We start from the raw sequence: 57,671 nt of genomic DNA, 5'->3' as shown, positions 1-57,671 counted from the left end.
CGAGCCAGATCTCGGCGAGCGTCGCCAAGCCCTCGAACCGCAGGCGGTACCGGCCAGGGCCGAAGACTTCCGTGCGGTACCAGACGTCCTGGTCATGGATCGGCGTCGGCGCCGTCTCAGACCAGCGCCCGGCCGCGCGCAGGGCAGCGGCTGCGGTCCCCGGAACCGAGGCCGGGATCCAGTCGGTCACGCCATCGAGATCACCGGGCCCGGCGCAGGCGCCGGGCGGGGTCACGGCGAGTCGCCAGGAGCCGGGCAGCGCCTCGGGCGCCCGACCATCGACGTTGCGGATGAGGGCCATCGCCTGCCCCTAGCGGCCGAGCGCGTCGTCCAGGGACGCAAAGACCCGCGCGTAAGTCGCCGCCGCCTTGTCGAGGCGCTGGGCCAACCCATCCGCCTTGCGGCGGTGGAAGGCGCGGGCAAGCTGGAACTGGAACGCCTTCGCCTCCCGGCTCAGCTCGGTGGCGGCCTCGGCGGCGGGCGCGAAGCCACCGGAGCCGTTGGCGTCGAGCCAGGTGAGGTGGCTCGCCAGCATCTCGAAATTGGCGCCGAGCTGACGGGTCGTGTTGAACGCGTAGGCGTGGAACACGCCGAGCGGCTGAACCACCAGCCCCTCGGCCGTGGCAGCCAGCGCGTCGCGAAACGCAAGAACCGGGTTCCGCTGCGGGGCTCGTGCCCGGTGCTTGGCAAGCAGCTCACGCGCGACATCCGGAAGTTCGGATGTCGGCAGGGGCGGGGCGACCGTCTTCACAAACTCCGCGTAGGGCGGCAGCGTAGCGGGGCCGAAGATGCCGGCGTAATCCGCGCCCGAGAGGCGGAAGCGGCCGGCATTGTGCAGGTAGTCGAGTTCCCCGGCCGCCGGGTCGAGCGCCAGGATGCCGATCGTCGTCTTGCCGTGGTCGCGCCCGTAGGTGGTGCCGTGCGTGTCGGGCAGGTAGATCGCGTCGACCTCGACCAGCACCGGCCGGGCCGCCGCCATCTGCATCAGCGCGTGCGCTTCGAGGCCCGCATAGACCGCGAGTTCCAGCACTTCCAGGCCGTAGAGCCGCTCGATATCCGCGGGCGGCGGCTTGAAGAAGGTGAACTGGTCGCCCTCGAAATCCTGCCGGAGCGTGAAGCCCAACATCGCCTCCGGGACGAGGCCGCGGCCATGCAGCAGCTCGATCCAGAGATCGACGTAGCAATTCGTCTCCGGCCAATCCCGCTCCCCGTCGTGAAGCGGGTGCGGGCAATAAAGGGCCGCGATTCCGAGCCCCGACGGCAGGCGCAAAGCGGCGGTCACGGCTCAGCCCCAGAGCGACGTGCGCACGGCCTCGGGCCATGCGGCGAGGTCGAGCCCGTGGTGCCGCAGCAGCGCCAGGGTGATCCGCTCTAGGCCGAAGCCGACGCAGGCCGTGTGGGCGACGCTGCCATCCGCCTGCTGCAGTTCCCAGGTGCTGCCGAAATGGTCCTGGTGGTAGTTGAAGCTCAGGCAGGCGGTCGGCTTCTCGACGCTGTTGACCGGCACGTTCAACTCGAACTTGAGCCCCTGCGACCGTTGATTGTTGGCGAGCATCCGGCCGGCGCGCCCGAAGAACGGATCGTTGGCGACGTCGATCTCCAGCGGCAGACCGAGGTCCCGCATCATGGCGGTGCCGCGCTCCAGCCAGGATTCGCGGAAGGCCAGCACCTGCTCGGGGCTGCCCATGCGCACGTATTCGCGCATCCGGAACAGCTGCATCCGGGTCGGTTCCAGCGAGGGCTCGCGCCGGAAGCAGTAGGATTGCAGGTCGAACAGGCGCCCCTCGGCGGGCAGCGCCCCGCGGGCAGCGGCCACCGGGTAGAGCGGGTAGCAGGCGGCGGGCGTCAGGACGACGTCGGTGGCCTCCTGCTGGCTGGTCCAGTCGCGGCCCTCCTCGACACAGGCCAGGATCTCGGCATGGCCCGCGCCGTCACCGCAGAAGCTGTGAATCGTGCCGGCGAGGTTCGGGAAGCCCTTGAGATAGCCGCTCCGCTCGAAGGCCGGCCGGCTCATGCCGGGCGGGAAGCGCATCACCTCGGCGCCGTCCGCAGCGCCGAGGCGCGAGATCAGCCGGTCGAGCGCCTCGACGACGCTCTCGAAGGCGCCGCTGCGGCCGTAGAGGCCGTCGACGCCGGTGCGGATCAGCAGGCCGTGATCGAACAGGCGGTCGAGGAAGGTCGGGCCGCCCTCCGGCTCGTCGTCGAGGATGAGGTCGCCCTGGGGAGAAGAGATCGAGTCCATCACGCGCTCATGAGCTGGCCGCTGCCCTTCTGCACGAGCAGAAGCTTGGCGGTGTTGGCGAGGATGCGGTCGTTGCCGATCATCAGCGGCGCCGAGAGGACGTCGCGCAGCGGTCGGCCGAGGCTGTAAGGCGTGTCGTTCTTGTAGCCAGAGAGCCCGACGATCGAGAGGGCCCGGCGCACGATGTCGACCGCCATGTCGGAGACGGTGACTTTCAGGTTGTTGAGCATCACGCTGAAGCCCAGCGACCCGATCGTATCGGCGTCGCCGTGCGCATCCTCGAACCGGCGCAGGGCCGCTACGACGGTGCCGCGCATGGTCTGGTGCGCATTGACCACCTCGGCGAGCCGCAGGGCCGTGGGCGGCACCTTGCCGGGAGAGCGGCGCGCCTCGGCCTGAACGAACACCCGGGCACGATCGACCGCGTAGGTGGTGATACCGTACCAGACGCTGCTCCAGAGCAAGTGCGACGCGGCCAGCATCGAAACGGCGGCGATCTCGGCGAAGGGTTTGGGCAGGATCTGCTCGACCGGCACGTCGCGAGCTTCCAGGCGGAAGCCATCGCTGCAGGTGCCGCGCATGCCCAGCGTGTCCCACTGGCTGGTGCGGGCGAGCGTGATCTGATCGGCCATCAGCGCGACCAGAATCTGGTCGGAGGTCAGGGCCTCCGGGTGGCGCCGGGCGGTGGCGAGGATCAGGTCGGCCTGCGCCCCGTAGGAGATCACCGAGGCGTCCTTGCCGAGCGAGAAGGTCTCGCCGGTGGTCTCGACCGCGCACAGGGAGTTGCGCAGGTCTCCGCCGATACCCGCCTCGGTGGTCGAGGAGGCGACCAGCAATTGCTCGCGGGCGATCCGCTCCATCAACCGGCAATGCCACGCGCTGTCGAGCGCGTGGGTCACGAGGCTCGACACCTTGATGTGGTGCATCGCGAAGACCATCGCGGCCGCGCTACAGGCATGGCCGAGCGTGCTGCAGACCTCCGCGATCTGCACAAGCCCGGCGCCTTCACCGCCGAACTGCCCCGGAATCTGGAGGCCCAGAAGGCGCTCGGCCTTCAGGGCGGCGACCGCCTCGGCGGGAAAGCGGCCCTCGCGGTCGACGTCATCGGCGTGGCGAGCCGCCACCGCCGCCGCCCGCTCTGCACGCGTGGCGAGCGTGCTCATGCGGCTTCCTGCTTGACCAGGGTGGAGACGGCTTCGCTGATCGCGCGGATCGACGAGAAGGATTTGCGGTTCAGCAGCTCGTCAGGAAACTCGACGTTGAAGCGCTCCTCAAGCGCCAGCATCAGCTGAACCGAACCGAACGAGTCGAGGCCCATGTCGAACAGGCTGTCGTCGTCCGAGAGCTGATCGACCTTCCCGGCGAAGGCTTCGTTCGAGCCCAGGATTTCGCGAATATCTTGAGCGATGGTCAAGGCGGAACTCCTTAATGAAGTGAAGGACATACTATTGATCCGCCCCATGAGGCGTCAAATATTCTACTGATTAATAGTAAATTTCCACCGGCCGTGTGGTTGGCAGAAGCGTGGCCTTAAGAAGAGGTTCCCGGTGGAACCGCTCAAGTCATACTGACCGCACCAGCCTTTCCAACCAATTTCCAAGCCGAATCCACCAGTGTCTCAGCATGGACATGTGGAAAAGACTGATTTGGGGTACGTATTCCGGCTTGCGAAGGCGGCTTGTTCAGCAAGAATCCGAACACTCCGTGACTCGGCGGCTCCGGATCCGGCATGGTGGCTCGTCGTTGCGCCCGCACGGGCAGACGATGTTCCGCGAGCAGCCAGCGAGCCATGCTCTACAATTTACAGATCCTGCGCGCCCTCGCGGCCTACCTCGTCTTCATGACCCATTTCGGCCTGTACGCCGGCCCAGTCCTGCCGAGGCCGGACCTGCTGGCGTTCGGTGCCGCCGGCGTCGACGTGTTTTTCGTCCTGTCCGGTTTCATCATGTTCGTGAGCACCAGCGAGGGTGAGGCGAGCGTCGGCACGTTCCTGACGCGGCGGATTGCGCGGGTCGTCCCGGTCTACTGGCTAGTCACCCTGGCTCTCGCCCTGATGGCGCTGGTTGGCCTCAGACCGATCGGCATCATGGACTTGCAGCCGGAATACCTGATCCAGTCGATGCTCTTCTTGCCGTTCTCCCGGGGTGGCTACATCGAGCCGTTGAACTCCGTCGGCTGGACGCTCAACTACGAGATGTTCTTTTACATGGTGTTCGCCGGGCTGCTGCTGGTCCCGACCCGCGGATGGCGCGCCCTGGCGGCCGTCGGGCTGTTCCTGAGCCTGACGCTCCTTGGGCTCCTGCCGGTGCCCGGCCTGTACTGGGCCTATTACACGAAGCCGATCGTGCTCGAATTCGCCGCCGGCATCGGCCTCGGCTACGCGTATCTGCGCCTCGGCAGCCTGCCCCCGGGCTTCCCGGTCCGGCGCGTGGCAGGCGCTGCCTTCGGGGCGGCTGGGCTGCTCGTACTCGGAGGGCAGGCCGTGGCCTACAATCTCGGGGTGTCGCCGGAGATGACGGGGTTCCTCCGGCCCCTGATTTGGGGATCGGCTGCCAGCCTCGTCGTCGGCGCGATGCTGCTGCTGGAGCAGGGCGGCATCACCCTGCGCTCACGCTGGCTGCTCTCGCAGGGTAACGCCAGTTACTCATTCTATCTCATCCATAACCTGATGCTCCACACGGCCTCGAAAGTCGTCGCGCTCCTTGCCGTCGGCGGATTCTTGCGCGCCGGACTGATTTTCGTGCTCGCCTTCGCGGCCTCGGCCGCCCTCGGGTCGGTCCTGTTCCGCCACGTCGAGGCCCCGATGAACACCGCCCTCCGGCGTCGCTTCGACCGGCGACCGGTGCCGGCGCCTCTGCAGAGCGCTCTGACGCGCTGACAGCACCGCCGCCCCGTCGCGCCGCCCGCCGCACATCCTCCGGGACGCATCAGCGGTGCGGCTGAACCCGGAAGCACAGACGACACGGCGTATCGACCGCACCCGGCGGCTTTCAGCGCGGGTAATGTCTCATCGGGACTTCGCTTTGCCACGAGCCGGATCACAACCTGCAGATGCCGAGTGGAGATAAGTTTTTAACAATAATTTAACCATACCAGAGCATTAAAATTAAGTTTGTTGTCGATCCGTTATGTCGAGATAAGCAATAATCGACCTAGCGCAAGCCGTATTCATTCCTTCTTTAAAGCCGGCGCCTCATCTAAGGTTTCATACGTGAGGCAGCTCACGGGCTCACGTGACGTCGGCAGGCGAACTGTCGTCCGGTGCGCGTCACGGTGCGTCGACAAGGAATCTCGAATGCGGGTCGCAATCGTTCACGACTGGCTCTACGTCGTCGGCGGGGCAGAGCGCGTTCTCGAGCAACTGCTCAGGATCTACCCGGACGCCGACGTCTTCACGCTGTTCGACTTCCTGCCGGCGGCGGACCGGGCACGGATCGGCTACGATCACGCGCAGACGAGCTTCCTGCAGCGCCTGCCGCTCGCACGCACACGGCACCGGGCCTACCTGCCGCTGATGCCGATCGCGATCGAGCAGTTCGATCTGTCGGACTACGATCTGATCATCTCATCGAGCTACGCCGTGGCGAAGGGCGTCCTGACCGGGCCCGATCAGCTCCATGTCTCGTACATCCACTCGCCCATGCGCTACGCCTGGGATCTGCAGCACACCTATCTGCGCGAGAGCGGCTGCGACACCGGCCTCAAGGGCGCGCTCGCCCGCATGGTCCTGCACCGGATGCGCCTGTGGGACGTCCGCACGGCCGCCGGGCCCAACGCGATCGTGGCCAATTCGGCCTTCGTGGCCCGGCGCATCCAGAAGGTCTACGGCCGCCAGGCCGAGGTGATTCATCCGCCGATCACCCTGTCGAGCGACCGCTTCGACGGGCCGCGCGGCAACCACTTCCTCGTGGCGAGCCGCCTCGTTCCCTACAAGAACGTGGAGGCGGTGATCCGCGCCTTTGCGGATCTTCCGGACCTCCACCTCGTGGTGGCCGGCAGCGGCCCGGACGCCGCGCGGCTGCAGGCGATCGCCGGCCCCAACGTCTCCTTCACGGGCTTCGTGTCCGACCAGGGCCTGCGCCGGCTCATGGCCACCGCCCGCGCCTTCATCTTCGCGGCCGAAGAGGATTTCGGGATCATCGTGCTGGAAGCCTCCTCGGAGGGCACGCCGGTGCTGGCCCTCGGGCGCGGCGGCGCGCGCGAGACGGTGCAGGCGCGCGGTCCCCAGCGCTCCGGGATGTTCTTCGACAGGTCGGACCCGGACGCGATCGCGAACTGCGTGCGCGGATTCATCCAGCAGGAAAACAACTTCACCCGCGAGGCCTGCCGGGCGCAGGCCGATCAGTTCTCGGCCGAGCTGTTCCGGGTGCGGTTCTCCCGCTTCGTGGATGAGCAGATGGCCCTCCACCGGGCGGCCTGCGAGCCGCCGATGCGCATCCTTCCGCGCCTGGAAGCTGTGAGCTGACGCCGATGTCCATGTCGCTCGTCACCGTCGATCTGAATGAACGCCCCCCGATGCGCGCCGCCGCGCAGGAGCAGACGCGGGGTGGCCCGCTCGCCGCGCCGCTCCTTCGGATCTGGCGCCGCCGCTACCTCTTCGCGACCGTCTTCGTCGTGATCCTCGGCCTCGCCGTGACCGCGCTGAAGATGATCGCGCCGCAATACGTGGCGACCGGCTCGGTGATCGTCGCCGAGGCGGAGCCCGGCGCCCACAACGCCTCCATGGCCTGGATCCAGAAGATCGGCGATCCGGCCGATATCGAGAGCCAGATCCTGGTGATCCGCTCGCCGCGGCTACTGCGGCTCGCCATCGACGGGGGCCTCACCGCCTCCGTCCTGGCCGAATGCCGCCATGCCGCCAACGGCGGAAAGCCGGGGCCGATCTCCGAGAAGAAGGAGGCGGCCTGCACGAAGCTCACCGCCGACCGCAACGCCTTGGTCGAGTATCTGCAGAAGCGCTACACCGTGATCAGTTCCGGCCGCTCCCGGATCATCACGATCGGCTATCGCTCGCCGCTGCCCGAGGTGGCGCAGGCGATGACCAATGGGCTGATCGACGCCTTCCTCGACGACCAGCGCGAAGCCCAGGCTTCCAGCCGCAAGGCGGCCTCCGACTGGCTGCACACCGAGATCAGCCAGCTCGACGCCTCGATCCGCGCGGATGAGACGCGGATCCAGACGTTCCGCCGCCGGAAGGGTCTCCTGAAGGGCACCAACGCGCCGATCAGCGCCGAGCGCCTGACCAGCATCAGCCAGCAGCTCTCGACCGCCGAGGCCGCCAAGGCCGATGCCGCCGCGCGCCTGGGCGAGATCGAGAACCGGAATTTACGCGGCGCGGAGACCGCCCCGGCGGTGCTGTCGAGCCCGACCATCGTGTCCCTGAAGCAGCAGCTGAGCGGCGTCTCCGCGCAGCTCGCCAACCAGAGCACGCTGCTGGGCGCCAACCACCCGGCCATCCGGGCCCTGACGACCGAACGCGCGAACCTGCGTGAGCGGATCGACCAGGAGATCAAGAATGTCGCCCAGGGGCTGCGCAAGTCCTACGAGGCCTCGAACGCCCTGGCGCAGTCGCTGCGCGCCCAGCTCGAGACCGCCAAGACCGAGGCCGCCGCGGCCATGGACGACGAGGCCTCGATCGAAGGAATGGTGCGCAACGCGGAGATCCAGCGCAACCGGTACGCCGACCTCGTGAAGCGCGCCGGTGAGCTGGAGACCGAGCGCCGCATCCTGACCGGCAGCACCCGGCTCGTGAGCCTCGCCGAGCTGCCGCAGGAGCCGTTCTCGCCGAAGCCCGTGCCGTTCCTCGCCGGCGGCCTCGTGCTCGCGGGCGTGCTCGCAGCGGCGGCGGCCCTCCTGCGCGACTACACCGACCAGCGGGTCCGCAATCCCGGGCAGCTCATGGCGGGCACCGGTGCCCCGGTCTTCGCCCAGCTGCCGACCCTCGACGCCCCCGGTCTCGTCGGCCGCCTGTCCGACCGGCGCCGGGAACTCGCTCTGCCCGAAGCGCTGGAGCGGGCCCGCTCCAATCCGGTGATGCAGACGGTGCTGCGCAATCTGCACGCGCATCTCGTCCTGGCGGGCGGCAGCGCATCCCGACTCGTCCTGGTCACCTCGGCAAAGCCGCGCGAAGGAAAATCCTTCACGGCCTTCGCGCTCGCCGCAATCGGTGCCGCGAGCGGACGGCGGGTGCTCGTGATCGAGTGCGACCTGCGCCGGCCGAACTTCGATGCCTCGCTCGGGCTCGGGCGTGGGCCAGGTCTCGTCGGGGTGCTGCGGGGCGAGGTCACGGCCGCCGAGGCCGTGGTCGCGACGGGCCGGTACGACGTGATCCCGGCGGGGATGCCAACCTCGGACTCGACCGACCTGCTGATGAGCGAGCGTATGGTCGACTTCCTGCGCTGGACGCGCCGCTACGACCTCGTGCTGCTCGATAGCCCGCCGACCAGCCTGCTGATGGACGCCTCGATGCTCGCCCGCCACGTGGACGGCGTGCTGTGCTGCGCCCGCTACGGCCGCTCGCAGATCTCGGACATCGTCGAGACCGTCACGAATCTCCGGCAGGCCGGCGGCAACGTGCTCGGGATCGCGATGACCATGGTCAAGTCGGGCCGTCAGCCGACCTATGACGTGTTGCGTCTGCCCCAGCCGCGCACCGCCGAGGCCGCGTGATGGCCGGTGCACTGTCGATCGACGGACTGGCCGTCCAGGGCGCAGAGGCCGGGCAGCAGGCCCGGCCCCGGGTCCTGTTCGTGTCCCACACGGGAACGATGTCCGGGGCCGAACTCGTCCTGCGCGATGCCGTGCGCCCCTGGGCCGGCTCCACGGCGTTCCTGTTCGAGGATGGCGCGCTGGCCGAGGCCCTGCGCGGCGCGGGGATCGAGATCCGCCTCGCCCGGCGGGGGACAGGCCTGTCGGGCCTGCGCCGGGACGCCTCGGTCCTGCGGGCGTTGCCGAAGCTCGGGCGTCTCGCCGGCCTCGCCCTGGAGCTTGCCCGCACGGCCCGCGCCTGCGACGTCGTCTACGCCAACTCGCAGAAGGCGTTCCTGCTCTCGGCGATCCCGGCGCGTCTCGTCGGGCGGCCGATCATCTGGCACCTGCACGACATCCTCGACGGCACCCATTTCGGCCGAACCCAGCGGATCGTGCAGGCGCGGCTCGCCAACCTGTGCGCCGCCCGCGTCGTCGTGCCCTCGCGCGCCGCCGCGGAGGCGTTCATCGCAGCCGGCGGACGCGCGTCCCGCGTGACCGTCGTGCCGAACGGGCTCGATCTCGAGCTCGATGCCCGATCTCCGGCAACCCTGCGGGCGGAACTCGGCCTGCCGACTGGCCCCCTGATCGGGGTGTTCAGCCGTCTGGCGCCCTGGAAGGGGCAGGACGTGGTGATCGAGGCGCTGGCGCGCCTTCCGGACCTGCGCTGCATCGTGGTCGGCACGGCCCTGTTCGGCGAGGATGAATACGCGGCCGGATTGCGCGCGCAGGCGGGGAAGCTTGGCGTGGGCGACCGGGCGCTGTTCCTCGGCCAGCGCGCCGACGTCCCCCGGCTGATGCAGGCGGTCGACGCGGTGGTGCACCCGTCGGTCGATCCCGAGCCGTTCGGCCGGACGCTCGTGGAGGCGATGCTGGCCGGCGTGCCGGTGATCGCCACCGACGCGGGTGCCTCGGCGGAGATCCTCGACGGGGGCGCGGCCGGCACCCTCGTGCCGCCGCGCCGGCCCGACCGTCTCGCGTCGGCGCTGGCCGAGCTCTTCACCGATCCGGACGCTTTCGCCCCGCGCACCCGCCTTGCCCGGGACCGCGCGCTCACCCGCTACGGCGCGGCCGGCATGCAGCAGGCCCTGTCCAACCTCATCCTCGAAGTCACCGCTCGCGCCTGACGGGCCAACCTCATCCACGAACGGAGTTGCCGGAACCGCCATGCCGCGCGTCCTCGTGAACATGCCGACCCAGTTCGGCGGACGTCCCTCGGGCGTCGCCCTCGTGGCCTTCCGGGTAATCGCCGGGTTGCTCGACCGGGGCGCCTTCGCGGTCGTGCTGCGCTCGCCCTGGACCCGGGACCAGCTCCCAAACGAAATCCGCGACCGGATCGAGGTCGTGACCGTGCCGCGGCCCCGCGTCATGCTGTTCGACGTCATGCGGCAGGCCCTGGCCGTGCCGAAGCTGTGCCGCGCCTTGAACATCGACCTCGTGCTGAATGCCGATCCCTACGGCGCGGCGTTCGGCGGTCGCGCCCGGGTCAGCGTCGTCCACGATCTCTACTTCCGGACGATGCCGGGCCGGAGCCGTTCGCGGGAAGCCCTGACCACCGATCCGATCTTCCGCTTCGTCCTGGCCAACAGTGCCCGGGTGATCACGGTCTCGGATTCTACAAAGACCGACCTCTGCCGCTTCTACCCGTTCGTCCGGGACCGGACCCAGACCGTCCATTCGGCCGCGATGATCGACCCCGACGCGGCGGATCCGTCCCCCGAACTGCCGGCGGGGCCGTACGTGCTGGCGGTCGGCAACGCCATGTACAACAAGAACTTTTCCACGCTCGCACGCGCGGCAGCTGCCCTCGGCCGTCCGGAGATCGGCATCGTCCACGTCGGCGAGGATCCGGACGAGGCGATCGCCACGGCGCTCGACGGCGCCCCGGTCCAGCTGACCCGGCTCTCGCGGATCGGCGAGGGGCGGCTGGCATCGCTCTATCGGAACGCTCTGTGCCTGTGCGTGCCGTCCTTCTCGGAGGGGTTCTGTCTGCCGGTCCTCGAAGCGCAGGCGCTGGGCTGCCCGGTCGTCTGCTCGGACCGGTCTGCGACGCCGGAGATCGCGGGCGCGGGCGCGCTGACCTTCGACCCCGACGACGCCGACGCGCTCGCCGCCTGCCTGCGCCGCCTCCTCGACGAGCCGGGCCTGCGCGGCGCGCTGATCGCCCGCGGGCACGACAACGCGCGCCGTTACGATTGGGCCGAGACGGCCCGTCGCTACGAGGCCCTGATGCTGGACGCGCTCCGCGACACCGCGCGCGACAGAGCCACGCAGGAGGTGCCCCATGCGCATCCTGCACCTTAGCTCGCTCTACCCGCCCGAGCAGGTCGGCGGCGCCGAGCTGATGGTGGAGACCCTGGCCCGGACACAGGCGGACCTCGGCCACGCCGTCGCGGTCGCCTGCACGGCCCGGCAGGAAGAAGCGCCGGTCGTTCAGGACGGCGTCACGGTCTACCGGACCGGGTACGGCACGCCGTTCCACATCCTCGACTGGCCGGATCACGCGCGCCTCGACCGCCTGCGCTACAAGCTGGCAACCCAGTGGAACCCGACGACCCTGGCCCGGATGGCCGCGGCGGTCCGCGCGTTCGAACCGGACGTCGTGAACACGCACTCGATCTCCGAGCTGCCGCCGACGCTTTGGCCGATGCTGGCCAAGCTCGGCGTTCCGGTGGTGCACACGCTGCACGACTTCACCAGCCTCTGCACCAACGGCGCAATGGCGCGCCACGGAAAGGCCTGCGCCGGCCAGCACCTGAAATGCCGGCTCTACGCGGAGCCGCATCGACGCTGCCAGCGCGCGATATCGGCCGTGGCGGCCGTCGGAACCGACCTCCTGGCGCGGCATCTCGCGGCCGGCTTCTTCGGTGCGGTGCCGGACGACCTGCGCCGGGTGATCTGGAATCCGATCCCGTCGAGCCCCCCCGCGGTGCGGCGGACGCGGCCCCCGGGCGAGCCGGTGCGGTTCGGCTATCTCGGCCGGATCGAGGCCTCCAAGGGCGTCGACGTGTTGCTCGCGGCCTGCCGGAGGCTGCCGCCGCAGGGCTGGAGCCTGACGGTCGCCGGCCGCGCGGCGGATGGGCTCGATCGCTACCGCGCGATGACCGAGGGGCTGCCCGTCTCGTTCGCGGGCTTCGCCGAGCGCGACGCCTTCCTCGACGGCATCGACTGCCTCGTGGTCCCGCCGATCTGGCCCGAGCCGTTCGGCCGCACCGTGGCGGAAGCCTACGGACGCGGCGTCCCGGTGATCGGCACCGCCATCGGCGGCATCGGCGAGCAGATCGGACCCGGTCCCTGGCTGGTCCCGCCCGGGGATGACGCCGCGCTCGCAGCCGCCATGGCGCGGATCGTCGCCGAACCGCGCCGCCTCGCGGAGGGCCTGGCCCGGGCCGATACGATCCGCGCCGGGACCGACCCCGCCGCGGTGGCATCCGCCTACGTCGACCTGTACGCGGCGACCCGGGAAACGCTTTCCTCCCCGACCCGCGACGTACTCTCCTCCCCCCTGCAGGGGGGAGCGGGAGGTGGGGGTGGTGCTGGATCGAGCGCAGCGTTGCCTTCTGAACCACCCCCACCCCTGACCCCTCCCCACAAGGGGGAGGGGAAACACGAATCCGGTAGCCCCGCACGCGCGGAGCGGCCGCAGCTCAGCGAGTGCCGCCCATGATCACCCCGACCCTCTCCCAAGCCTATGCCCGGGCGCTGCCCGAGGCCCCGGCCCCGACCGCCCGGGAACGGGCGCCGGACGCCGCTTCCCTGGACGCCGCGACCGGCCCGCTGCGGATCCTGCACCTCAGCGCCCTCTACCCGCCCTACATCGTGGGCGGCGCCGAGCGCTCGGTGGAGCACCTCGCCGAGGAGCTGGTCGCGGCCGGCCACACGGTGGCGGCGGCCTGCATCGCCCGGGAGCCGGAGCCGAAAAGCGTTCGTGGCGGCGTCACCGTCTACCGCATGGCGCACCACAACGATTTCTGGCTCGAGGATTGGCCCAAGGCGAGCCGGTTCGGCCGTGCCTGGGCCAAGCTCAAGCAGCAGTGGAATTTTGCCATCGCGGCCGAGTTCGGCCGGGTCCTCGACGATTTCCGCCCCGATATCGTCAACACGCACTCGCTGCTCGACGTCTCGACCCTGGTCTGGCGCGAGGCGGCCAAGCGCGGGATCCCGATCGTCCACACGGTCTGCGAGTACGATCTGATCTGCGGCAACGCCGCCATGTTCAAGAACGGCAAGCCCTGCGATCGCTGGCACCTCGGCTGCAAAGTGGTCAATGCCGGCAAGCAGATCACCAACCGCTCGGTGGACGCGGTCGTCAGCGTCGGGACCGAGATCCTGAAGACCCACGTCAATCACGGCCTGTTCACGCATCTGGCGCCGGAACGCCGCCGGGTCATTTTCTACTCCTGCACCGTCCCGGAGGGTGATCCGGAGGCGCGCCGCACGATCGACCGGACCGGCAAGCCGATGACCTTCGGGTATCTCGGCCGGATCAACACCGAGAAGGGCGTCGGCACGCTGATCGACGCCTTCAAGCGGATCGGCCCCGGCAACTGGCGCTGCCTTGTGGCCGGGCACGCGATGGACGACTCGATCGAGCGCTTCAAGGCACAGGCCGAGGGCCTGCCGGTGGAGTTCGTCGGCTGGACCAAGCCCGCCGACTTCCTGAGCGAGATCGACGTGCTCGTCGTGCCCTCGTTCTGGGCGGAGCCGTCGCCGCGGACGATCTACGAGGCCTACACGATGGGCGTGCCGGTGATCGGCGCGGCCTCGGGCGGGATTCCCGAGCTGATCGGCGAGGACAATGCCGATTGGCTGTTCACGCCCGGCGACGATGCCGACCTCGCCGCGCGCCTGTCGGCCGTGATCGCCCGCGGCCGGGGTGACCTTCCGGACGAGCGCAGCTTCCAGCACGTGATCCAGGAATCCACCTCGGAGCGCGTCGCCGAGAAGTACATCGACCTCTACGCCGAGCTCGTGGCCGAGCGTCGGGCGACCCGCTCGTGACCGCCGGCACGCCGACGCTCACCGAGGCCGCCGCAGCGGCCGATGCCTCCGATTTCATGCCGGGCCCGACGGGCGCGGAGGTGACCGGACGGTCCTTCGCGGCGGCACGCTGGGTGGCGCTCGCCTCCGTGGGCAACGTCGTGCTGAGCTTCGGCGTGTTCCTCGTACTCGCGCGGCTGATCGCCCCGGCCGAGTTCGGGATGGTGGCGATCGCAGTCGTGTTCATCGACATCCTGCAGATCGTGGCGCGCTGCGGCCTGCCGGACGCGGTCGTCCAGCGGGCCGATCTCGACGAGACCTTCGCCGCCACCGCGTTCTGGGTGATGCTCGGCACCGGGTTCCTCTGCGCGATCGCGCTGGCGGCCTCCGCCGGCCCGATCGCCTGGATCTTCGATATGCCGGAGCTGCGCCCGGTCCTGTCCGCGCTCTCGATCTGCTTCGTGATCACCGCCGCGGGGGCGATCCACGAGGCACGCCTGCAGCGCAGCTTCGGCTTCCGCAAGCTCGCCCTGCGGGCGCTCGGCGCCAACCTCGCCGGCGGGGCGGTCGCCCTGGCGATGGCGTATGCCGGCTACGGCGTCTGGAGCCTTGTGGTGCAACGCCTCGTTGCAACCACCGCCACGACGCTGCTGACCTGGGCGGCGTCGCGCTGGGTTCCGTCGCGCCACGTCGACCTCGCCGCGGCCCGGAGCCAGATCGCGTTCGGCTCGCGGGTGTTCTGCACCTACCTGCTGCTCGTCCTCTCGATCCGCAGCCAGGAGGTTATCGCGGCCTATTTCCTGTCGGCCGCTGATATCGGCTATCTGCGCCTCGCGTGGCGCTGCATCGACCTCGTGAGCCAAGTGGCGGTGATCCCGCTCACGACCGTCGGCCTGACCACCTATGCCCGGCTGCAGGACCGGCCGGACGAACTGGCGGCCGCCTTCCAGACCTTCACGGTGGCATCGTGCTTCGTGGCGGTGCCGGCCTTCCTCGGCATGGCAGCGGTCGCGCCGACGCTGATCCCGTTCCTGTTCGGCGACCAGTGGCACGACGCGGCCCCGGTGCTGCGGATCCTGGCACTCCTGGCACCCGAATTCGTCGCGACCTCGATGCTGTGGATGATCTTCACGGCGCTCGGGCGCAACGGCACGGCGCTCAGACTGGCCGGCGCGCAGTTCGGCCTCGGTGCAGTGGCCGCCGTGGTGACAGCGCCGCTCGGCCTCGTTGCCCTCGTCGCCGGGCACGTGGCGCGCGCCTATCTGTTCACGCCGGCGATCGTGTCGGCGGTGGGCCGGATCGTGCCGGTCAGCAATCGGCAGCTTGTCCGGGCACTCCTGCCGGTCACCGCCTGCTCCGCCGCGATGGCAGCCCTCGTGCTGCTGATCCAGGATCCGATCCACGCCGCACTGGGCGACCGGCTCGGCCTGTTCGCCGCGGTCGGTATCGGCATCCTGGCCTATGCCGGCCTCGCCCAGGTCTTCATGCGCGACACGGTGAGCTCCGCCCTCGGCTTCTTCCTGCGCCGGACCACCTGATCTCCACCCTCCGCCAACCTTTGTGCGCGAATGTGGCGGCCGGGGATCGGCGCGCTCTGAACGGATCGGCACCATGGCGGGACAGGCGGCACCGATGGCAGCGACGATCCCGGCGGTCACCGCCGGGTCGCAGCGCGCCGCCGTCTTCCTGCTCGGGGCGGCACTGCAGTTCAACGTGCTGACGTCGAGCTTCGGACTGCCGTTCCAGCGGCTGTCCGACCTGTTGCCGTTCCTGCTCATCCCCTGGCTGGGGCTGCGCCGGCCCGTCATCACGGAGGCCCTGCGCAGCATCGCGCCCCTCGGCGCGGTCCTCGCCCTGGTCGGCGTCTCGATGCTCCTCAAGGCGCACAAGCAGGCGGGCGACGTCTATCTGACGCTCATCCTGCTGCTCTACGTCGTGCAGGCCTTCATCCTGCTGGTCCTGTTTCGGGATCATCGCGTCGAGGACGCCTTCTGCGCCGGCCTGCTCGCGGGCCTGCTGGCGTCCCTGGCGATCCTGCTGCTGGCATCCTCGGGGGTGCCGCTGGAACGCTTCGGCCTCGCCGTGCCGACCGACGGCCTCGACGAGGAATTGAAGCTGTTCGTCGAGGACAAGCAGGGCGGCCTCTGGGCCTCAGGCAACGAGACCGGCCACGTCTTCGCGCTGGGCGGCGTCGCGGCGCTGATCCTGAGCCTGCGCTACCGGCTCAAGGCGATCTACGTCCTGTACTTCGTCGCCCTGATGGCGAGCTTCCCGCTGACCAACAACCGGGCCGGCCTGTTCATGCCGCTCATCGTCTTCGCCCTGCTGATGCGGCGCAACCTCAAGGCCTCAATGGTCCTGGGCGTGCTCGGCGCGTTGGCGATCCTCTTGGTCGGATGGTCGCTGACGGGGGAGATCCCGCTGCCCAACGCGTTGGCGCAGGCGATCGAGAAGCGGTTTGCCGACGATCACAACGTGTCGGAGAATTTCGACGAGCGGTTCCTCTCCGGCATCACGGCCCTACGCCTCGTCGTCGCCTATCCGTTCGGCGTCGGCGAGATCGCCCGCCGGGAGGAGCTGAAGGCCCTGACCGGCCTCGTGACGCCGCATAACGGATTCGTCTCGCTGGCCCTCCAGAACGGTGTCGCCGTCGCCCTGCTGCTGATCGCCGGACTGGTGCGGATCCTATCGGCGCCGGGGCGGTTCGGACCGTTCCTGTTCTACAGCGCCCTGTTCCTCATCCCGTCGATGATGTTCGAGGAACTCTCGGTCAATCAATACTTCCTGTTCTTCATGGCGTTCATCCTGGCCTCGCTTGCCCGCTCGCCGGAGCCAGCAAACCCTTAGGGCCGGCGCGGATCTGGGCCGGGCCGGGCCGGGTTCCCCGCTCGTGAAGCGTCCAGAGGATCGGATGAGCCATGCTGCTATCTGGTTCTCCGCAAGTTCAGCCCCTCGATTGCCTTGTCGTCGGTGGGGGCCCGGGCGGCTTGACCGGCGCCCTCTACCTCGCGCGCTACGGTCGGTCGGCGCTTCTGGTCGATGCGGGGCGGTCCCGCGCCGGCTGGATCTCGATGAGCCACAACGTGCCGCTGTTCGCCGACGGCATCTCGGGCTCCGATATCCTGCAGCGACAGCGCGCCCATGTCGCCCGCTACGGTGGGCGGATGGTGGCCGGCGACGTCACGCAACTCGTCCGGGTTGAAGGTGGCTTCCGCGCCGAGATCCATCCTCCGGGTGGGAATTACCCCTGCTCGATCGGGGCCCGGCACATCCTTCTTGCCACCGGGGCTGAGGATGTGGAGCCGGACTTCCCCGACCTGCCGGATGCGATCCGGCGCGGGCTGGTGCGCTACTGCCCGATCTGCGACGGCTACGAGGCACGGAACCAGCGCATCGCGGTGATCGGACACGGCGCCAGGGGCCTCGGCGAGGCGGAGTTTCTGGCCCGTACCTACACGCCGGACGTGACGCTGCTCACCCTCGGCCATCCGCTCGACGCACCCGACCGGGCGCGGGCTGAGCGCCACGGCATCGCGATCGTCGAGGAGCCGGTGATGCGGCTCGACGTGGAGGACGGCCGCATCACCGTGCTCTGCACGGCCGACGGCGCGCAGCACCGGTTCGCGGTGGTGTATTCGGCCCTGGGGCTTCGGCTGCGCTCCAAGCTCGCGGTCGATCTCGGCGCCGAGCATGACAGGACCGGGGCCCTCGTGGTGGATCCCCACAACTGCACGAGCGTGCCGGGCCTCTATGCGGCGGGCGGGGTGGTGCGCGGCCTCGATCAGATTGTGGTTGCCATGGCGCATGGAGCCGTGGCCGCCACCGATATCCACAATCGCTGCGCGCTGCCGACGGAGGAGGTCGCCGGCCGATCGGCCTGATCGGCACCGGACTGTCGGGTCGAGCGCGATGGAAATGGCAGGCCATCGCGCGATCCCCAGAGCCTCCTTTGAGATCCGTTGACGCGGTGATCAATGGCAATGCCGACCTTCGTTAATTGGCAGGCACGACTTAGTGAGGACTGGATTCACAGCCTTTTAGCACTTTTAGTGCCCTTGTATTGCGTCGGAGATTGGGCGCAAAACATGCCGAGCGAAACGTCGAACGCGTGGGGCCGGGGCGAGCTGTACGAGACACTGTGCCTGCTGATCATCGGCGCGGGTATCTGGTTCGTCGGCGTCAACCTCGGGACCTTCGACTCCCTCAGCAGCCTCATCTCCGACTATCAGCTCAACGATCTCCTGATGCTGGCTGCCTGCATGGGCGTGGCCATGTGTGGCGCGGCCGTTCGCAAGTCGATCCTGCTGCGCCGTTTGATGCTGGAGCGCGACGCGTCGGCCGCGCAGGCCGAGGCGATCGCCCGGCATGACGGGCTTACGGGTCTGGCCAACCGGCGCCGGTTCATCGACGCGGTCGCACGGGCGCATGCCACGGTCAGCGCCGAGCCGTCCGCGGCCGTCCTGCTGATCGATCTCGACCGGTTCAAGCCGGTCAACGACCTCTATAGCCATGCCGCCGGCAACGCCGTCCTGTGCGCCGTGGCCGAGCGTCTGAATCAGCTCCTTCCGGCCGGCGGCGTGGCGGCCCGGCTCGGCGGCGACGAGTTCGCGATGCTGGTCCCCGTCGAGCACGGCAGCGAAGGCCTGACGCGCCTCGCCCAAGCGGTGATCACCGCCATCTCCGAGCCGGTCTCGTGGAATCAGAACGACCTCAAGGTCGGCGCCACGGTCGGGGTCGCCATCGTGGCCCCGGAGCACGCGGATTCCGACGCGGTGCTGCATGCAGCCGATCTCGCCATGTATCAGGGCAAGAAGGACGGACGCGGCAATTACCGCTTCTTCCGCAGCACCATGGACGAGGAACTGCGCGCCCGCGCCCGGACCGAGGCGGAGCTGCGCGTCGCGATCGAGACGGGGGCGATCGAGCCCTTCTACCAGCCCGTCGTCTCGCTGCCCGGTAAGGACATCGTCGGCGTCGAGGTGCTGGCCCGCTGGCGCCATCCGGTCCGCGGCCTGATCGCGCCCTCGGAATTCATCTCGGTCGCCGAGGAGACCGGGATGATCGCCGATCTCAGCTACAACCTGATCCGCCGCGCCTGCCTCGACGCCCGAGCTTGGCCGTCCCACCTTGTCCTGGCGGTCAACATCGCGCCTCACCAGTTCCAGGACGCGTGGCTGGCCCAGCGCATCCTGGCGATCCTGACCGAGACCGGCTTCCCGCCGCAGCGGCTTGAAGTCGAGATCACGGAGAGCGCCCTGATTCAGGATCTGGAGGCGACGCGCGCGACACTCCTGTCGCTGCGGCAGCTCGGCGTGCGCATCGCGCTGGACGATTTCGGCACCGGCTATTCGAGCCTCTACCACCTGCGCGAACTGAAGTTCGACAAGCTGAAGATCGACCGGAGCTACGTCGACGCCATCACGATGAGCGACGAGCGCGCCAAGCTCGTCGACGCCATCATCAAGCTCGGGACCAGCCTCGGCCTCACCACGACGGCGGAGGGCATCGAGACCGATGCGAGCCTGGACTGGCTCTCCGACCAGGGCTGCCATTTCGGCCAGGGCTACCTGTTCGGTCGCGCGATGCCCAAATCCGAGATGGACGACATCCTGTGCCCGGCCAACGAGGCGTCCTACGTGCCGCCCGAAGTCGAGGAACTGGCGCGGGCGTCCTGAGCGCGGGGCCGGGCGACTTACGGGGACGCGCTCACCGCTCGTCCCTGTAGGCCGAGCCGTCCCCGGCGCGCAGGGGCGCCTCGACGAAGCGCCCGTGCTTCGGGACCGCCACGCGGTCGAAATCCGCCGCCAAGGCATTCAGGGCGCGGCGCATCTCCGGTCCCTGAAGAGGGCGGCCGTGGCCGGTGATCACCCGCTCGGGTTCGAGGGCGGCCAGCGTCCGCACGGAGTTGCGCGCCGCGTCCCAGTCGATGGTCAGGTACATCGGCGGGCCGTGCAGCTCCGGCTCCTGAAGCGCCACCGCGTAGGCCGATTCCTGGGCCACCGTCACGAAGGCATCGCCCGCGATCAGCGTGCGATCCGCCGCGCGCCAGAGCGAGATATGCCCCGGTGCATGGCCCGGCGTGTGGAGCCAGCGCCAGCCCGGCAGGGGCGGGACCGAGCCATCCTCCGGCAGGAGTTTCAAGCGTCCGGACACGTCCACCGGCGAGGTCGGGTAGAGCGGCGAGAGGCGGCCGAGCAGCCCGCCGCCGACACTCGGATCGGGCGTCGGATAGGAGGCGCTGCCGTCGAGATAGGGCCGTTCCAGCGTGTGCGCGTAGACCGGGACGTCCCATTCGGCGGCCAGATCCTCCAACACGCCGACATGATCGAAATGGCCGTGGGTCAGCACGACGGCGGCAGGGCGCGCGCCGGCGCCGAAGCGTGCCTCGGCCGCCGACAGGATGGCGCGCTTGCCACCCATCACGCCGGCGTCGACCAGGACCCAGCCACGATCCCCCGCGCCGGGATCGCCGACGAACACAACGTTCACGAGGACGAGGCGGCGATAGGCGACGTCGCCGGTGATCGCGTGCGTTTCATCGTCCCGCTCGGCGTCGCGCCGCGGATCATCGGCCCTGGCTTCCGGGCCAACGGGGATTTGCTGGGCCATGGCGGCGGCTCCTGCCTCGTAGGGGAAGGGGAGAACTGCAGGCGGCGGCCGGCAGAGCGGCGGCGCCGGCTCTCGACCGGGCAACCGGCCGCCTCTATCGCTGTTCCCCGACGTGTTCCCCCAGTTGCGACCCCGCGCAGCATCGCGCCGATCGACGGCAACCCCATATGACGGGCATCGACGCGCCGTCGTAGGTCACAGCATGGCACCGAGCCCGATCGCCCTCATCGCTTCCGCCACCCTGATCGGCCTCGTCGCCGTCGGAACCGGGGCGATCGTCGCCCAGCAGGGCTCGCGGTTCAGCCATCCGCGCAAAGTCGGCGGCGCCTTCGCCATGGCGGATCTCGACGGCCGTCCGGTGAACCAGGCCGACCTCCTCGGCAAGCCGACCGCCCTGTTCTTCGGCTTCACCCATTGTCCGGAGGTGTGCCCGACCACGCTCGCCACCCTGTCGGGGGCGCTCGGCCGGATGGGCCGGGACGCGGACCGGCTCAACGTGGTGTTCGTCACCCTGGACCCGGAGCGCGACACGCCCGAGTCGCTGCGGGACTATCTGGTCTCGTTCGATTCCCGCATTCGCGGCTTCGTCGGCACTCCGGATCAGGTCGCCCGCATGGCCGATGCCTACCACGTCGCCTACCGGCGCGTGCCGACGAAGGACGGCGATTACACGATGGAGCACTCCGCCACCGTCGCGTTGTTCGACAAGGCCGGCCGCATGGTCGGGGAGATCGGCTACGGCGAGGACGAGAATCGGGCACTGTCCAAGCTGATCACCCTGGCGCTGCCCGGGCAGTGTGCCCCCGGTGGCGGCGCCGAACTCTGGTCGACGGACGGCCCCACGGGCACCTGCGGGCCGCGGAGCTGAGCTGCATCAGGGAAATTGCGCCGCCGCGTCGCGCTGGCTAGAGGGCGGCATCGCCCCCGTGGCCCGGCCGTATCCCAAGGCTCTCGCTTGATCACGCGTCGCGTCCTGACCGCCCTCGGGCTCCTGGCCCTCGCGCCGTTCCCGAAGCCCGCGCTCGCCGCTGCCGGACCGCGGCTGGGCCCGCCCGAGCCGATGGATCTCGAGCGCCTGAAGGCTCTCGCCCGCAGCCTGCGCGACCGGCCCTACACCCCGCCGCCGGAGGCGTCCGCCTCGAAGGCGCTCGACGCCCTCACGTACGGGCCGCTGCAGGAGATCCGTTACCCGCCGGCCCACGCGCTCTACGCCGACAGCGCCTATCCGGTGACCTTCTTCCACCTCGGAAACTTCTTCCGGCACCCGGTGCAGGTCTACGCGCTCGAAGGCGGTCAGGCCCGCCCGGTGCTCTACAGCCACGACCTGTTCAGCTACCCGCCCGGCAACCCCGGCAAGGACGTGCCGGACGGCGCCGGCTTCGCGGGCTTCCGCTACCAGAAGTTCCCGGCCGGTCAGCCCGGCGATGACGGTGACTGGCTGGCTTTCCTGGGCGCGTCCTACTTCCGCGCCGCAGGCGACGGGGCGCAGTACGGAGCCTCGGCCCGGGGTATCGCCATCGATACGGCGCCCGCTCCGGGCAAGACCGAGGAGTTCCCGGTCTTCACACGGTTCTACGTCAGCCCGGCCGCCGACGGGGCTGTCACGGTGCTGGCGCTGCTCGAGGGGCAGAGCCTGACCGGCGCCTACCAGTTCGTCGCCCGCAAGGAACCCCACGTCGTCATCGACGTCGCCTGCAAGCTCTACATGCGCCGGAGCGTCGAGCGGTTCGGCGTGGCGCCGCTGACCTCGATGCTCTGGTACTCGGAGGGGATCAGCCGGTTCGTCGCCAGCGACTGGCGGCCGGAGGTGCACGATTCCGACGGGCTGCTGATGCAGACCGGGACCGGAGAGCTGATCTGGCGCCCGCTCAACAACCCGCCGAAGCTCAGCGTCAGCGCCTTCGCGGACCGGTCGCCCAGGGGCTTCGGCTTGCTCCAGCGCGACCGGGTGTTCGACCACTACATCGACGACGGGTTCGAGGAGAGCCGGCCGGACATCTGGGTCGAGCCGCAGGGCGATTGGGGACAGGGCAGCGTCCAGCTCGTTGAGATCCCGACCCACCAAGAGACCGACGACAACATTGGCGCGATGTGGGTCCCGGCCGATCCGCCGAAGGCCGGGGACGAGCGGAGCTACGCCTACCGCCTGCGCTGGACCGTGCAGGAACCGGTCTCGACCGATCTCGCCCGCTGCGTCGCCACGCGGGCGATGAAGGCTTCATGGCTCGCCGAGTCCGACCGCCGCCCGGGCCGGCCCAACCTCGCGCGGCAATTCGTACTCGAATTCGAGGGCGCGGCCCTGGCGGGGCTTGATCCGGAAAAGGCCATGGTCGCGCTGACGGTGTCGCGCGGCAGCGCCGAGGAGGTCGGCGCCACCTGGGCGCCCTACGGCAAGCCGAGCCCCTGGCGGGTCTTCTTCAAGGTCTATGCCGAGGGGCCGGAGCCGGTCGAGATGCGGCTGCGGCTGAAGTCCGGCGAGAGGCTGCTCTCCGAGACCTGGGCCTACCGCTACGATCCGGAGGCCCAGGGGACGGTTCTTTAGCCGACCGGCGGTGCGGGCTGCATTGCCGCGCCGGGGCCGCCCCCTGTAGAAGCCCGGCACAGGCCGCGACCGCGGTCCGCCCATCGCCGCATCCGAGGCCGTCATGAACGGCGAGCGACCGCCCGGCCCGCACCTGCCCGAGACGCTGACGCGCCTGCTCCGGGCGCCCAAGAACGCGATCTGGCCGACGCCCGAGGATCGCAACCGCCTGCACCTCGGGAGGCAGAAGCCGCGGCAGCCGAGCCGCGCGGTCCTGGGTGTCTGGCTGTGGGTGATCCTCTATAACCTCGTCGGCTTCGCGATCCTCGCGACCCTTTGGCGGACGATGCACTGACCCGATGATGCGATACGGCCATCTCCGCGCCTGTGCTGCGCTGCTTCCGCTCGCCCTGACCCTTGGGCCCGCGGCGGCCCAGGCGCCCGGGGACTCCCTCAACGCGGACGCGTCAACCGGCGCCGTGAAAGTCTGCTCGCCGGTGGCCATGCCGCGCTGGCGCTCGATGATTCCGGTTCCCACGACCTGGGCCTTCGTGGACTGCATGGCCTTCTCCGGCGAGATGGGCGCGACCCATTTCCAGCTCGGCTGCCTGTTCACCAACGTCACGCCCCACGCGCAGAAATACGCCTGGGGCGCCATGGTGCAGATCGAGAAATCGGCTTTGGCAAAGGCGCAGCCGCCGGTTCCGAACTGCGGTTGGTGAGCGGCCCAATCAGTCGGCAGTGTCCGGCCGCCACGGAAGCGTAGGCCCCGCCCATGGCCTTCAGGGCGATTGCCCGCAGTGACGGTGGGCGGGCATGTGGATGCCGCGACCGACATCGACCGAGCCCGGATGCGGGATAAAACGTGCGATCTCGACCAGCACCGAGCTGACGGGACGGTTGATCGTTTCTCCCTGCGATCCGCACGGCGCACAAATAGCCCGAGAGAACTCTCGCCCGACGAGACCTGCCGCCGAGGGCTGACGTCCGCGATCCGCGGCAACAGTCGGTTCACGCGTGCAGCGGATCGCGTGTCGCGCGGTGAATGCATCCGCCCTCAGACAATTTCCGCTGCAATCAAGTGGGGATAACCTGAGCGGAACCGGCCGGTCGACGAGGGATGAACCGCGCAAAACTTCCTTAAACGAGACCCTCTAGGTTGCCGGCGACGCTGGTGGGTGAGTCTGTTCCGCCACGCACCGAGCCCCGCGGCTCCCGGCGGCAGCGCACGGCCCCGCACACGCTTTGACGTTCGGCCGCGATCGGTCTACAGATGGGAAACTAACTCAAGCAAGATTCATGCCGCCACACACTCGGCGGTGGCCGGCTAACCGCGCTGGAAGGGCATCGGGGCCTCGTATGAGTTTGGTGCAACGGCTGGAAGTGCGTCAGGGCCAGGCCCTGGTGATGACGCCGCAGCTCCTGCAAGCGATCAAGCTTCTCCAACTCTCGCAGCTCGACCTCGCCGCCTATGTCGAGGCCGAACTGGAACGAAACCCCCTCCTCGAACGGGCAGAGCCCGAGCCGACCGGAACCAGCGAAGCAGCCGAACCCGCCTACGCGGAAGACGGAGCCGGCGACGGTTTCGAGGGCGCCGAGCCCGACTCGTGGCTGTCGAACGAGCTTAATCCCAGCCGCGGCGAGATCGAGGGCGATTTCGACACGCGCCTCGACAACGTCTTCCCCGACGACGTGCCGGTCCAGGCGCGGGAGATCGGCGGCGGCGACATGCTCTCGCTCACGCCGCCACCCTACGGCAGCAGCGGCGGCAGCTTCGACGCGGAAGCCCCGGATTTCGAGGCCACCCTCACGGCGGAGACCTCGCTGCGGGACCATCTCGCCGGCCAGCTCGATCTCGCCACGCGCAACCCCATGGAGCGGCTGATCGGCGGCTTCCTGATCGATGCGGTGGACGAGGCGGGATACCTGCGCGAAACGGTTGAGGGGGTGGCCGAGCGCCTGGGCGCCGACCCCGAGACCGTGGCGCGCGTCCTGACCCTGGTGCAGGCGTTCGATCCGCCCGGCGTCGCCGCCCGCGACCTCGCCGAATGTCTTACGATCCAGCTGCGCGAGCGCGACCGGTTCGACCCGGCCATGCAGGCGCTGGTCTCGCGCCTCGACCTCGTGGCCAAGCGCGATTTCGCCGGGCTGCGCCGCCTCTGCGGCGTGGACGACGAGGATCTCGTCGACATGCTGGGCGAGATCCGCCGGCTCGATCCGAAGCCCGGCCGGGCCTTCGGCTCGCACGCCGCGGAGGTGCTGATCCCCGACGTGTTCGTGCGCGCGGCGCCGGACGGCTCCTGGTTGGTCGAGCTGAACAGCGAGGCCCTGCCGCGGGTGCTGGTCAATCAAAGCTATTACGCCCGGGTGGTGCGCGGCGCGACCGCCGATGGCGACAAGGCCTTCCTGTCGGAGGCTCTGCAGAACGCCAACTGGCTCACCCGCTCCCTGGAGCAGCGCGCCCGCACGATCCTGAAGGTCGCCACCGAGATCGTGCGCCAGCAGGACGGCTTCTTCATGTACGGCGTGACCCATCTGCGTCCGCTGAACCTGAAGACGGTGGCGGAGGCGATCGGCATGCACGAATCGACCGTCTCGCGGGTCACCTCCAACAAGGCGATCGGCACCAGCCGCGGCACGCTGGAGATGAAATACTTTTTCACCGCGGCGATCCCGGGAGCCGCCGGCGCGGCGGCCCATTCGTCGGAGGCCGTGCGCCACCGGATCAAGCAACTGGTCGATGGCGAGACGCCGAACGACGTGCTGTCCGACGATGCGCTCGTGCAGAAGCTGCGCGGCGAGGGCGTCGACATCGCCCGGCGAACCGTGGCCAAGTATCGGGAATCCCTTCGGATCCCGAGTTCGATCGAACGCCGCCGGGAGCATTTCGCCCACGGCTCGGGCCACCACGCCGCCCTGGCCCTGCGCTGAACAAACGGCTGGGCTTGCGCGGCGCGCCGGTCCGGCCCATCCGTGGCGCGCCCTGACGACGCCTGGACCCGCGATGCATCCGACCGGAACGCCCCCGCGCAGCCTCACCGCCATCGTGCTCGCGGCCGGGAAAGGCACGCGGATGCGCTCGGATCTGCCGAAGGTGCTGCACCGGATCGCCGGGCGGAGCATGCTCGGCCACGTCCTGGCCGCCGTACAGGCAGCGGGCGCCGGGCGGATCGCCGTGGTGGCCGAGCCCGGACGCGACGACGTCGCCGCCGAGATCGCGAAGGCCGCCCCCGGCGCACAGATCTTCCCGCAGGCCGAGCGTCTGGGCACCGCCCACGCGGTGCTGGCCGCCCGCGACGTGCTCGCCGACCCGGACGACGACGTGGTCATCGCGTTCGGCGATACGCCGCTCGTCACCGCCGAGACCTTGTTGAGACTGCGCGCGCCGCTGGCCGAGGGTGCGGCCATCGCGGTGCTCGCCTTCGAGAGCCCGTCGCCCACCGGGTACGGGCGCGTGCTGACCGAGGGCAGCCGCGTACTGGCGATCCGCGAGGAGAAGGATGCGAGCGCGGCCGAGCGGGTCGTCACCCTGTGCAATGCCGGGCTGATGGCGCTGTCCGGGCGGCATGCCCTGTCGCTGCTCACCCGCATCGGCAACGACAACGCCGCCGGAGAATACTACCTGCCGGACGCCGTGGCGCTCGCGGTGGCGGACGGCCTGTCTGTCACCGTCGTGCCGGTGGACGAGGCGGAAGCGCAGGGCGTCAACGACCGGGTGCAGCTCAGCGTCGCCGAAGCGGCGATCCAGGGCCGGCTCCGGCGCAACGCCATGCTGGGCGGCGCCACCCTGATCGCCCCCGAGACGGTTTTCCTGAGCTACGACACGATGCTTGGGCGCGACGTGATGGTGGAACCCAACGTGGTGTTCGGGCCAGGCGTGCGGATCGGCGACGGCTGCACCGTGCGGGCCTTCGCCCATCTCACCGAGACCGAGCTGAAGGCGGGTGTCCGGATCGGACCGTTCGTGCGCCTCCGTGGCCATGCGGTGCTGGAGACCGGCGCCGAACTCGGCAACTTCGTCGAGCTGAAGAATGCCCGGATGGGGGCCGGCGCCAAGGCCGCGCACCTGACCTATCTCGGCGACGCCGAGGTCGGCGCGAAGGCCAATATCGGCGCCGGCACGATCACCTGCAATTACGACGGGGTGCTCAAGCACCGCACCACGATCGGCGCCCATGCGTTCATCGGCTCGAACTCCGCTCTGGTGGCGCCGGTGACCGTGGGGGAGGGGGCCTACGTGGCGTCCGGCTCGGTCATCACCGACGACGTGCCGGCAGACGCCATGGCGGTCGCCCGCGGCCGGCAGGTGGTGAAGCCCGGCTGGGCCAAGCTGAAGCGGGCGGCGCTGCTCGCCGAGAAGGCGTTGCGCGGGGGGCGTTGAGGCTTGGGGATCCGGGGCCCGCGCTTAAACAGCTCGAGTCTGCGATGACCGAGTGCGACCCATAATTGACGTTGGTCGTGGCTTGCCTAATGCTCCAAAGCAGTCGTGGGTAGCGCTTCGGTCTCAACGGTGGAATGCGCGTGCTTTCACACCCATCCGCTCGAACCGACGGTTAAGCTGAATAGGCGCGGGATGTCTTCCATGAACGATCAGGAGATCAGACGCGCTCTCGACCGGCACTGGGCAGCCTCGGACGCTTACGATTTCAAGGAAGAGCATCAGATCTATGGCGACGACGCAGTGCTTGAATATCCTCAATCTGGCGAGCGCATCAGCGGGCGGCACAAGATCCAGGCATCTCGTACGGCGCAACCAAACAAGAAGCGATTTGATGTGCGACGGATTGTCGGCTCTGGCGATCTATGGGTGACGGAGTACGTACTCACGTATGACGGTAAGCCGTCCTACACCGTGAGCATTATGGAGTTTCGCGACGGGAAAGTCGTTCGGGAAACGCAATATTTCGGCGACCCGTTCGCCCCGGGACCGTCGCGTTCGCAATGGGTTGAACGGATTGTCTGACTTCGAGCCCCGGACTGGCAACGCGAACCGCCGAGAAGCGAGAGTCCGCTTTCAAGGTTCAACAGCCGATAGCAGACCAGCAGATATCCACCCCAAGCAGCCATTCAGCACCAGACCTACACCAGCCGCACGAACGGTCGCCGGCACATACCGAAAGCCACCTCCGGTTAGTTGAAGTGAGACCGCCGCCGCTCCGGTAGGAAGACGCTTGGATCCAACAGCGACGCCCGCGGGGACGCCCAAGCTTGACGCGCCTTGGCGCAGCTGGAACACGGCCGCCGCCTTTCCGGATCCGGCCCGCACGATGCTGCTCAACCGCTTGTTTCCCGTCTGCGCCATCCTGGCCGCGGCGACCGCCTACGTCGTGCCGGACGTGTTCCTCCCGGTGCTCCCGCACGTCGCTGCCCTGCTGGCCGTGATCATGTTCGCCCTCGGCGTGACGCTGACGCCCGCGGATTTCGGCCGGATCCTGGCCCGGCCCGCGCCGGTCGCGGCCGGTGTCGTCGTCCACTACCTCGTGATGCCCGCGGCCGCCTGGGCCATCGCCCACGCCCTCGGCATGGGCACGGAGCTGACGACCGGCATGGTGCTGGTCGGCAGCGTCGCCAGCGGCACGAGCTCCACCCTGATGGTCTACATAGCGGGCGGCGATGTCGCGCTATCGGTGACCATCGCCACGGCCTCGACGCTGGTGGGCCTCGTGGCGACGCCGCTGTTGGTGCGCCTCTACGTCGACGCCGCCGTGCCGGTCGATGTGGCGGGGCTCCTGGCCAGCCTCGTGGAGATCGTGGCGGCACCGGTGGCGCTGGGGCTGGCGCTCAACCGGCTCGCGCCGCGCCTCGTCGGGCGCCTCGAGCGCGCTCTGCCCGTCGTGTCGATGGTCGCCATCCTGCTGATCATCGGCGCCGTCGTGGCCGGCAGCCGGGCGAGCATCGCCGCGGTCGGGCCGCTCGTGCTGCTGGCGGTAGTGTTGCACAACGGCGCCGGCTTGCTCTGCGGCTACTGGAGCGGGCGCCTGCTCGGCTTCGACGAGGGCACCTGCCGCACGCTGGCTCTGGAGGTCGGCATGCAGAATTCCGGCCTCGCGGCGGCTTTGGGCAAGCTGTATTTCTCACCGCTGGCCGCCCTGCCGGGGGCGGTCTTCTCCGTGTGGCACAACCTGTCGGGCTCGGTACTGGCCGGCTACTGGTCGAGCCGGAATCCGACCATCACCAAACGCGGGACGACGCCCCCATAGCGGGACCGCTGCCGCGACAGCATCGATTCGGCCGGGGCTGGCCCTGCCCGGCCATGATCCGGTACAAGCCACGCTCGGCTAAGGCCTGAGCGAACGGCCCGGACCTTGCGCGGCGCGTCCGCGCGCGGCCATCCGGACGTCAAAGCGAGAGACATCCCATGTGCGGCATCGTCGGCATCGTCGGACGCGACGCGGTGGCGGGGCAGGTGATCGAGGCCCTGCGGCGGCTCGAATACCGCGGCTACGATTCCGCCGGCATCGCCACCCTGGAGCATGGCCGCCTGGAGCGGCGGCGGGCCTCGGGCAAGCTCGTCAACCTGGAGGCGCGGCTCGTCCAGGAGCCGCTCGCCGGCACGATCGGCATCGGCCACACCCGCTGGGCCACCCACGGCCGGCCGAACGAGACCAATGCCCATCCGCACGCCACCAAGCGGCTGGCGGTCGTGCACAACGGCATCATCGAGAACTTTCGCGAGCTGAAGCAGGAGCTTGAGGCCGACGGCATCGTCTTCGAGACCGAAACCGACACCGAGGTCGTCGCCCAGCTTGTCAGCCGCAACATGGACCGGCGGATGGCACCCGTCGAGGCGGTGGCAGCCGCCCTGCCGCGGCTGCGCGGCGCCTTCGCGCTGGGCTTCATCTTCGCCGGCGAGGAAAATCTGCTGATCGGCGCCCGCCACGGCGCGCCGCTCGCGATCGGCTTCGGCGAGGGCGAGACCTATCTCGGCTCAGATGCGCTGGCGCTCGCCCCGTTCACCGACGCCATCACGTATCTCGACGAAGGCGACTGGGCGATCCTCACCCGGAACGGCGCCGAGATCCGCGACGCGTCGGGCGCCACGGTCGAGCGCCCGCGCCAGAAGATCGCCACCCAGGCCTACCGGATCGACAAGGGCGAGTATCGCCACTTCATGGCCAAGGAGATCCATGAGCAGCCCGAGGTCGTGGGCCGCACGCTCGCCCATTACGTCGATATGGCGAACGGCCGGGTGATGCTGCCCGAGCCGCTGCCCTTCGACTTCGCCAAGCTCAGCCGCGTCTACATCACCGCCTGCGGCACCGCCTATTATGCGGGCCTCGTCGCGCGGTACTGGTTCGAGCAGGTGGCGCGGCTGCCGGTCGAGATCGACGTTGCATCGGAGGCCCGCTACCGCGAGGCGCCCCTGGAACGGGACGGGCTGACGCTGGTCATCTCGCAATCGGGCGAGACCGCCGACACCCTGGCCTCGTTGCGCTACGCAAAATCCCAGGGCCAGCACACGCTGAGCGTGGTCAACGTGCCGACCTCGACCATCGCGCGGGAATCCTCCGTGGTGATGCCGACACTGGCCGGACCGGAGATCGGCGTCGCCTCCACCAAGGCGTTCTCGTGCCAGCTCACGGTCCTGCTCTGCCTCGCCATCGCGGCCGGGCGCGCGCGCGGCACCCTCGACGCAGAGGGCGAGCGGCGCTTGGTCGACGCCCTGATCAAGGCGCCGGGCCTGATGGCGGAGGCGCTGACCCAGGAGAGCGCAATCGAAGGTCTCGCCCGCGAGGTCGCGAAGGCGCGGGACGTGCTCTATCTCGGCCGCGGCACCAGCTACCCAATGGCGCTGGAAGGCGCGCTGAAGCTCAAGGAGATCAGCTACATCCACGCCGAGGGCTACGCGGCGGGCGAGCTGAAGCACGGGCCGATCGCCCTGATCGACGAGAGCGTGCCGGTGATCGTGATCGCGCCGCACGATGCGGTGTTCGAGAAGACGATGTCGAACATGCAGGAGGTCGCCGCCCGCGGCGGCCGGATCGTGCTGATCGGCGACGCCAAGGGCGCGGCCGAGCACGGCCTCGAAACGCTGGCGACCTTCACCATGCCGGCGCTCGACGCCACGGTGGCGCCGATCGTCTACGCGGTGCCGATCCAGCTGCTCGCCTACCACACGGCCGTGTTCATGGGGAAAGACGTGGATCAGCCGCGCAATCTGGCCAAGTCGGTGACGGTGGAATAGCCGCGCCTCGGCGCATGCCCATTCGGCGCGGCGCAGCCTTTGCGGGCGGTCGCGTCGATCCCGGAATGAGGACCTCCATGACCGATCGCGCGTCCGCCGCCTTCCGCTGGCTCGATGAGCAGGAGGGGGCGATGTTGTCGCTCCTCGAAGACCTCGTGAATCTCGATTCCGGATCATACGACAAGCCGGGCGTGGATGCGGTCGGCGCCCGCATCGCGGCGTTCCTGGCCGGCGAGGGCATCCCGGTCACCACGATCCCGGTCGCGGGCTACGGCGACGCGCTCAAAGCCGAGGTCGCGGGTTCCGGTGGCGGCAACCGGCCGGTGGTGCTGATGGGCCATCGCGACACGGTCTTCCCAAAGGGCGAGGTGGCGCGCCGGCCGTTCCACGTCGCTGAAGGCCGCGCCTACGGGCCGGGCGTCGCCGACATGAAGGCCGGCCTCGTGATGAACGCCTTCGTGCTGGCGGCCTATCACCGGGCCGGCGGCGCGCCGGTGCCGCTGGTCGGCCTGTTCACCAGCGACGAGGAGATCGGCTCGCCGGCCTGCCGGCCGATCATCGAGGACACCGCCCGCGGCGCCCGGGCGGTGCTGAATTCCGAGCCGGGACGGCCGACCGGGAACGTCGTCACCGGCCGCAAGGGCGGCGTGTTCATGCAGCTCGAAGTGCTGGGCAAGGCCGCCCATTCCGGCGGCAACTATGCGGAGGGGCGCAGCGCCATTCTCGAACTGGCCCACAAGACCGTGGCGTTCCACGCCATCACAGATCTCGCGCGCGGCATCACGGTGAATGTCGGGCTCGTCGCCGGAGGCCAGTCGGTCAACACCGTGGCGCCCCGGGCGACCTGCGAGATCGACCTGCGCTACGTCACCCCGCCCGACCGCGCGGAGGCCATGGACCGGATCGCCGCGATCGTGGCGGCCTCCACGGTGCCGGACACCACGGCGCAGCTGACCATCAAGGGCGAGTTCCTGCCGCTGGTGCAGGATGCGGCCTCCCGGGCGCTGTTCGAGACCTATGCCACGGTCAGCGCGGGGCTCGGCCGGCCGGTCGAAGGCGAGTTCGCGGGCGGCTGCGCCGATTCCGGCTTCACCGCCAGCGTCGGCTGCCCGACCCTCTGCGCCGTGGGCCCGGTCGGCGGCAAGGCGCATTCGCCCGAGGAGTACCTGGAGGTGGGCAGCCTCGTGCCGAGGGGGCGCGCGATGGCCGAGACCATCGCGGCGCTGAGCGGCTAATCCCGCAGGGCCGCCGCGAGACGCAGCAGGAACCCGTCGACGGCGCTCTTATCGATCCAGCGCAGCACCGCCACGAGGTCGCGGTCCGGATCGCACCAGATCACGTTGTTGCCGGCTCCCAGTGCGCTGAACGCGTTGGCGGAAAGCTGCGGCCTGGCGGCGGGGCCGCGGTTGAGCCACCAGAGATAGCCGTAGCTCTCAAGGGTCAGCGACGGGGTCAGCATGGCGCGGATCCAACGCTCCGACAGGAGCCGGCGGCCGTTCCACACGCCGCCGCGGGCGATGAGCAGCCCGAACCGGGCGTGGTCGTCGGCGCCGATGAACAGGCCGCCACCCCAATGGCCGCCGCCGGGGACGGACTGGATCCGATTGCCGTCGACCGTGACCCAGGCCGTGTCGTAGCCGTGCCACGCCCAGTCGGTGGACGCACCGATCGGGTCCATGATCCGCGCGCGCAGCACCTCCGGCAGGGCGCGGCCGAACAACCGCATTAGGCAGTAGGACAGCAGGTTCACCCGCACGTCGTTGTACTCGTAGTGGGAACCGGGCGGGTTCGGCGCTCGCTTCTCACCCTTGCGGCTGTTGTCCGCCCCCGGGCCGATCTGGCGGAAGTGGTCGACCTGATCGGACTTTTCGAACAGCGTTCCCTGCCACTCGCTCGATTGCTGCAGCAGGTTGCGCCACGTGATCGCGCCGTTATGCGGGCCGTCGAGGAGCGGGTCCGGCACGCTGTCGCGGACCGGGGCATCCACTTCGGGGATCAGCCCGTCATCGTGAGCGAGGCCGGCCAGAACCGCCAGGTAGCTCTTGGCGACCGAAAAGGTCATGTCCGGACGACCGGTGTCGCCCCAGGCCGCCACCCGGCGGCCGCCCTTCAGGATCACGCCCGCCGGGCCGCCCCGCTCCCGCACCGGGCCCACGATCGCGCTCCACGGTCCGGTCTCGTTCCACTCGACGATCCCGACATAGCGCCCATCCGGATAATACAGGCTGCGCGGCCACGCGCTCTCGTGCGCCTCGGCATAGGCCACCGCCTCCGCAAGGCGCACGGGATCGAGACCGGCCGCAGCGGGATCGGCCCGATCCCACGATTGCCCCGGCCATGACGGCACCATGTCCTGCCTCACACACGATCTCCACTTTTCGGGCGCGATGAGCGCAGCCCCGTCGGTCCCGGGCCTCTCACGGCACAGACCGAGAGGAAAGCATGCCTTGCGCCGCGCGGTACGAATGAGCCTGCCGCGCGCAACCTGCCGCCGGAATCGTTGGCCTGATGCGATGCAATCCAGCCCCGCGACAGGACCAAGTGGCATTGAACCAGACCAGAATACCGATCGATACCGACGCTTATTTGAAATATCGATTCCGAAATATCCGCAGAATTTCTACAATCCTCCTATTCTTGTTCCCCCATAGACCCGCAAAACCTGCAATATAGACACCCGTCATCCGCGCTAAGGTCGAACATATTTCGTATTAAATGCATTTAATGTTCATAATTTTGGAGAAATTCGATGCTAGACTCATATTACAGTAACATTGCTACACAATTTACTACCTAAAAGCGAAAGACATACAATATCTTAAGTTCGATTGGAGTTGCGAGGGCCCATGTCGGCAGTAGCAAACTCCGAATCCCGGAAGAGACTGGCTTGGATACGATCCCAGACTGTGCTCGGGGCACTCGGAGGCGCCGTCGCCCTGATCACCCCCCTGGTACTCCTGGCCGCCCCCCGGTCCGATACGGTGGTGCTTTTCGGCCGCGCGGGATCCGGCTCCGATGCGGTGGTCCGCATGGTGGCCGAGGCGGGCGGGTCGATCTTGAACGTCGATGGTCAGCGGGATGTCGTGATCGCCCGCGCCGATGACTCCGGTTTCGTCCTTCGCCTCTATGCGGCGGGGGCCCGGCTCGTCTTCGACGGCAGCTCGGCCCGCGGCTGCGGTCGCGCCGACCGGTCCCACGCCGTCACCCGCAATTCGGATCCTGATTTCGGACGCTCAGCACGATGAACCACCTCAATACGCTCCGGCTCAAGTTCGGCCGTTCCCTCATCGCGATCTTGTGGGTGCACGTGCTCGTCGTCGCAGGGGCCGAGGCCGCGCTGAATAGCGGCCTGCCGACGCTGGGCCCGATCGCCGCCGTCATGGTCCTGGCCGGAACGGCGACGATGCTCTGGTGGCGGGATCCGACTGGCCGGGCCACGCGCATCGTCAGCGGACTCGCCCTGATCGGCATGGCGGCGATCTTCCTGATCGTCTTCGCCGGGCATCGCTGGCAGGTCGATCTGCACATGTACTTCTTCGCCTGTCTCGCCGTGCTGGTCGGCTGGTGCGACTGGCGCGTGATCCTGGCGGCGACCGTGGCGACCGCGGTGCATCACCTCGCCCTCGATCTGGCTGTTCCGGCCTTGGTCTTCCCGGATGCCGCGACCGATATCGGCCGCGTCGCGCTGCACGCGGTGATCGTGGTGGTTGAAGCCGCCGTCCTGATCTGGGTCTGCCGCACGACGGTCGACTCGTTCCGGGCGCTCGGCCAATCGGAGATGGAGGCCCAGGCGCAGCTGGCCCGCACCAGCGTCCTGGAGCAGGAAGCCGCGGAGGCCCGGGCCGAGCTGGACATGGCACGGCGGAACGCGACCGAGCACCTGGCCCGGACCTTCGAGACGACCGTGGGCGGTATCCTCGATCATGTGTCCAGCGCCGCAGCGGGCCTGCGCACGGCAGCGGCCGACATGTCGGAGACGGCCTCCAATTCGGCGCGCCGGTCGTCGGACGTGGCCTCCTCGGCCGGGGACGCGGCGCGCACGGCCGAGACGGCGGCCGAGGCGACGGCGCAGCTCGGCGCGTCGCTCGGCGAGATCGAGCGGCAGGTGAGCGGCTCCGCCGATCTCGCCAGCCGGACCGCCGCGCAGGCGGCCGAGGCGGTGCCCCTTGTTCAGGAGCTGAGCGCGGCCGCGGAACGGATCGGCGACGTGGTGGCGCTGATCTCGACGGTGGCCGCCCAGACCAACCTGCTGGCGCTGAACGCCACGATCGAGGCGGCCCGGGCCGGAGAGGCCGGCCGCGGCTTCGCGGTGGTGGCGGCCGAGGTGAAGGAACTCGCCAGCCAGACCGCCAAGGCCACCGAGGACATCGCCTCGCAGGTCGGCCGGATCCAGACCTCCACGCAGCGGGCCGTCTCCGCGGTGAACGGAATCACCGTGCACATCCGCGACATGAACACCCTCGCCAGGCAAATCACGGCCTCCGTGCGCGACCAGGGCGCTGCCGCCGAACGCATCGTCCGCACGGTCGCGGAGGCGGCGGCCGGCGCCAGCGCGGTGAGTTCGACCGTCACGGCCGTGGCCGAAGCCGTCGAGACGACGGGAACGACCGCAGGCGGCCTTCTGGCTTCGGCCTCTGAGCTTTCGGTCGAATTCGACACGCTCGGGCAGGAGGTCGGCCGCTTCCTCGCATCGGTCCGCGCGGCCTGACTTCAGGCAGCGCGCCGCGCATCAGCCCGGCCGGACCGTGTCGGTGAACCACGGCGCGCTGACCGCGCACCAAGCAGAGGGTGGATAGGCGGGTCGGCCCGCTCAGGCCCCGGAGTGAGGGTGGTCGTCTCAACGCCCGCTTGCGCCCCGGGGCCGCTTCGATCAGTTTTCGACGGATCCCGTGAGGATCTTGGGCGAAGGATCGCGTTGTCCGTGCATCTTCTGATCGTCGACGACCACCCGCTGTTCCGCGATGCCCTCGCGGCCACGATCCGCCTCGCGCATCCGGATGCGGTGCTGCACGAGGCCGACGGGATCGAGGCGGCCTGCACGGTGCTGACGGCCAACCGGAATATCGACCTGACGCTCCTCGACCTGTCGATGCGCGGCACCGCCGGGTTCGACGGGCTGATCACGATCCGCGCACGGTTTCCGCGGATCCCGATCCTGATCGTGTCCGGCCACGAGGATCCGCGCATCGCGCGCGAGTCCCTGCAGCACGGAGCTGCCGGCTTCGTCCCGAAGGCGATGGACAAGGCAACGCTGACCCGGGCGATCACCGAGGTCCTGAGCGGCGCGCTGTTCCTGCCGCCGGGCCTCGCCGAGGCGAACGCCCCCGCGTCGCGCTCCAAGAAGGCGCCGCTCCCCGAGCGCCTCGCCCGGCTGACCCCGCAGCAAGTGCGCGTTCTGATGATGATCCGGCAAGGCAAGCTCAACAAGCAGATCGCCCACGAGCTTCAGGTGGGCGATTCGACCGTGAAGGCGCATGTCTCCGAGATCCTGCGCAAGCTGGAGGTGATCAGCCGGACGCAGATCGTGATCGACACGGCGTCGCTGGATTTCGACCAGATCCACAACGCGCATCCGGCCTAGACGCCGCCGGTCATGACACGGGGTGCGGATCACCGTCGGAGAACCGGCCCCCGCCGCGGACGAGGGAGGCGGGCGGAGACGCCCGACGCCGGTCTTGGACGGGGTGGCCGGACGCTCGCCCGCTGAACATTCTCATCGGCTTGGGGTTGGCTTGGGACCATCTTACGCGGACTCAGGAGACCCCATGTCGAAGACGATCCTCGCGCTGGCCACGTCGCTCGTGCTCGCCACCTCAGGCGCGGCGCTGGCACAGGCACCGCATACCGGCGGCGCCAACCAGGGCAACGTGAACAAATCCGGCGCCGTGGGCGGCACAGGGACCGGAACCGGGGCGATGGAGCAGACCGGCTCCACCGGCGCCGGCATGGCGCCCGGCACCAGCGGCGGCCCCCGCGTGAGCACCCCCGGCGCGCCTGCCGGCAGCAGCATGGGCAACGGCACGACCGGCAGCGGCGCTGCGCCGAGCGGGAAGTAAGACGCGCAGCGACCCTAGACGCAACCTACTCTCCTCCCCCTTGTCGGGAGGAGTTTGAGGTGGGGGTGTGGTGCAGGATCGAGTGGTGCGGTGCCTTCTGCACCACCCCCACCCCTGGCCCTTCTCCGCGAGCTTGAGCGATCCCGGGCAGGCCCGGGATCGCCAGGGGAGGGGATATGGGTCTCAATGGACCCCGGGCATCATGCCCCGAGCCCACCCACGCACAGGTACTTCGTGTTCAGGTAATCCTCGATGCCCTGATACGAGCCCTCGCGGCCGAGACCCGATTCCTTCACGCCGCCGAAGGGCGCCACCTCGGTGGTGATGATCCCCTCGTTGATCCCGACCATGCCGTATTCCAGCGCCTCCGCGACCCGGAAGGTGCGGCCGAGGTCGCGGGTGTAGAAGTAGCAGGCGAGCCCGAACTCAGTGTCGTTGGCCATGCGAATCGCTTCCGCCTCGTCGCGGAAGCGGAACAGCGGCGCCAGCGGCCCGAACGTCTCCTCGCGGGCGACATCCATCCCGGGGGTCGCACCGGAGATCACGGTCGGCTCGAAGAACTGGCCGCCCAGCGCGTGCCGGTGGCCGCCCGCGATCACCCGGCCGCCTTTCTCGACCGCGTCCCGGATATGCGCCTCGGTCTTCTCCACCGCCGCCATGTCAATCAGCGGACCCTGGGCGACGCCGTCCTCGAGGCCGTTGCCGACCTTCAGGCGGTTGGCGGCCTCGGCCATCTTCTCCGCGAAGGCGTCGTAGATCCCGTCCTGCACCAGGAAGCGGTTGGTACAGATGCAGGTCTGGCCGGAATTGCGGAACTTGGCGAGCATCGCGCCGGCCACCGCGCGGTCGATATCGGCATCGTCGAACACGATGAACGGCGCGTTGCCACCCAATTCCATCGAGACCTTCTTCACCGTGTGCGAGGCCTGCTCGAGGAGCACCTTGCCGACCTCGGTGGAGCCGGTGAACGTGATTTTCTTGACCAGTGGGTTGCCGGTCATCTCGGCACCGATGGCCCGGGCCGAGCCGGTGAGGATGCTGACCACGCCGGCTGGGAAGCCCGCACGCTCGCACAGCACGCCCCAGGCCAGCCCCGAGAGCGGGGTCTGCGAGGCCGGCTTGATCACGATCGGGCAGCCGGCGGCCAGCGCCGGGGCGATCTTGCGGGCGATCATCGAGGACGGGAAGTTCCACGGCGTGATCGCCGCCACCACGCCCACCGGCTCCTTGGTGACGAGAATCTTGCGGTCGCCCCAGGGGGAGGGGATCACGTCGCCGTAGACGCGCCGCGCCTCTTCCGCGAACCACAGCACGTAGGCCGCCGACATGGCGACCTCGCCGCGGGACTCGGTCAGCGACTTGCCCTGCTCGGCGGTGAGGATCTGCGCCAGATCCTCCTGATGCTCGGTGACCAGCGCGGCGAGCTTGCGCAGCAGCACGGCGCGCTCGTTGGCGGTCTTGGCGCGCCAGTCCGGATAAGCCGCGTGCGCCGCCTGAATCGCAGCCCGCGTCTCCTCGGCGCCGGCATTCGGCACCCGGGCGATCACCGCGCCGGTGGCGGGGTTGGTGACATCGATGCTGCCGGAGCCGGCCTTGGTCCATGCGCCGCCGACGAGGCAGGCTTCGACCAGCAGGGCGCGATCCTTCAGGGTGGGGGTTTCGAGTTCAGGCATCCAACGGTTCCTTCGGCGGCCGCGGCATGTCGGGCTGGGACATGCCGGGTCGCGGCTTGAGAGGTACGCTCTGGGCCGTATTCCTCGCCTGCGCCTCGGCTTTTGTCTCGAAGACATGGGGAGCCAGATCGCGGCTCGCCAACGAGGCACCGAGTTTCAATCGCAAGAACGCGCTGGTCGTATAGCGCGATGCGGTCTCGTAATACCGATTCTCCAAATAAGCGATGGCCGAGAAGTAGGCGTCGCTTACGGTCGCGTCGATCTCGAACCCGTCGTAATTGGCGATCAGGTGGACCTTGCGGCCGATCTCCTGGCAGGCACGCTCGTATTCCCGGCGTACCAGCTCGACATCGTCGATGGTCCGCACCTGGAAACCTTCGAGATTCGAGAACAGGATGTTGCGCTCCGGATCGTAACTGATCCGCTCCGCGAGCGAGAGGCCCAGCAGCCAGGGCTCCAGCCCCATCACGGTCTCGCGGAACAGGCGCGGATCCATGGGCTTCGGGTTCTGCACGATCGGCGCAAACCCCATCTGCCCGAGGATATCGCGCGCGATATCGATCCCCGGTGCGACCTCGACGAGTTCCATCCCGGCCCGTGTCCGCCGGAAGACGCAACGCTCGGTCACGTAGAGCACCGGCTGGCCGCGTTCGGCCGCGTAGGCGCCCGAGAAAGTCACCTGCTCGACGGCGGCGATGAATTTCTGGGAGCGGCCCTCGGTGAGGATGCGGATGCCGTCGCCCTCGATCGCGACCTTCAGCCCATCGGCCGTGAAGGTGCCGGCGAACACGAGGCTCTTCGCGTTCTGCGAGATGTTGATGAAGCCGCCCGCGCCTGCGAGCCGCTTACCGAAGCGACTGACGTTGACGTTGCCCTCGGCATCGCATTGCGCAAGCCCCAGGCAGGCGAGGTCGAGGCCGCCGCCGTCGTAGAAATCGAATTGCTGGTTCTGGTGCAGCACAGCGGCCGGATTCAGGGCGGCGCCGAAATCGAGCCCGCCCTGCGGCAGGCCGCCGATCACGCCGGGCTCGGCGGTGAGGGTCAGGTATTTCAGCACCCGCTCCTCGGCGGCGACGGCCGCGACGCCCTCCGGCATGCCGATGCCAAGATTGACCACGCCCCCAGGGGGCAATTCGAACGCGCAGCGCCGGGCGACGATTTTTCTGGCGTCGAGCGCCATCGGCGGGATCCGGTCGAGCGGCACGCGCTGGCGGCCCGTGAAGGCGTGGTTGTAGGGCGTGCCGTAGGTCTGCCGATGGTTCTCCGGCTGGCTGAGCACCACGCAATCGACCAGGATACCCGGGACCTGCACCTCGCGCGGATTCAGCGAGCCGGCCTCGGCCAGACGCTCCACCTGCGCGATGACGAAGCCGCCCGAGTTCTTCGCCGCCATGGCGGCGGCGAGGTTGTCCAGCGTCAGCGCCTCGCGCTCCATGGTGATGTTGCCGGCGGGATCTGCGGTCGTGCCGCGGATCAGCGCGACGTTCACCGGGAACGCCTTGTAGTGGAGCCAGGATTCGCCGCCGAGTTCGACCACGTCGACGAGGTTTTCCGTCGTGACGGCGTTCAGCTTGCCGCCCTCCAGGCGCGGATCCACGAAGGTGCGCAAGCCCACCTTGGTGATGTGGCCCGGCGTATGGGCCGCGATCTCGCGGTAGAGATGCGAGACGACGCCGAGCGGCAGATTGTAGGCCTCGATCTGGCCTTCGACCGCCATGGCGCCGAGCTTCGGCACCAGCGCCCAATGGCCGCCGACGACCCGCTTCACGAGGCCCGGGAGTGCCAGCCGGTTGAGGCCGCGCTCCTTGCCGTCGCCCGGGGCGGCGGCGAACATCAGGCCGATCCCGTGCGGGCCGTTACCGGCTTCGAAACGGCGGGCCAGCGCCAGGATCAGCTCGTCGGGTGTGCCGATACCGACGAAGCCCGAGACCGCGACCATGTCGCCATCCTGCAGGATGGCGGCGGCCTCGTCGGCGCTGACGATCTTGTTCTTCAGGCTGCCCATGGGGTGATCCTCGGTGGCCGGACCGTGCGCCTTTCCCTTCCTCGTCTCCGGGCTACGACATTCACACATCGCTGGCCGAGACGCGCTCTCCTCCCCCCTGCGGGGAGGAGTTGGAGGTGGGGGTGGTGCAGAAGGCACCGGACCGCTCGATCCTGCGCCATCCCCACCCCTGACCCCTCACCGCAAGGGGGAGGAGAAACGCGCTTATTCCTCAAACTCGTGGCGTCCGACAGTGATACGGGAATCCGGTAGCCCCCCTCTGCGGGGGAGGGGAGGGGCGTTGCGCTGTGTGAGGACCGATCAGCGAGCATCCTACCCCCGCTGACCCAGCCAATCGGCGATGCCCGAGCCCAGCAACTTCTGCGCCTTGCCGCCGACAAAGACCCCGACATGGCCGCCGGGCAGACCCATCTCGGTGTAATCCGCAGTGCCGATCTTGTCCCTCAGCGCCTGCGAGGTGGCCGGCGGGATGATGTGGTCGTCCTGCGCGAACACGTTCAGCACCGGGCAGGTGATGGCCTTGAGATCCACCCTCCGGCCGCCAAGCTCGAAGGCACTCTGGACCAGCTTGTTGTCCTGATAGAGATCCTTCAACCACTGCTTGGCAGCTTCACCCGGATGATCCGGACGGTCGGCGATCCACTTCTCCATCCGCAAGAAATTCAAGAACTTCTTCTTGTCGTCCAGGGCGTCGAGCAGATCGAGGTTGTACTTGGTCATGGTCCGCATCGGCGTCATCATCGAGAACACCGAGCCCATGAAGGCGCCGGGCAGGGAGCCCTGCGCGTCGATCAGCCGGTCGATGTCCTCGGGCGTGAGCGAGCGCGTCCAGACGTTGATGAAGCCGTGACCCGCTCGGGCGTCGCGGGCATCGGCGTGGAAGTCGATCGGCGTGATGGTCAGCACCATCGCGTTGACGGTCTCGGGGTAAAGCGCCGCGTAGCAGGTGGTGAAGACACCGCCCTCGCAGATGCCGAGCAGGTTCACCTTCTCCCGCTCGACCGCCTCCTGGATGAAGGCGACGCATTCCGCGAGGTAGCCATCCACGTAATCGTCGATCGAGACGTAGCGGTCGGCCCGCCCCGGATTGCCCCAATCGACTACGTAGAGGTCGAGGCCGAGATTGAGCAGGTTGCGGACCAGCGAGCGGTCTTCCTGAAGGTCGGCCATCGTGTAGCGGCCGATCAGCCCATAGACGATCAGCACCGGCGGCAGGCCCTTGCTCTCGGCGAGCGGCCGGTAGCGGTAGAGGGTGACCTTGTCCTGGCTCCAGACCAGATCCTTCGGCGTGGTGGCGATCTCGACATCCGCGTCGCTGACATCGGCGAACAGCTTGGCGCCCTCGCTGAGGCGGCGCCCAAGGGTGCCGACCTCGGCCAGCAACGCAGCGGGGGTGAGATTCAGCGGAGCGGCCGGCCCCTTCGGGCTTTCCTGATCAGCCATGGGCGTTCTCCCCGACCTGTGAACCGCCCGCCTTGGACGCCTTGCCGGCCTGCCGGCGCTCGCGGCGGAGCGCCCGGACCTCCCGGCGCAGCTCGGTCAGGCTCTTATGCACGTCGTCGAGTTCGGCCCGGGTCGGCTGGCCGTAGAACTCCGCCAGGAAGGCTGCCACATCCTGCTGGGCGAGCCGGAGATCGGTGGAAGCGCGCAGCACCGCCCGCTGCGAGGTGAGAAACGTGTCCGAGCGCTGGATCTCCAGCAGGACCGTGTTGGCGGTCTCGATCCACCGGCTCATCATCTCACGGGCGGAGGCGAAACTCTCGCCGCGCTCGGCGCGGGCATTGGCCTCCTGGGCGAAGGTGCCGGCTGCACGGGTCCAGGCGTCGAGCATCACGGCCTGATGCTCGCTCTGCGCCCGCCGAAGCGCCGTCCAGGCGGTGAACAGGGCCGCGTAGCGCCGCTCGGTCTGCCACAGGTCGGCAAGCTGCGGGCCTTCGGACATGCGGGTCAGCGCGGAATCGAATTCGGCCGAGCCGCCGAGCCAGGCCTGCGGATCGAAGATTTTGGCGAGCACCGCGCCGGCGGTTGGATCCGGCGCGCCGGGACCGCCCTGGAGCGAGGCCGCGAGCGTCTGCGACAGCGCGGTCGCGGAGGTCCAGGCCTCGGTCAGCTTCGCCTGCGCCGTGGTGAGCCCGGTCAGATCCGTCGTCGGAAAACCCGGCCAGCCGAAGCCGGGGGTGGCTTGCCCGGTGCCAGGGGTGAAGAAGCCCGCGCCGGCCCGGGTCCAAAGCTCGCCCATGGCCCGGAACGCGTCGAACTGGTCCATGCTGGCGTTCCCCCGGATTTCCGACTCCGCGATGACGCGGAGCGTGTCGTCAGCTCACAGACCCGTCCGGACCCCCATCCAAACCGCCGCTCTCCAATCCGATCCCCTCATCCTGAGGTGCCGGAGCGCAGCGGAGGCCTCGAAGGAGGGCTCCAGCGAGCCACGTGATCCCTGGAACCCTCCTTCGAGGCCCGCTGGCGCGGGCACCTCAGGATGAGGTTGAGCGTCGGATGCGGAATCGGCGTCACGCCGCCGGTCGTGCCTCGCCCAGCGCCTCGGCGTAAATCTTGAAGGCGTCGTCGTAGGTGACCTCGCGCGGGTTGTTCACGAGGAGCCGCGTCTGCTTCATCGCGTCGGTGGCCATCCGCTCCAGATCCTGCCGGGCGACGCCGACCTCGGCGAGCGAGGCCGGCACCTTGCAGTCGCGGCAGATCGCGTCGAGGCTGTCGACGAAGCGCTTGGCGGCCTCGGCCGGCGGCAGGTCCGCGGCGGCGGGATCGAGGATCGGCGCCAGCTCGGCGTAGAGCGCCTCCGCGTGGGAGAGGTTGAAGCGCATCACCCCCATCAGCACCAGCGCGTTCGAGAGCCCGTGCGGCACGTGGAAGATCGCCCCGACCGGATAGGCCAGCGCGTGCACGGCCGCCACCGGCGCGTTGGCGAAGGCCATGCCGGCCAGCATCGCGCCGAGCAGCATGCCGGAGCGTGCCTCCAGATCCTTGCCGTCCGTGCAGGCCGTGCGGATGTTGGCCGACAGCAAGGCCAGAGCCTGCTTGGCGAGCTGGTCCGAGATCGGGTTCTTCTTGTTCTTGCTGGTGAACGCCTCGATGGCGTGGACCATCGCGTCGATGCCGGTGGCCGCCGTGACGTGGGACGGCAGCCCCAGCGTCAGCTCCGGATCGAGCACCGCCCAGTCGGGCAGGAGCTTTGGCGCGACGACGCCCTTTTTCTCGGTGGTGGGTGTCGTTACGATCGAGATCGGCGTCACCTCGGAGCCGGTCCCGGCCGTGGTCGGGACCAAAATCAGCGGCAGCCGGTCGCCCTTGGCGAGACCGACGCCGTAGATCGAATCCAGCGGTTCATCCGACTTCGCGAGATAGGCCACGAGCTTGGCGGTATCGAGCGCCGAGCCGCCGCCGATCGACAGGACCAAGTCGGTCCCGAGCTCCCGGGCGTGCTTGGCCGCCGCCTCGATCACCGTGGAGGGCGGATCGGCCACGACATCCTCGTAGACGTCGAGCGTGATGCCGGCTTCCGCCAGAGCCGCCTCGGCGGCCTTCGTAAGCCCGGCGCTGCGCACGCCCTTGTCGGTGACCAGCAACACGCGCTTGGCCCCGAAGCTGCCAACGATCTCCGGCAGTTTCTTGGAGGCGCCGGCCTCGAACAGCACGTTCGGCGTGGTCTGGAAGGTGAACGGGTTCATCGCACTGCCCTGTCTTGCTGGCCGACCGTTGGTGAGACCGAGGTCACTCGGCCGGCTCGAAATCCTTCACCTTCTCGCGCAGCTCCTCGACCAGCACGCGGGTGTTCTCGGAATAATCGATCGGCACCGCCACGAGGTGGACGCCGCCTTCCGCGAAGGCGCGGTCCAGGGTCGGCACGAGGTCGTTCACCGCTTCGACTCGATGGCCCTTGGCGCCGTAGGCCTGCGCGTAGAGCACGAAATCCGGATTGCCGAAGGTCATGCCGAAATCGGCGAACTTATCGACCGCCTGCTTCCAACGGATCATCCCGTAGGCGGAGTCGTCGAGGATCAGAACCACGAGGTTGAGCTTGAGCCGCACCGCGGTCTCCAGCTCCTGGCTATTCATCATGAAGCCGCCGTCGCCGCACACCGCCATCACCCGGCGGTTCGGATAGAGCATCGCCGCCATCATGGCCGAGGGCAGGCCGGCGCCCATCGTGGCGAGCGCGTTGTCGAGCAGCAGCGTGTTGGCCACGTAGGTGCGGTAGTTCCGGGCGAACCAGATCTTGTACATGCCGTTGTCGAGGCACACGATCCCGTCCTCCGGGATCACCCGGCGGACGTCGCGCACCAGCCGCTGCGGCGTTACCGGGAAGCGGTCCTCGCCGGCGCGGTCGGCGATGTGGTTCAGGATGTGCTCGCGCAGCGGCAGCAGGGCGCCGGCATTCGGCAGCTTGCCCTCCAGCCGGTCGGCCAGGATCTTCAGGGTCGGCCCGAGATCGCCGACCACCTCGGCATCGGGATAATAGACCTGCTCGACGTTGGCCGGCATGTAGCCGATATGCAGCACCTTCTGGTCGGCCTGGCCCATGAAGAAGGGCGGCTTCTCGATCGTGTCGTGGCCGATGGCGATGATCAGGTCGGCCTTGTCGATCGCCTCGTGGACGTAGTCGCGCTCGGACAGGGCGGCGGTGCCCATGTACAGGCTGGTGCCGCTGGCGACCGTGCCCTTGCCCATCTGGGTGGTGAAGAACGGGATCTGGGTGCGCCGGACGAAGCCGCCGAGATCGCCCGTGGCGCGCGGCCGGCTCGCGGCGGCGCCGAGCATCACCAGCGGGCGCTTGGCCTTGAGGATCATGGCGGCGGCCCGGTCGATCGCGGTCGGGTGGGCGACCGGGATGTCGATCGGGTGCGGCGGCACCATGTTGGCCTCGGCCTCCTCGGCCGCGATGTCCTCGGGCAGTTCCAGCAGAACCGGCCCGGGCCGCTCCTCGGTGGCGACCCGGAAGGCGTCGCGCACGATTGCGGGGATCGACGAGGCGGAGACGATCTGGCGGGCCATCTTGGTGATCGGCTTCATCGAGCTGATCACGTCGACGATCTGGAACTTGGCCTGCCGCGAGGACAGGATGCCCTTCTGGCCGGTGATGATGATCATCGGCATCGCGCCGAGATGCGCGTAGGCCGCGCCGGTGGAGAAGTTCAGGGCGCCCGGGCCCAACGTCGAGAGGCACACGCCCGGCCGGCCGGTGAGGCGGCCATGGGTGGCCGCCATGAAGCTCGCCGCCTGCTCGTGGCGGGTGAGCACCAGCTCGATCTTGGACGTGCGCAGGGACTCGACGACGTCGAGGTTCTCCTCGCCGGGGATGCCGAAGATGCGGTCGACCCCCTCGTTCTCGAGGGCGGCGACGAGGAGATCTGAACCCTTGGGCATGCGAGGTCTCGCTGGTGCGTCGGCGTATCGGCGTCGCTCGGCGAAGAATGTCTTGGCGGCGCTTGGGGTGGTTAGAGAGCCGCCACCGGAAGTGGTCAAGACCGGTTCAGGCCCGAACAGTCACAGAGGCGGCGCGATGCTATCTCCACCAGACTTGCCGCACCCCGGAACGTCGTTGCACGGTCAAGGTTGTCGAGCGGTCAGGGAATTTTGAATACATGGAACGGACGGCCATCGAGCAGGACACAGCGGCGGACATGGCCGCCGGGGCGACCGAGCCGGACACGGGTCCGGTTCTGGCGCCGATCGCGGATTTCCCGCGCATCGACCTGCGCGTCGGCGTCGAATCGTGGGACAAGCGCCGTCAGGTCGGGAAGGCGCTCCGGGATGCGGTGCCCCACGCGGCCCTGGGCGAATGCGCGGACGATCCGGACCGGCCCGACCCGATCGCCCTGATCGAGGCGGCCCATGAAGGGCGCCAACCGCATCTGATCCCGTTGCGGGTCGCCCGGATGGCGACCTCGCCCTTCGCGTTCCTGCGCGGGGCCGCGCATGTCATGGCCTGGGACCTGTCGCGCGGGCACCGCAGCGGCATCGACGTGGTGATGAACGGCGATGCCCACACCGACAATTTCGGTCTGTTCGGCACGCCCCAGCAGGACATCGTCCTCGATCTCAACGATTTCGACGAGGTGACGATCGGCCCGTGGGAATGGGACCTGAAGCGCCTTGCCGCCGGTCTCGCGATCGCAACCGCGGAGGCCGGCGCCTCGGCGCGCGATTCCCGCGCGGCGGTCATCGAGGCGGTCTACGGCTACCAGCATACGATGCGGCGGCTGGCGCCCCAGGGCTCCCTCGATATCTGGTATCAGACGACGCGGGTCGACACGCCCCACATCTCCGGGCTGCGGCTTGATGCCGAGGGCCGGGCCGTTGTGCGGCACGCGGTGGACAAGGCCCGGCGGCGGAACAACCGGAGCCTGCTGTCGCAGGTGGCGGAACGACGGACCGACGGGAGCTGGCGTCTCAAGACGGACGCGCCGATCCTGACCCCGGTGGACGACGCCACGCGGGAGAGCGTCGTCACCGGTTTGGAGCGCTACGCCGAGACCCTGCCGCGCGAGCGGCGCTTCATGCTCGATCGCTACCATGTGGTCGACGTGGCCCACCGGGTCGTCGGTGTCGGCAGCGTCGGAACCCGGGCCTATCTGGCCCTGCTGTTCGGCAATTCCGACGCGGACGCGCTGTTCCTCCAGGTCAAGGAGGCGGTCCGCCCGGCCCACGCGCCGTACCTGCCGGGGATGCCCGATCCTTACGCCGGTCACGAGGGCGAGCGGGTGATCTACGGCCAGCGCCTGCTCCAGGCGGTGGGCGATCCGCTGCTCGGCTGGACCAGCATCGCCGACCGCCCGTTCTACGTGCGCCAGATGAAGAATTTGAAGGGTGCGATTCCGCTGGCGCGGATGTCGGGGGCCTCGCTTCAGACCTTCTCGTATGCCTACGGGACCCTGCTGGCCCGTGCCCATGCCCGCACCGGGGATGCGGCGGCGATCACCGGCTATTGCGGCAGCGGCAAGAACGATCATCTCGCCGCCGCGATCGCCGACTGGGCGAGCGCCTATGCGGCGCGCAACGCCGCCGACTTCGCGCTGTTCCGCGACGCGATCGCGAGCGGGCGGCTGGAGGCCGCGGAGGATCCGTGCCTGTAGAGCATCAACCCGAAAGGTGGTCGCTGGCTTTCGGAAAACGCTGATGCGAAGACAAGGATCTCGAGCATCGCGTCAGATGATGCCGGGCGGCGGTGGCTCGTGGGCGAGCCGCACCAGCAGGTCCCGCAGCCAGCGATGGGCCGGATCGCGGTCGTAGGAGGCGTGCCAGAGCATCGAGACGGCGACATCCTCCAGCGCGACCGGCACCGGGCTCACGCTGAGTTCCAGCGCGCTCGCGAAGGAGGTGGCAAGCCGCGCATGCATGGTGGCGATCACCGGCGCGGCGCGCACGAGGAACGGCACGACCAGGAATCGCGGCGTGGTCACGGCGAGGGTCCGCGACCGGCCGATCTGGGCGAGCGCGTCATCCACCACCCCGTGGGCCGTCTCCCGCAGGGAGGTCAGCACGTGGGGAAACCGCAGGTAATCGTCGAGGCCGATCGGCGGCTCGAGGCCGATCAACGCGGCGTTGAACAGCACCACGTAGCTGTCCCGGTAGAGCAGCCGCTGCTTGTGGTGGATCTGCCCCTCTGAGAACAACCCGATGGCGATATCGACCCGGTCGGCATCGAGTTCGTCGAGGATTCGCGACCGCTCGACGGAGCGCAGCAGCAGCCGGATACCCGGCGCCTCCCGGCGGAGCTGCGCGATCAGGCGCGGCCCGAGCAGCACCTCGACGCTGTCGGGCAGGCTGATCGTGAAGGATCGATCCACGGTGGCCGGCTCGAAGCGTTCCTCACGATGGACCAGCGCCTGAACCTGCCGAAGAGTGGCGCGCAGGGGTTCGGCGATCTTGAGCGCCCGAGGCGTCGGTCGCATCCCGTCCGGTGCGCGGGTCAGAAGCTCGTCGTCGAACAGGCGGCGCAGGCGGGCAAGGCTCGAACTCATCGCCGATTGGCCGACCCCGATCCGGGCCGCCGCCCGGGTGACGCTGCGCTCATCGAGGAGCGCGTCGAGGGCGACAAGGAGATTCAGGTCGATCCGGCTGAGGTCGATATGGTCGATGGCCACGGGCGATTCGGTTCGTTGGTCTCGGCGCCGAGCTATAGCAACAACGGCGCGATTTAGGGTTTCGAGGTAGATTTCGCTGACAGTCTTGGATTGAGGAAGAGGCAAGCGGGCTCCGCGGGTCGGAAGAGGGGAGCGACGGTGCAGAATATGGCTCGGCCCATCGTGAAGGTCGCATCCCTTCCGGAACTCGGGCTCCCCTTTTGTGGGACTTCGTCCCGACCCGACACCCGCTGACGCAGGGGCCACCGTCCCCCCTTGCGGCTACAAGCTACAAAGGTTTGCGGTCTCGGCGGGGCGTGCCCGCCCGGAAGAGCGCGGGTCCCCTCTCCCGAGCGGGAGAGGGACAGGGTGAGGGTCGAGAATGTTCAGAATGAAGCGCGCAGCCGCAGCGCATCGATCGCGTGCTCCGTCCGGGGAGCTCTCATCCCTCACCCCAACCCTCTCCCGAACGGGAGGGGGGGCCCGTCGCGCTCCCTCATGAGCCGTGTACCTCAAAACTGTGTAGCCCGTAGGCAGAGGGGGGAGGGGAGAACCGGCCGCAGCCCGCCTGCCATTCGTCCTTGACAATGTTCCTATTTTGTGCTCATTAGCCGCCACCTGTCCGCGGCGGCCTGGGAGCGATCCCGGGGCGTCCTTCGGGGGCCCGCCCGGTGGCTGACCGGGCGGGTCCGGGGACGGGGCGGTGCCCGCGTCGGTGGCTCTCAGCCGCCATCGCCCCGGGCGGCGGACCGGTACGGGGCGTGCCTCGGATGCGGGCGTGAGACCGGGCGGCAGTTTGCCCGGCGGGGGGAGGAAATGCCCCCCGCGCCGACCCGCGTCTGGGCTGACCCTGAGCGACCTGCGGACCCGCCCACGACGAGGCGGGGGACGGCTGGAAGGCCACGGCGCCGATGCGGGTTCCGGGGGTGCGTGCACCCCGCCCGAGACCGCTAACGGGGAGTCGCAGGATCGGGACGTCGGAGACACCGCGACGAGAAAGACGGCACCGGCCGGGGACCATGCCCGGTCGATGCCGCGGGCGCCGCGGGGACCGGATCCCGCGCGTTACTTGGCCGACACCTGGGTTCCCGCGGCGTCCCGCGTCCCGCGTGTTGCTTCTTGGGCCATGCCCCCGGCGCCGAAAGGCGCGCGGGGACGATGATGCGCGTCCGAGAGCAACCCAACCTGCCGGGTCACGCCGGCATCGGCTCGCGCGGCTCGGTGTAGTCGTAGAGGCGCGGCGCGGGGATCTCGTCCTTGGCACCCATCCGCGCCACGAGATGGTCGGCGACCCGAAGGGCATTGGCGATGATCGTCAGGGTCGGATTCACGGCGCCGATCGAGGGGAAGAAGCTCGCGTCGGTCACGTACAGGTTGTCGAGCTGATGGGCCTTGCAATTCCGGTCCAGGACCGAGGTCGCCGGATCGTCGCCGAACCGCAGCGTCCCGGCCTGGTGGGCGGTGCCGCCGATCGGCACGTTCTTGCCGAGGTAGAGCGAGCGGTCGAACAGCTGCGGGTGGATGTCGGTGAAGCTGCAGATCTGCTGGAGCTTATGCCGCAGGCGCTTGTGCGCCTCGCTGTTCGTCTCGGTGAGATCGAGATGGACCTTTCCGTCCTTGTAGAAGATCCGGTTCTGCGCCAGCGGGATGTCCTCGGAGGTCAGCCAGAAATCGACCGAATGCTTGGCGATCCAATCGAACGGCTTGTTGGGGAACCATTGCAGGAATCCGGGCAAGCCCTCGCCGTGGATCTGCGCGCCGTCGGACTTGCCGACCATCTGGATGTGGCCGAGGGGGAAATCCCAGCCGTCCTTCGGGTCGGGATCGCCGAAATAGAAGTCGTTGAGGCCGAGTGTCTTCTGGAATCGCGTCGGGTTCGGCGTCTTCGAGATCGCCAGAATCGTCGAGTTGTTGTGGCGCATGTAGTTGCGCCCGACCTGATCGGAGCCGTTGGCGAGACCGGTCGGGTGCCGGTCGCTCGCCGAACGGAGCATCAGCAGGGCCGACGACAGGGCCCCGCAGGCCACCACCACGAGGTCGGCCGAGGCTTCGAACGGCGCGCCGTCGCGCTCACCCACCACACCGGTCACGGTCCGTCCGGCCGGATCGGTGACGAGACGCTCGATCATGGTGCGGGTGAGCAGCGTGAGGTTCGGGCAGTCCCGCAGGGCCGGATCCACCACCATGGTCTGCGCGTCGGACTTGCCGTTGGTGGGGCAGGGGAAACCGTCGAAGGATTCACACTTGATACAGGGCGAGGTCGGCACCGCCCGACCGTCCTTCTCCACGAGGCGCACGCCGACGGGGAGGTGGAACGGCTGGTGGCCGGCCTGCTTCAGGTTGTCGAACAGCTCCTGAATCCGGGGTTCGTTCGCCACCGGCGGATGGGCGTAGGGCTTCCTCGACCACGGCTCGGTCGGATCCTCGCCGCGCAGGCCGTGGACGTGGAACAGCTCTTCGGCGGCTTGGTAATAGGGCTCGAATTCGTCGTAGCCGACCGGCCAGGCCGGCGCGATCCCGTCCTCGTGGCGGATCTCGGAGAAGTCCTGCTCGCGGAGGCGGAACAGGATCGAGCCGTAGAATTTGGAGTTTCCACCGACGTAATAGTGCAGGCCGGGATGGAAGCTCTCGCCGTCCGAGGAATACCACGTCTCCTTGGCCTGATAGTAACCGTCGACGATCACCGCCTGGCTGTCCCAATTGCGGGGCTCGCGCAGGAGATAGTCGCCGCGCTCGACCAGCAGGATGCGCTTGCCGGTCTGGGCCAGACGCCACGCCATCGTCCCGCCCCCCGGGCCGGATCCGACGATGATGACGTCATAGTGCTCACCGGGCATGGGGTGTCTCCGTCCGGGCCGAATGTCCTGGGCCCATCGTCCTGGCAGGCAACTCGCGAGCTGCCAATCGGATCGCGCTTCGGCGGCGTATTCGACGACACGCGCTGCAACCGCCGGTTAAGCGCATTTCCCAACACGGCCTTCAGCTTCGCCTGCGATCCTGCGGCGGACCGGCCTCCTGCCGGGGAGGCATCGATGGTCGTCGAGGACATTGCGCTGGTTCTGGCGCTCGTGGTCGCCGCCGCGCTCGCGGTCGATCGATGGCGCGTGCGGCGGGCCGGGCCGGACGACGGCGAGGCCGAACGGATGCACGACCGCCTGTGGCGGATCAGCGAGAGCGAGGACCGCTACCGTGCCCTCGTGGCCGCGACCACCGAGGTGATCGTCCAGCGCGACGCCCGGGGCCGCATCACCTACGTCAACGAGGAGTATGCCCACCTCCTCGGGCGCGAGCCGATCGAACTGCTCGGCGCGCAGACCGACCTTGAGATCCTGGATCGCAACGCCGTCGAGATCGGCGGCGACGGGGTCCGCCGCATGGAGGCGCAGGTCCGCACGGTCGATGGCCGCGTGCGCTGGTTCGCCTTCGTCGAGATGCCGGTGGCGCATGGCGACGCGATGCACTGGCTGCGTGCGGGCCGGGACGTGACCGCCCGGGTGGAGGCGATCCGCAGCCGCGACGCCGCGCTGGAGCGGGCGGAATCGGCGAGCGTCGCGAAGTCCCGGTTCCTTGCGACCGTCAGCCACGAGATGCGCACACCGCTCAACGGTATCCTGGGGATGGCCGAACTCGTCCTCGGGACCGAACTCAATCCGGAGCAGCGCACCTATGTGGAGGCGGTGCGCACCAGCGGCCAGGCGCTGCTCGGCCTGATCGACGGCGTCCTCGACTTCTCGCGGATCGAAGCCGGCCGTCTCGATCTCGCCGCCGAGCCGTTCAGCCTGCCGTCCGTGGCGGAGGGCGTGGTCGAGCTGCTGGCGCCGCGGGCGCAGGACAAGGGGATCGAGATCGCCCTCGACGTGGCCGAAGGCTTTCCGACGGGTCTCGTGGGCGATGCCGACCGGGTGCGGCAGATCCTGATCAATCTCGCGGGCAACGCCATCAAGTTCACCGAGCGGGGCGGCGTCGGTGTCAGCCTCACGTTCGCGCCAAGCGAGACCGGCCCGAACGAGGTGGTGCTCACCGTCGCGGATACCGGGCCGGGAATCCCGGAGGATCGTCTGCCGATCCTGTTCGAGGAGTTCGAGCAGGGGGACGGCAGCGCCAGCCGGAGCCACGAGGGCACCGGGCTCGGTCTCGCCATCACCCGGCGCCTCGTGACCCGGATGGGCGGACGGATCGAGGCGACCTCCTGCGTCGGGCGGGGCACCACCTTCCGGGTCCTGCTGCCGCTTCCGGAGGTCGTCGCGAGCGACCGCTCCGATCCGCTGCCGCGCCTCGACGGGCGGCGCTGCCTGATCGTGGCCGATTCACCGTTCCAGGCGCCCTACCTTGCCCGCGGCCTGTCCCGGGGCGGCGCAGCGACGGTGATCGTCGACACCCTGGAATCCGGGCTCGACGCCCTGTCGGGCGCAGCCTTCGACGTCATGCTGGCGGATCGGGCGCTGGGGGATGCGGCGGTGCGGCAGCTCGCCGACGCGGCCCGGGCCTGCGGCGTCAGCTGCAGCCTCGTGCTGCTCTCACCGTTCGATCGGCGCGGCTTCGGCGCCGCGGGGGCAGCCGGGTTCGACGGCTACCTGATCAAGCCCGTCCGGGAGCGGTCCCTGTTCGAGCGCCTGTTGGCGCCCCCCGGCCCGACCGAGGTCCCGGCCACTCCGCCCGCCGCCCTGCCGCGGGCCGGCGCCGGGATGCGCGTCCTTCTCGCCGAGGACAACCCGATCAACGCCCTGCTGGCGACGCGCGCCCTGGAACGCCTCGGCGCCGAGGTCGTCCATGCCGTCGATGGCATGGCGGCGCTGGAACAGCTCGACACGAACGGCCCGTTCGACCTCGCGCTGATCGATGTGCGCATGCCGCGCCTCGACGGGCACGAGACCGCCCGCCGGATCCGCGCCGCCGAATCGGACGGTCCCGACCATCTCCATCTCGTCGCGCTCACCGCCAATGTCAGCCGCGAGGACGAGGCCGCCGCCCGGGCGGCCGGCTTCGACGGGTTCCTGGCGAAGCCGCTCAACCTGAAGCTCCTTCCGGCATTGCTGGAGCGCCGCTCGGCGCAGGCGGCCTAGGAGGCTCTCCGCCGCGTGGACATCGGTTCGGCCCACACGAACGACTCGGAGCCGCGCCCGCGTTGACAGGTCGGCTCCTCCCACGCCAACAGGATCCCATGTCGTCAGCCGTTCATCCGTCGCCCGAACCGCGCTCGTCGAGCGACGCGCTCGTCGTCTGGGGCATCGTCGCCCTGGTGATCGCCACGGTCCTGCTCGGCGCGCTTCTGCCGGCCCGTCACCCGGCGCCGGCGCGCTCCGTCGCCGAGGATCCGACCTGCCTCGAATGGACCGACGGCTGCCAGGCCTGCCAGCGCCTCGCCGAGGGACCGGCGTGCTCGCTCCCGGGCATCGCCTGCCAGCCCGTCGCGCCGCACTGCCTGCGCCGCGCCGACGGGTGAGCCTCGGCGCGCCGGTTCTCCGCTTCGCGCCAAGTCCGAACGGGCGCCTTCATCTCGGACACGCCTACTCCGCCCTGCTCAACGCCGATCTCGCTGAGCGGATGGGCGGGATCTGCCGCCTGCGTATCGAGGATATCGACCCACAGCGCTCCAAGCCCGCGCTGATCGACGCGATCTTCGCCGATCTCGCTTGGCTCGGCCTGCGCTATCCCGAACCGGTCCGGCGCCAATCCGACCACATGGGGGACTACTGGGCCGCCCGTGACGACCTGATCGACCGGCGGCTCGCCTATCCGTGCTTCTGCTCGCGTGGCCAGGTCCGCGCTCTGGCTGAGTCAGGCAACACAACGGCCTGCGATCCGGACGGCGCCCCGCTTTATCCCGGCACCTGCCGGAGCCTCGACCCCGCCCGCGTCGCCGAGAACCTCGCCTGGGGCGCGCCGCATACCTGGCGTCTCGATATGACGGCCGCGCTCCGATACACAGGCCCGGACCTCGCCTACGTCGCCTTCGACGCGACAGGCGCACAGCGGATCGCCGCCGATCCCGCCCGTTGGGGTGACGCGGTGATCGCCCGCCGGGACATCCCGACGAGCTATCATCTGGCCGTGGTGCACGACGACGCGGCGGAGGGGATCAGCCATGTGGTGCGCGGCCGCGACCTGGAGGCGGCCACCGACCTCCACGTTCTGCTCCAGAAACTCCTCGGACTTCCGACGCCGCAGTATCGGCATCACCCGCTGCTGCTCGATGCGGAAGGTGAGAAACTCGCCAAGTCGCGGGGCTCGCAATCGCTCGCCGATCTCCGCGAGGCCGGCATCACGCCCAGACAGATTCGCACGCAGCTCGGGTTCGGCTGAACAGACGGAATGGCCTCAGCGCACGATCGCGTCGCGCTGGGCAAGGGCGGTCGCGCTCTTCGACTTCTGCATCGTGACGTCGATCTGCTCGCGCTGCCGTCTGAACTCGGCGAGCAGGCGCCCGTCGAGTTCGCGGCCGCGGGGAACGCGGATCTTCATCGGGTCCACGAAATGGCCGTTGATGATCACCTCGTAATGGAGGTGGGGTCCGGTCGAGAGACCCGTCGAGCCGAGATAGCCGATCACCTGTCCCTGCCGGACCTTGACGCCCTCCCGGATACCGCGGCCGAACCGTTGCATGTGGTTGTAGGTCGTCACGTAGCCGTTGATGTGCTGGATCTCGACCCGGTTGCCGTAGCCGCCCGACGTCATCTCGGCCCGTATCACCACGCCATTCCCGGTGGCCATGATCGGCGTACCGATCGGGTTCGCCCAATCGACGCCCGTGTGAAGGCGCGCGTAGCCCAGGATCGGATGGCGCCGGTAGCCGAAGCCGGAGCGCATGATCCCATCGGCGATGGCTTTGCGCAGCAGAAATTTCTTGAGTGATCGCCCCTGCTCATCGAAATAGTCGATGGTGCCGTCGTCTGGGGATTGGAACCGGTAGACCTTGTGCGTCTCGCCGCCGACTGTCAGCGCCGCGTAGAGCAGGTCTGGCCGGTCCGCACTCGCCTCGTCGTCGTAGCTATAGAAGACATCGACATCGTCACCGCTGCCGATCCGGCGCTGGAAGTCGAGGTCGTAGCTGAAGATGCGGACGATATCCTCCACGGTCGATCGCGGCAGACTGTGGCGCGCGGCCGTTTCGTAAAGGCTTTGATAGAGCCGGGGACCAGAGCCCGTATCCAAGTCCTCATCGTCGCCGGCATCGGCCGGCTGCTGCGGCTTGGCGGAGGGTGCCTCCTCGGCAGGGGGAGCCACCGAGACGAAGGCACCGCGATCGTTCAGGGCAGCAATCCCTTCGATGCCGGCCTCGCCGTACAGCACCACACGTGTGACCTGGCGCGGGTCGCCGGGGCGCGGGCCCGGCGCGATCTGCACGCGCATCGGCTGACCCTCGGCAAGAGCGGCCAGACGCGCCTTGCCACCGAGGGCCGCGACGACGCCGCGGATCACGTCGTCGCCCGCGAATCCGGTGGCCTTGAGCGTGCTCTCGACGGTCTCGCCGCGCTTGAGCGCGAGGTCGCGCTCCTCGACGAGCGGCGCCTCGTTGGGCTTCAGCTCGAGCTTGGCGACCTTCGTGACGTTCTCGGGGACGACGAGAACCTCGATGGACTTGAACGGATTCGCATCCTTGGGTCCGGCACCGTCCGTGTCGCCGGCGGAACCTTGCCGAAGGGTTCGCGACAGCATGATCTGCGGCGCGATCGGAATCGTGGCCCGGCGGCCGGCCTCGGCGGCGATGCGCCGTTCCTCCTCGACCTGCGCGGTGACGTCGTCGTCGGTGAGCCCTGGTGCATTGGCCGCGTCGGCGACATCGGCGAGGTCACGCTTGACGACTGTGACTTCAGCCCCGGGGGCGTCGGCCGCGGCATCGGGTGCACGCTCGAGAGGTTCGTCGGACACGAACTTCATGGGATCGAAGCGCGGCGGCTCTGTCGTGTAGACCCCGGTCGTCATCGACAGCGGCGTGCTGAGCCGCACGAACGCCTTGGCTTTGATGATCTCGCGATCACCCAGCCTGACCGTAACCGGTGCCCGGAAACTCTGCTTGGCCGACGCAATCATCAGGTTGCGCACGAGCCGGTCGCCCTTACGGGCCAGATTGGCGCCGCTCTCGCTCGGCTGCGGACGGGCAGGAACGGTGACGCGCTCGGGGATGGCAGCGAAGGAGACATCGCCCTGGAGAGAGACATGAAGCGCCGCCGCGATCAGGCAGGCTCCGGTCAGGCCCGTGAGGGTACTGGCGCAGAGCCAGCGCAAATTGACCGACCGCCGATCAATCTGGCTCGCGGTTGCGCCGAGCTCATCGAGCGGCGCCTGGAGCCCGCGCCCGAAGCTCGAGGAGGCCACATCACCGATCTTAAGTCGCGCGCGCTTCACTCGATGGCCCTGAGAAGACGATGGCGAACGGAGCGTCAGGCGGGTCTCTAAAAGAACCCGCGGCCGGGTTCCGCCGCACCGGAGCGGGTGGGCGCCACCGGCCCGACCATCTCAAGACGCAGCGTGTCCAGATTGAGGCGCCCTGCACGCACCTGCAAGCTGGCATCGGCTCCCGAAGGCACAGGCCCGACGGGGCGGGGGGGGGGGGGCAGATTTCCGCAAAAAG

45 protein-coding genes (1 of these 45 running past the window's edge) are annotated in these 57,671 nt (G+C 69.0%); 29 read left to right on the top strand and 16 right to left on the bottom strand.

Annotated features, from left to right (window positions below; genetic code table 11):
- The 5 genes in view from OXS27_RS17590 to OXS27_RS17570 are tightly spaced (at most 9 nt apart) and all read right to left on the bottom strand, a layout consistent with a single transcriptional unit that may run on beyond the window.
- A protein-coding gene (locus tag OXS27_RS17590; RefSeq protein ID WP_267357905.1) for a glycoside hydrolase family 2 protein crosses the window boundary here: on the bottom strand, positions 1-301 show its 5' end (the start). Its footprint begins 2,135 nt before the window's first position; 301 of the gene's 2,436 nt are visible here — the first part of the coding sequence; its start codon is at positions 299-301; its stop codon lies beyond the left edge, outside the window.
- Between the two features lie 9 nt (positions 302-310).
- Positions 311-1,282 carry a DUF1839 family protein gene (locus OXS27_RS17585; RefSeq protein WP_267357903.1) on the bottom strand — a complete coding sequence of 324 codons (972 nt, stop codon included), beginning with the start codon at positions 1,280-1,282 and terminating at the stop codon, positions 311-313.
- Positions 1,283-1,285: 3 nt separating this feature from the next.
- Positions 1,286-2,242 (bottom strand): amino acid--[acyl-carrier-protein] ligase, encoded by a 957-nt coding sequence (locus OXS27_RS17580; RefSeq protein WP_267357901.1) that lies wholly within the window; start codon positions 2,240-2,242, stop codon positions 1,286-1,288.
- Positions 2,242-3,405 (bottom strand): acyl-CoA dehydrogenase family protein, encoded by a 1,164-nt coding sequence (locus tag OXS27_RS17575; protein ID WP_267357899.1) that lies wholly within the window; start codon positions 3,403-3,405, stop codon positions 2,242-2,244. The genes OXS27_RS17580 and OXS27_RS17575 overlap by 1 nt, the downstream gene beginning before the upstream one ends.
- Positions 3,402-3,656, bottom strand: coding sequence for an acyl carrier protein (locus OXS27_RS17570; RefSeq protein WP_243920722.1), 255 nt, complete (start codon positions 3,654-3,656; stop codon positions 3,402-3,404). The genes OXS27_RS17575 and OXS27_RS17570 overlap by 4 nt, the downstream gene beginning before the upstream one ends.
- 375 nt (positions 3,657-4,031) lie before the next feature.
- Between OXS27_RS17570 and OXS27_RS17565 the strand changes: the two genes are divergently transcribed.
- From OXS27_RS17565 to OXS27_RS17515, 11 genes are all read left to right on the top strand, one after another.
- Entirely contained in the window at positions 4,032-5,120 is a 1,089-nt protein-coding gene (locus OXS27_RS17565) for an acyltransferase (protein ID WP_267357897.1), read from the top strand.
- Positions 5,121-5,537: 417 nt separating this feature from the next.
- Positions 5,538-6,707, top strand: a complete 1,170-nt coding sequence (locus OXS27_RS17560) for a glycosyltransferase (protein ID WP_267357895.1) — start codon at positions 5,538-5,540, stop codon at positions 6,705-6,707.
- A 5-nt stretch (positions 6,708-6,712) separates the two neighbouring features.
- The gene (locus tag OXS27_RS17555) at positions 6,713-8,911 is read left to right on the top strand and encodes a polysaccharide biosynthesis tyrosine autokinase (protein WP_267357893.1); all 2,199 of its coding nucleotides are present in this window, start codon (positions 6,713-6,715) and stop codon (positions 8,909-8,911) included.
- Positions 8,911-10,116: a glycosyltransferase gene (locus OXS27_RS17550; protein WP_267357891.1), complete on the top strand. Its 1,206-nt coding sequence runs from the start codon at positions 8,911-8,913 to the stop codon at positions 10,114-10,116. The genes OXS27_RS17555 and OXS27_RS17550 overlap by 1 nt, the downstream gene beginning before the upstream one ends.
- Positions 10,117-10,156: 40 nt before the next feature.
- On the top strand, positions 10,157-11,293 hold the full coding sequence (locus OXS27_RS17545) for a glycosyltransferase family 1 protein (protein ID WP_267357889.1): 1,137 nt from the start codon (positions 10,157-10,159) through the stop codon (positions 11,291-11,293).
- Positions 11,274-12,656: a glycosyltransferase family 4 protein gene (locus OXS27_RS17540; protein ID WP_267357887.1), complete on the top strand. Its 1,383-nt coding sequence runs from the start codon at positions 11,274-11,276 to the stop codon at positions 12,654-12,656. The genes OXS27_RS17545 and OXS27_RS17540 overlap by 20 nt, the downstream gene beginning before the upstream one ends.
- A gap of 110 nt (positions 12,657-12,766) precedes the next feature.
- On the top strand, positions 12,767-13,990 hold the full coding sequence (locus OXS27_RS17535) for a glycosyltransferase family 4 protein (RefSeq protein WP_346733016.1): 1,224 nt from the start codon (positions 12,767-12,769) through the stop codon (positions 13,988-13,990).
- Positions 13,987-15,507, top strand: coding sequence for a lipopolysaccharide biosynthesis protein (locus OXS27_RS17530; RefSeq protein ID WP_267357883.1), 1,521 nt, complete (start codon positions 13,987-13,989; stop codon positions 15,505-15,507). The genes OXS27_RS17535 and OXS27_RS17530 overlap by 4 nt, the downstream gene beginning before the upstream one ends.
- A 94-nt stretch (positions 15,508-15,601) precedes the next feature.
- Positions 15,602-16,816, top strand: coding sequence for an O-antigen ligase family protein (locus OXS27_RS17525; RefSeq protein ID WP_267357881.1), 1,215 nt, complete (start codon positions 15,602-15,604; stop codon positions 16,814-16,816).
- 71 nt (positions 16,817-16,887) lie between these two features.
- Positions 16,888-17,850: an NAD(P)/FAD-dependent oxidoreductase gene (locus OXS27_RS17520; protein ID WP_267357879.1), complete on the top strand. Its 963-nt coding sequence runs from the start codon at positions 16,888-16,890 to the stop codon at positions 17,848-17,850.
- 204 nt (positions 17,851-18,054) lie between these two features.
- On the top strand, positions 18,055-19,644 hold the full coding sequence (locus OXS27_RS17515; protein ID WP_243920700.1) for an EAL domain-containing protein: 1,590 nt from the start codon (positions 18,055-18,057) through the stop codon (positions 19,642-19,644).
- A gap of 31 nt (positions 19,645-19,675) precedes the next feature.
- Here OXS27_RS17515 and OXS27_RS17510 read toward each other — a convergent pair whose 3' ends face one another.
- Complete coding sequence (locus tag OXS27_RS17510) at positions 19,676-20,578, bottom strand: MBL fold metallo-hydrolase (protein WP_267357877.1); 903 nt, start codon at positions 20,576-20,578, stop codon at positions 19,676-19,678.
- A gap of 202 nt (positions 20,579-20,780) precedes the next feature.
- On the opposite strand from OXS27_RS17510, the gene OXS27_RS17505 reads away from it, so the two are divergent.
- The 10 genes from OXS27_RS17505 (at position 20,781) to OXS27_RS17460 (ending at position 32,519) form a co-directional block, all read left to right on the top strand.
- Entirely contained in the window at positions 20,781-21,446 is a 666-nt protein-coding gene (locus OXS27_RS17505) for an SCO family protein (RefSeq protein ID WP_267357875.1), read from the top strand.
- 87 nt (positions 21,447-21,533) lie between these two features.
- On the top strand, positions 21,534-23,120 hold the full coding sequence (locus tag OXS27_RS17500; RefSeq protein WP_267357873.1) for a glucan biosynthesis protein: 1,587 nt from the start codon (positions 21,534-21,536) through the stop codon (positions 23,118-23,120).
- Positions 23,121-23,223: 103 nt separating this feature from the next.
- Positions 23,224-23,454: a hypothetical protein gene (locus OXS27_RS17495; protein WP_267357871.1), complete on the top strand. Its 231-nt coding sequence runs from the start codon at positions 23,224-23,226 to the stop codon at positions 23,452-23,454.
- A 4-nt stretch (positions 23,455-23,458) separates the two neighbouring features.
- Complete coding sequence (locus OXS27_RS17490; protein ID WP_243920692.1) at positions 23,459-23,821, top strand: hypothetical protein; 363 nt, start codon at positions 23,459-23,461, stop codon at positions 23,819-23,821.
- A 637-nt stretch (positions 23,822-24,458) separates the two neighbouring features.
- Entirely contained in the window at positions 24,459-26,030 is a 1,572-nt protein-coding gene (gene rpoN / locus OXS27_RS17485; protein WP_267357868.1) for an RNA polymerase factor sigma-54, read from the top strand.
- A gap of 73 nt (positions 26,031-26,103) precedes the next feature.
- A complete protein-coding gene (gene glmU / locus OXS27_RS17480; RefSeq protein ID WP_267357866.1) occupies positions 26,104-27,480 on the top strand; it encodes a bifunctional UDP-N-acetylglucosamine diphosphorylase/glucosamine-1-phosphate N-acetyltransferase GlmU in 1,377 nt (458 codons plus the stop codon).
- A gap of 201 nt (positions 27,481-27,681) precedes the next feature.
- Positions 27,682-28,062 carry a nuclear transport factor 2 family protein gene (locus tag OXS27_RS17475; RefSeq protein WP_267357864.1) on the top strand — a complete coding sequence of 127 codons (381 nt, stop codon included), beginning with the start codon at positions 27,682-27,684 and terminating at the stop codon, positions 28,060-28,062.
- A 208-nt stretch (positions 28,063-28,270) separates the two neighbouring features.
- Positions 28,271-29,299, top strand: a complete 1,029-nt coding sequence (locus OXS27_RS17470) for a bile acid:sodium symporter family protein (protein WP_276592616.1) — start codon at positions 28,271-28,273, stop codon at positions 29,297-29,299.
- A gap of 158 nt (positions 29,300-29,457) precedes the next feature.
- Positions 29,458-31,284, top strand: coding sequence for a glutamine--fructose-6-phosphate transaminase (isomerizing) (gene glmS, locus OXS27_RS17465; protein WP_243920681.1), 1,827 nt, complete (start codon positions 29,458-29,460; stop codon positions 31,282-31,284).
- Positions 31,285-31,361: 77 nt separating this feature from the next.
- On the top strand, positions 31,362-32,519 hold the full coding sequence (locus OXS27_RS17460) for a M20 family metallopeptidase (protein WP_267357862.1): 1,158 nt from the start codon (positions 31,362-31,364) through the stop codon (positions 32,517-32,519).
- Here OXS27_RS17460 and OXS27_RS17455 read toward each other — a convergent pair.
- Entirely contained in the window at positions 32,516-33,646 is a 1,131-nt protein-coding gene (locus tag OXS27_RS17455; RefSeq protein WP_267357860.1) for a serine hydrolase, read from the bottom strand. The genes OXS27_RS17460 and OXS27_RS17455 overlap by 4 nt on opposite strands.
- A gap of 544 nt (positions 33,647-34,190) precedes the next feature.
- Between OXS27_RS17455 and OXS27_RS17450 the strand changes: the two genes are divergently transcribed.
- The 4 genes from OXS27_RS17450 (at position 34,191) to OXS27_RS17435 (ending at position 37,340) form a co-directional block, all read left to right on the top strand.
- The gene (locus OXS27_RS17450) at positions 34,191-34,529 is read left to right on the top strand and encodes a hypothetical protein (RefSeq protein WP_267357858.1); all 339 of its coding nucleotides are present in this window, start codon (positions 34,191-34,193) and stop codon (positions 34,527-34,529) included.
- The gene (locus tag OXS27_RS17445; RefSeq protein ID WP_267357856.1) at positions 34,526-35,992 is read left to right on the top strand and encodes a methyl-accepting chemotaxis protein; all 1,467 of its coding nucleotides are present in this window, start codon (positions 34,526-34,528) and stop codon (positions 35,990-35,992) included. The genes OXS27_RS17450 and OXS27_RS17445 overlap by 4 nt, the downstream gene beginning before the upstream one ends.
- A 213-nt stretch (positions 35,993-36,205) precedes the next feature.
- Positions 36,206-36,865 carry a response regulator transcription factor gene (locus tag OXS27_RS17440; RefSeq protein WP_267357854.1) on the top strand — a complete coding sequence of 220 codons (660 nt, stop codon included), beginning with the start codon at positions 36,206-36,208 and terminating at the stop codon, positions 36,863-36,865.
- Between the two features lie 184 nt (positions 36,866-37,049).
- A complete protein-coding gene (locus OXS27_RS17435; protein WP_267357852.1) occupies positions 37,050-37,340 on the top strand; it encodes a hypothetical protein in 291 nt (96 codons plus the stop codon).
- Between the two features lie 200 nt (positions 37,341-37,540).
- On the opposite strand, the gene OXS27_RS17430 is transcribed toward OXS27_RS17435, so the two are convergent.
- From OXS27_RS17430 to OXS27_RS17405, 6 genes are all read right to left on the bottom strand, one after another.
- Positions 37,541-39,013: an NAD-dependent succinate-semialdehyde dehydrogenase gene (locus OXS27_RS17430; RefSeq protein ID WP_267357851.1), complete on the bottom strand. Its 1,473-nt coding sequence runs from the start codon at positions 39,011-39,013 to the stop codon at positions 37,541-37,543.
- Positions 39,006-41,018, bottom strand: coding sequence for a CoA-transferase (locus OXS27_RS17425; RefSeq protein WP_267357849.1), 2,013 nt, complete (start codon positions 41,016-41,018; stop codon positions 39,006-39,008). Before OXS27_RS17425 ends, OXS27_RS17430 begins: the two co-directional genes overlap by 8 nt.
- A gap of 312 nt (positions 41,019-41,330) precedes the next feature.
- Positions 41,331-42,461, bottom strand: a complete 1,131-nt coding sequence (gene phaC, locus OXS27_RS17420) for a class III poly(R)-hydroxyalkanoic acid synthase subunit PhaC (RefSeq protein ID WP_267357847.1) — start codon at positions 42,459-42,461, stop codon at positions 41,331-41,333.
- Positions 42,454-43,284, bottom strand: a complete 831-nt coding sequence (locus OXS27_RS17415) for a poly(R)-hydroxyalkanoic acid synthase subunit PhaE (RefSeq protein WP_243920662.1) — start codon at positions 43,282-43,284, stop codon at positions 42,454-42,456. Before OXS27_RS17415 ends, phaC begins: the two co-directional genes overlap by 8 nt.
- Before the next feature lie 244 nt (positions 43,285-43,528).
- Complete coding sequence (locus OXS27_RS17410; RefSeq protein ID WP_267357844.1) at positions 43,529-44,704, bottom strand: iron-containing alcohol dehydrogenase; 1,176 nt, start codon at positions 44,702-44,704, stop codon at positions 43,529-43,531.
- Between the two features lie 43 nt (positions 44,705-44,747).
- Positions 44,748-46,400, bottom strand: coding sequence for an acetolactate synthase large subunit (locus tag OXS27_RS17405; protein WP_267357842.1), 1,653 nt, complete (start codon positions 46,398-46,400; stop codon positions 44,748-44,750).
- Between the two features lie 218 nt (positions 46,401-46,618).
- Here OXS27_RS17405 and OXS27_RS17400 point away from each other — a divergent pair, with 218 nt between their 5' ends.
- Positions 46,619-48,109: a DUF2252 domain-containing protein gene (locus OXS27_RS17400; protein WP_267357840.1), complete on the top strand. Its 1,491-nt coding sequence runs from the start codon at positions 46,619-46,621 to the stop codon at positions 48,107-48,109.
- A gap of 72 nt (positions 48,110-48,181) precedes the next feature.
- On the opposite strand, the gene OXS27_RS17395 is transcribed toward OXS27_RS17400, so the two are convergent.
- Together OXS27_RS17395 and OXS27_RS17390 are read right to left on the bottom strand one after the other, a co-directional pair.
- Complete coding sequence (locus OXS27_RS17395; RefSeq protein ID WP_267357838.1) at positions 48,182-49,120, bottom strand: LysR family transcriptional regulator; 939 nt, start codon at positions 49,118-49,120, stop codon at positions 48,182-48,184.
- A 1,172-nt stretch (positions 49,121-50,292) separates the two neighbouring features.
- Positions 50,293-51,936 carry a GMC family oxidoreductase gene (locus OXS27_RS17390; RefSeq protein ID WP_267357836.1) on the bottom strand — a complete coding sequence of 548 codons (1,644 nt, stop codon included), beginning with the start codon at positions 51,934-51,936 and terminating at the stop codon, positions 50,293-50,295.
- A 195-nt stretch (positions 51,937-52,131) separates the two neighbouring features.
- On the opposite strand from OXS27_RS17390, the gene OXS27_RS17385 reads away from it, so the two are divergent.
- The 3 genes from OXS27_RS17385 to gluQRS all read left to right on the top strand — a co-directional run bounded on the left by OXS27_RS17385 (position 52,132) and on the right by gluQRS (position 55,402).
- Positions 52,132-54,162, top strand: a complete 2,031-nt coding sequence (locus OXS27_RS17385; RefSeq protein ID WP_267357834.1) for an ATP-binding protein — start codon at positions 52,132-52,134, stop codon at positions 54,160-54,162.
- A 98-nt stretch (positions 54,163-54,260) separates the two neighbouring features.
- A complete protein-coding gene (locus OXS27_RS17380; RefSeq protein ID WP_267357832.1) occupies positions 54,261-54,542 on the top strand; it encodes a hypothetical protein in 282 nt (93 codons plus the stop codon).
- Positions 54,539-55,402 (top strand): tRNA glutamyl-Q(34) synthetase GluQRS, encoded by an 864-nt coding sequence (gluQRS, locus tag OXS27_RS17375; RefSeq protein ID WP_267357830.1) that lies wholly within the window; start codon positions 54,539-54,541, stop codon positions 55,400-55,402. The genes OXS27_RS17380 and gluQRS overlap by 4 nt, the downstream gene beginning before the upstream one ends.
- 15 nt (positions 55,403-55,417) lie before the next feature.
- Here the strand turns inward: gluQRS and OXS27_RS17370 are convergent, their stop codons facing one another.
- Positions 55,418-57,445 carry a M23 family metallopeptidase gene (locus OXS27_RS17370; protein ID WP_267357828.1) on the bottom strand — a complete coding sequence of 676 codons (2,028 nt, stop codon included), beginning with the start codon at positions 57,443-57,445 and terminating at the stop codon, positions 55,418-55,420.
- Between the last annotated feature and the right edge of the window lie 226 nt (positions 57,446-57,671).

Source organism: Methylobacterium sp. GC_Met_3, from assembly GCF_026540775.1.
Taxonomy (GTDB): domain Bacteria; phylum Pseudomonadota; class Alphaproteobacteria; order Rhizobiales; family Beijerinckiaceae; genus Methylobacterium.
This window is presented reverse-complemented; position numbering and strand designations above follow the sequence as displayed.

What these genes read in the sequence shown, in the direction of transcription:
- OXS27_RS17580 (WP_267357901.1), bottom strand. Translation starts at nt 2,242, where the DNA reads ATGGACTCGATCTCTTCTCCCCAGGGCGACCTCATCCTCGACGACGAG.
- OXS27_RS17575 (WP_267357899.1), bottom strand. Translation starts at nt 3,405, where the DNA reads ATGAGCACGCTCGCCACGCGTGCAGAGCGGGCGGCGGCGGTGGCGGCT.
- OXS27_RS17565 (WP_267357897.1), top strand. Translation starts at nt 4,032, where the DNA reads ATGCTCTACAATTTACAGATCCTGCGCGCCCTCGCGGCCTACCTCGTC.
- OXS27_RS17560 (WP_267357895.1), top strand. Translation starts at nt 5,538, where the DNA reads ATGCGGGTCGCAATCGTTCACGACTGGCTCTACGTCGTCGGCGGGGCA.
- OXS27_RS17555 (WP_267357893.1), top strand. Translation starts at nt 6,713, where the DNA reads ATGTCCATGTCGCTCGTCACCGTCGATCTGAATGAACGCCCCCCGATG.
- OXS27_RS17550 (WP_267357891.1), top strand. Translation starts at nt 8,911, where the DNA reads ATGGCCGGTGCACTGTCGATCGACGGACTGGCCGTCCAGGGCGCAGAG.
- OXS27_RS17545 (WP_267357889.1), top strand. Translation starts at nt 10,157, where the DNA reads ATGCCGCGCGTCCTCGTGAACATGCCGACCCAGTTCGGCGGACGTCCC.
- OXS27_RS17540 (WP_267357887.1), top strand. Translation starts at nt 11,274, where the DNA reads ATGCGCATCCTGCACCTTAGCTCGCTCTACCCGCCCGAGCAGGTCGGC.
- OXS27_RS17525 (WP_267357881.1), top strand. Translation starts at nt 15,602, where the DNA reads ATGGCAGCGACGATCCCGGCGGTCACCGCCGGGTCGCAGCGCGCCGCC.
- OXS27_RS17520 (WP_267357879.1), top strand. Translation starts at nt 16,888, where the DNA reads ATGCTGCTATCTGGTTCTCCGCAAGTTCAGCCCCTCGATTGCCTTGTC.
- OXS27_RS17515 (WP_243920700.1), top strand. Translation starts at nt 18,055, where the DNA reads ATGCCGAGCGAAACGTCGAACGCGTGGGGCCGGGGCGAGCTGTACGAG.
- OXS27_RS17510 (WP_267357877.1), bottom strand. Translation starts at nt 20,578, where the DNA reads ATGGCCCAGCAAATCCCCGTTGGCCCGGAAGCCAGGGCCGATGATCCG.
- OXS27_RS17505 (WP_267357875.1), top strand. Translation starts at nt 20,781, where the DNA reads ATGGCACCGAGCCCGATCGCCCTCATCGCTTCCGCCACCCTGATCGGC.
- OXS27_RS17495 (WP_267357871.1), top strand. Translation starts at nt 23,224, where the DNA reads ATGAACGGCGAGCGACCGCCCGGCCCGCACCTGCCCGAGACGCTGACG.
- OXS27_RS17490 (WP_243920692.1), top strand. Translation starts at nt 23,459, where the DNA reads ATGATGCGATACGGCCATCTCCGCGCCTGTGCTGCGCTGCTTCCGCTC.
- rpoN (WP_267357868.1), top strand. Translation starts at nt 24,459, where the DNA reads ATGAGTTTGGTGCAACGGCTGGAAGTGCGTCAGGGCCAGGCCCTGGTG.
- glmU (WP_267357866.1), top strand. Translation starts at nt 26,104, where the DNA reads ATGCATCCGACCGGAACGCCCCCGCGCAGCCTCACCGCCATCGTGCTC.
- OXS27_RS17475 (WP_267357864.1), top strand. Translation starts at nt 27,682, where the DNA reads ATGAACGATCAGGAGATCAGACGCGCTCTCGACCGGCACTGGGCAGCC.
- glmS (WP_243920681.1), top strand. Translation starts at nt 29,458, where the DNA reads ATGTGCGGCATCGTCGGCATCGTCGGACGCGACGCGGTGGCGGGGCAG.
- OXS27_RS17460 (WP_267357862.1), top strand. Translation starts at nt 31,362, where the DNA reads ATGACCGATCGCGCGTCCGCCGCCTTCCGCTGGCTCGATGAGCAGGAG.
- OXS27_RS17445 (WP_267357856.1), top strand. Translation starts at nt 34,526, where the DNA reads ATGAACCACCTCAATACGCTCCGGCTCAAGTTCGGCCGTTCCCTCATC.
- OXS27_RS17435 (WP_267357852.1), top strand. Translation starts at nt 37,050, where the DNA reads ATGTCGAAGACGATCCTCGCGCTGGCCACGTCGCTCGTGCTCGCCACC.
- OXS27_RS17430 (WP_267357851.1), bottom strand. Translation starts at nt 39,013, where the DNA reads ATGCCTGAACTCGAAACCCCCACCCTGAAGGATCGCGCCCTGCTGGTC.
- OXS27_RS17425 (WP_267357849.1), bottom strand. Translation starts at nt 41,018, where the DNA reads ATGGGCAGCCTGAAGAACAAGATCGTCAGCGCCGACGAGGCCGCCGCC.
- phaC (WP_267357847.1), bottom strand. Translation starts at nt 42,461, where the DNA reads ATGGCTGATCAGGAAAGCCCGAAGGGGCCGGCCGCTCCGCTGAATCTC.
- OXS27_RS17415 (WP_243920662.1), bottom strand. Translation starts at nt 43,284, where the DNA reads ATGGACCAGTTCGACGCGTTCCGGGCCATGGGCGAGCTTTGGACCCGG.
- OXS27_RS17410 (WP_267357844.1), bottom strand. Translation starts at nt 44,704, where the DNA reads ATGAACCCGTTCACCTTCCAGACCACGCCGAACGTGCTGTTCGAGGCC.
- OXS27_RS17405 (WP_267357842.1), bottom strand. Translation starts at nt 46,400, where the DNA reads ATGCCCAAGGGTTCAGATCTCCTCGTCGCCGCCCTCGAGAACGAGGGG.
- OXS27_RS17400 (WP_267357840.1), top strand. Translation starts at nt 46,619, where the DNA reads ATGGAACGGACGGCCATCGAGCAGGACACAGCGGCGGACATGGCCGCC.
- OXS27_RS17390 (WP_267357836.1), bottom strand. Translation starts at nt 51,936, where the DNA reads ATGCCCGGTGAGCACTATGACGTCATCATCGTCGGATCCGGCCCGGGG.
- OXS27_RS17385 (WP_267357834.1), top strand. Translation starts at nt 52,132, where the DNA reads ATGGTCGTCGAGGACATTGCGCTGGTTCTGGCGCTCGTGGTCGCCGCC.
- OXS27_RS17380 (WP_267357832.1), top strand. Translation starts at nt 54,261, where the DNA reads ATGTCGTCAGCCGTTCATCCGTCGCCCGAACCGCGCTCGTCGAGCGAC.